We start from the raw sequence: 57,671 nt of genomic DNA, 5'->3' as shown, positions 1-57,671 counted from the left end.
TTTGGTATAATCTATGACGCTTTTTTACAGATACTTCTTTAATAGATTGTTCGTACAAAGTATCAAAAAGTTCATTTTTAAAATGCGTGTAGTTAGGTCCATTAGGAGTAAAATTTTTACTGTAAAATAACGACACATAGTTTTCCGCATCAGGGTAATCAGCAATCCAACTTGCCCTAAAAATAGGCAGCTTACCATTTGCTTTTCCTTGGCGTAATGTTGAAGGCGGAATCACATCTACTTTGGTAGCTATTCCTATTTTTTGCAATTCACGTTGAATAAACTCGCACAAATCTAAATAGTTACTATTTGTTGTAATGGCTATTTGTGGATTCTCATCTCCTGTCTCTTCTTTGTATTTTGCTACTAACCTCTTCGCTTCTTCAGGCTTGTATGAATATCCTTGTTGATTATTGAATGAAGGCAATCCTTTCGGGATGAACCCGCTTGTAGCAGGACTCCCGATTCCGTTTCGCAAAAACTTAATCATCTTCTCTCTATCAAAACCATAATTTATAGCTTGTCGTATCAATTTAGATTTTGTTGGATGCTCCTCTTCTCCATCTAAATATATTCCTAAATATTCTGTATTTAAATACGCTCCTGTTTGCATATTGATTTTAGAAACATATTTATCTTTTAAGGTTCCATCAGTATTTAGAATATCATCTTTATATGAGGCATCTAAACTCTTCATAAAATCTATATTTCCTTGAATAAACTGTAAAAACTCACTTTGTTTGTCTGGTAAAAAAGTTACAGCTACTGCTTCTAAATACGGAAGTTGATTTCCTTTTTCATCCTTTTCAAAATAGAGTGGATTTTTCCTCAATACCAGCTTTGTATTTTCAACCCAAAGTTTAAAATGGAAAGGCCCTGTTCCAATCGGATTTGCTCTAAACTCATTCCCAAAATAATCAATAGCTTCTTTTGGAACTACAGAGCAATATTTCATAGCCAGCAATCCTAAAAAAGGTGGAAAAGGTTGCTTCAAATTAATTGTAAAAACTGAATCACTCTCTGCTTTAAAGTTAGCAACATTTTGCAATACCCAACCACCTGGAGACGCCACATTTTTATCAAGTAATCGATTAAAAGAATATTCAAAATCCTTTGCTATGACTTTTCTTGTAGAGTCTCTTCCAAACAATTCATGCTTGTGAAATAATACATCATTCCTTAAATGAAACTGATAGGTTCTCCCATCTTCAGAAATTGTCCATTTTTTTGCTATTGAAGGTTGTACTTGTAAACTATCATCCAGCTCTACCAATCCATTATACAACTGATTTACAGCCCAAATATTTCGTTGATCTTTTGCAAAAGCAGGATCTAATGAGGTAATATTTGAATGCTCATTATAGCGAAAAACTTGTTTATCTGTAAAGTTACTTTTCTCTTTTTTACAAGAAGTTATTACTAACAAAGCTATAAGAACTAATAAAAAATTATTTATTCTTTCGTCTATTTTTATAGTACGTTTTATCTGCAATGTAAATGGTTTTATCAATTTTTGTAAAAACAGTAGATTTATCTTTACTTACTATTTCTAGCTCTTTAATCAAATCTATTTTTTTCTCTACTTCTACTCTCTTCTTTATTTCTTCAATTTCATCAGTAGAAAAAACAAAATCTATAAAACCATCTTCATAAACAGGTTTTATAAATTTAATAGATGAACTTTTATCCCAAACAACATAATCATTTCCTAAAATATTAATTAATTGAATCATATAAATTGGATCTGTTGCCGAAAATAAACTTCCACCAAATATGGATCCTACATAATTCTTGTTTTTATAACTAACAGGAATTTTCACTTTCACGTTCAATAAGTCATCAGATACATATATTATTTTTCCTGTAGACCTTTTGTACATTGGAGATAAGTTAAACCCATACTTAAATATGGTGCTTTTCTTAAAAAACTTACTTAAAAATTTATTTAGTACTGCGTACATGAATTTACTACCTTATTTATTACCCTTTTTCAAACCCATACTCTCGTTCTACTTTACATATACGTAGTTGATATTTTTTATACCATCTTTCTCTCCCTATATTTCTAGCTTCAGTATGCTCTATGTTATTTTTCCATTTTAAGATAGCATCCAAACTTTCCCAATAAGAAACCGTAATCCCTACATCACTTCTTGTCGATTCAACACCTAAATACCCTTCTTGTTCTTTAGCTAAATTGTCCATTTTTTCAGCCATTTCATAATATCCCTCTGTATCCTCAGAAAGAGTTGTGGTGAAAACCACTGCGTAATACGGAGGCTTTAAATTATCTACTATCATAAATTTAGTTCATATTTAGTTTCTGGTAAACCAATATCGTCACTTATAAATTTCTCTATAGCAACAAAATTGAATCGTTCTAATATTTTAGCGGAAGCAACATTTTCATCAACCACACACCCAATAAGCTTTTTCATTCCTACCGATTTACAATACTGTATTAATCCTTCACATAGCTCAGTTGCAAAGCCATTTCCCCAGTATCGTTCTATAAATCGATATCCAATTTCATCATTACCTTCTTCATCTTTTACCAAAGCAACCGTGCCTATAAACTCATTATCAGCTTTTCGCTCTATGGCATAAATCCAAAAATCGTTTTCTTTATTGGTATATCGTGCTATAAGCTGTTCTAAATCCTCCTTACTTTCCTCTAAATTTTTAGATTCTCCTGTGGCGTATTGCAATACTTTCGGATTGCTTTCTAGCTCATAAAAAGGTTCTATATCAACAACTTGTAGCTTTCGAATAAGTAATCTTTTCGTTTCAAAAATCATGAATATTATCGTACTTTTGCAAACCCAAAACTGCTTTAAGCAGTAGTAGATTAAATAAACTATACGAACTTCTAAAAAATTAAAGACTTGTACAAGGCTTTTGTTTTTTATTTAGGACAGAGAAAAGATGAATGTAGATAAGAAAGTAGCTTTTTACACCTTAGGTTGTAAATTAAATTTTTCAGAAACCTCAACCATTGCCAGAAACTTTGTTAATGAAGGATTTGAACGTGTTGAGTTTGAAGAAAAAGCAGATATATATGTAATAAATACCTGTTCGGTAACAGACAATGCTGATAAACGTTTTAAAAGTATTGTAAAATCTGCTTTAAAGAAAAATGAAGAGGCTTTTGTTATTGGTGTAGGGTGCTATGCACAATTAAAACCAGAAGAATTAGCTGCAGTTGATGGTGTAGATTTAGTATTGGGCGCTACTGAAAAGTTTAATGTAACTAGCTATATTAACGACTTGACCAAAAATGATATTGGTGAAGTACATTCTTGTGAGATTGAAGATGCCGATTTTTATGTAGGTTCTTACTCTATTGGAGATCGTACTCGTGCTTTCTTAAAAGTGCAAGATGGATGTGATTATAAGTGTACTTATTGTACCATTCCTTTAGCACGTGGAATTTCACGTAGTGATACGTTAGAAAATGTATTGAAAAATGCTAAAGAAATTTCTGAAAAAGGAATTAAAGAAATTGTTTTAACAGGAGTAAATATTGGTGACTATGGAAAAGGTGAATTCGGTAATAAAAAACACGAACATACCTTTTTAGAGTTAGTACAAGCTCTTGATAAGGTTGAGGGAATTAATCGTTTACGTATCTCTTCTATTGAGCCTAACTTATTAAAAGATGAAACGATTGATTTTGTTTCCAACTCAAATACTTTTGTTCCTCATTTTCACATTCCACTACAATCTGGTAGTGATGAGTTATTAAAGAAAATGAAACGTCGTTACTTGCGAAAAGTATACACTGATAGAGTTACAAAAATTAAAGAAGTAATGCCTAACGCATGTATTGGTGTAGATGTTATTGTTGGCTTCCCTGGTGAAACAGATGAATTGTTTTTAGAAACCTATAACTATTTAGCTGATTTAGACATATCTTACTTACACGTTTTCACATATTCTGAAAGACCAAATACAGAAGCTGTTGAAATGGACGGTGCTGTTCCTAAAAAAACACGTGCAAAACGAAGTAAAATGCTACGCGGATTATCTGTTAAAAAACGTAGAGCTTTTTATGAAAGTCAGTTAGGTAACACCTTAACTGTTTTGTTTGAAAGTGAAAACAAAGAAGGATATATCCACGGGTTTACCGAAAACTACGTAAAAGTTAAAGCTCCTTGGAATCCTGAGCTAGTAAATACATTACACACAGTTACGTTAACAAAAATTGATGAAGACGGTTTAGTTCGTTTTGATTTTGTGGATGCAGAAGTTATTGTTTAATGTCTTTACAAAAGTATTCTTATATTCTATGTAGTATACTCTTATTCGGCAGTTTATTTTTCTTGTATGTTTTAATCAAAGACAGAATAGAAATTATTAGAAGCATAAAACCGAAAAGCATTAGAAGTTTTTTTGGGTATTATAACGATACAAACCTTATTAATTATATTATAAGTTTCTTTTCTAGGTTTGAAAAAAATCCTCTCGCTACAATTGCTATAAACATTATAGGACTACTTATATGGCTTCCTTTTTGGGTTCTTGACAAAATATTCAGTCTAAATATTTTTGAAGATAAATAATAGTGTATTTTTATAGTCTAAATGAATTTTCACTCAATCAAAAAACTCACCTATGAAATACCTTTTATACTCTTTTTTAGCCTTAGGAATCTCTTGTGGTATTCCTAAAAAAAGTTCTGAAACTAAACTAGCTGAGCCAACTGAAAAAGAGATCACTATTGAAGAAGAAGTTACAAAGCCTACAATTTCTCAAAACGAGCTAATTGTTGTTCTTAAAAACGCTAAAAGTATTGACGATGTAAAATCACTTATAAAAAACAGCGGTTTAACTTGGAGCAAAATGGCTTATGAAACAGATGCTTCAAAAATAGGTATTGTTGAAGTTCCTAAAGGAAAGCGTGATTTTTGGATTGATAAACTACAGGAAAGTGGTGAATTTAGATTGGTTGATGCCAACTCAGAAGAAAAATTAACTGATATAATTTCCGAAGAAAAAAATAACCTTTTAAGAATTATCAAAACTCCTTGTTTTGGTGACTGTCCCGTATATTCCGTTTCTATTGATAAAAAAGGAAATGTTCTTTACAACGGAATTGAATATGTATTAGTAAAAGGAACACAAAAATTTACACTATCAGAAAAACAACTGCAAGAGCTAAACAATAAGCTTAACAAAAAGGATTTTGCTAGTTTTAAAGATGTTTATAGCAACCCTAAAATTCCAGACTTATCTAGTACTTATATAGTTCATGATGGAAAACAAATCTTAATTCGTTTATGGAAAGATATTCCTGATGAACTTATTGATGTACATGAATATATAGATGGTATTTTATTAGACAAAAAGTTTATTGAATAATGTCTAAAACTCACCTATATTTTGTTCCTGGTTTAGCTGCCAACACCAAAATATTTGAGCGTATTTCTCTACCAGAAGAACATTTTGAATTGCACTTTTTAGATTGGATGCTTCCAACATCTATCGATGAAAGTATTCAAGACTACGCGCAAAGACTATGTGCTAAAATTCAACACAAAAACCCTATATTAATTGGGGTTTCTTTTGGTGGTATTATGGTGCAAGAGATGAGTAAAATTATTGATTGCAAAAAAATAATTATCATATCAAGTGTTAAAAACAACAAAGAGTTTCCTAAACGTCTTAAATTAGCACAAATAACAAAAGTCTATAAACTTTTCCCTTCAAAAGTTATTGCTAACATTGAAAGTTACGAACGTTACTTTTTTAATGATTATTTAAAAAAACGAGCTGAACTGTATAAGATATATCTATCTATTAGAGACAAAGAGTATTTACAGTGGGCTATATACAACGTATTACATTGGAAACAAGAAGAATCGATTCCTGGAATAATACATATTCACGGAAAAAAAGACGAGGTTTTTCCTATAAAGTATATCAAAAACGCAATTGAAGTTGAAAATGGTACACATGTGATGATACTGACCAAGGCAAAAACTATTTCTGAAATATTAAAAAAGGAATGTTTTTTGATGGATTAACACCATTACACAACTTGACAAAAACTAAAAGAACAAATGAACAAATCAATCCGCTTCTTATCTATCTTAACTATAGTATTTGTTGGAATTTTATTTACCAATACTATAAGTAAATCAAACGAACCTACCATTAAAAATGTGGCAGAAAGCTATGAGGTTAAAGCTTTAAAACTACCTAACGATTTAAATTTAGCTGGAGAACGAGTTCCTATTGAAAAACCTGACATTAGAGAACGAATGGATCGCGAGCTTTTAGTAAACACTTATTGGCAATCTAATGGATTGTTATTAATAAAACGTGCTAATAAATACTTCCCTATTTTAGAACCTCTACTAGAAAAATATGGCTTACCTGACGATTTTAAATTTTTAGCCTTGGCTGAAAGTGGATTTATTGATGAAACATCACATGTAGGAGCTGCGGGAATGTGGCACTTTATGAAACAAACAGGAAAAGAATATGGATTAGAAATTAATAGTAATGTTGATGAACGTTACCATATTGAAAAATCTACTAAAGTAGCTGCTGAATATTTAAAGAAATCAAAAGAACGTTTTGGTTCTTGGACACTTGCAGCAGCAGCTTACAATGCGGGTAACTATGGTATTTCAAAAAGATTAGATGCTCAAGGTGTAACTAGCTATTATGATGCTTTATTACCAGATGAAACTGAGCGTTATGTTTTTAGAATTTTAGCCTTAAAAGAAATTATTTCTAACCCTAAAGAATACGGTTTTGTTTTTGACCAAGAAGATTTATATACACTACCAGAAACATATACTGTTAAAGTAGATACTGCCATTAATAATATTGCTTTATTTGCTAAAAAGTTTGGAGTTACCTACAAAGAGCTTAAGCTACATAACTCTTGGCTAAGAGAAAACAAATTAAATAACCGTAGTAGAAAACTATACGAAATTAAAATCCCTGTTAAATAGTGAAAAAAGTACTTCCTTTTATATATTTATTCATAGGTATATTTATTTTAATTAATACATTTTCTATCTTTTTTCAAAAAAGAGAAGTGTATCGACTTTTATTTAGCTTTACAACCGAAAATCAATATGTTTTCTTGCTCTTTAGAGTATTATTTGCTTCTTGGTTTATAGTTGATGGCGTTAAAAAATTAAAACAAAGTAAAACTCAATCATAATAAAAAAAGCTCATTCTTTCGAATGAGCTTTTTTATTTATTTACAACTTATTTTCTATTGAAAATCAGTGTTTAATTTTATGTAATCTAAGAATTCACGTTTGGTTTCTTTGTTTTTAAATGCTCCACCAAACTCAGCAGTTACTGTACTACTTTCAATATCTTTAATTCCTCGTGAGTTAACGCATAAATGTTTAGCATCTATAACACAAGCAACATCTTGCGTTCCTAATGCTTCTTGCATTGCTTGTACTACTTGCATAGTTAAACGCTCTTGTACTTGCGGACGCTTAGCATAATACTCTACAATACGATTCATTTTAGATAAACCGATTACTTTACCATTTGAAATATACGCCACATGTGCTCTACCAATAATTGGTAACAAGTGGTGCTCACATGTTGAATATACAATAATGTTTTTTTCAACTAACATTTCACCATACTTGTAGGTATTGTCAAATGTTGACGCCTCTGGTTTATTTTTAGGGTTTAACCCCATAAACAACTCATTTACGAAAGCTTTTGCAACTCTTTTAGGAGTACCTTGCATGCTATCGTCTGTTAAATCCATTCCTAAGGTTTCAAGAATTTCTCTAACGCTCTCTTGAATTTTTTCAATTTTTTCCTTGTCAGAAATATCGAAAGCATCTGCACGTAAAGGCGTTTTAGCCGACGTACCAATGTGGTTCTCTCCTATTTCATCTATGCTATCGTCATTCATTTTGTTGCTGTTCACTTCAAACATTTCTATCTAAAATTAGTAGGGCGCAAATTTACAACATTGTTGGTAATTTACTGCACTTTATTTATCAATTCGTCTAAAGAACAAGTAGTTTGCTCTCCTGTAGACATATTTTTAACAACAAGCGTACCATTTTCAACGGTTGTCACTACAAACTCAATTTCTCTATTTGTAGCGTATTTCCATTGCTTTTTTTGCTGATTGTTACTGCTTGCCACGTCTGGATACATTTCTGACTTAATATTGTTTTGTCTTAATGTTCTTATGGCTTTTACTTTATCTAAACTCTCGTTTTCTTCAAAATTTAAAAACAATACTTTCGGTTTTGGTAATTCTACTGCTTCAAACAGCCCTAATTCTTCCATTACCAAGTATATTCTATCCAATCCAAAAGATATTCCTACTCCAGAAACATCTTTTAAGCCGAAAATACCTGTCAAGTCGTCATAACGACCTCCACCTCCGATAGAACCCATTTTTACACCTTCAGGTGCAGCTACTTCATAAATAGCTCCTGTGTAATAGTTCAATCCTCTAGCTAAGGTTACATCTAACTCTAAACTTGCCGAATCTAACCCAATACTTTCTACGTTATCAACTACAGTTCTTAAATCGGCCACTCCTTGTAATCCTTCTTCTGAACCTTCTAACATAGCCTCTAAAGAAGCTAACTTATCTTGATTACTTCCAGAAAAATTAAATAACGGATCAACTTTTTCAATGGCTTCAGCAGAAATTCCTTTCTCCAACATCTCCTTAACCACACCGTCTTTTCCTATTTTATCTAACTTATCTAAAGCCACTGTAAAATCAATCAACTTGTCTGATGCACCAATTACCTCAGCAATTCCTGATAAGATTTTTCGGTTATTGATTTTGATAGTCGTACCATTTAACCCTAACTTACTAAAAACTGTATCATATAATTGCACAAACTCAACTTCTTGCCATAGTGAAGTACTTCCTACTACATCGGCATCACATTGATAAAACTCACGGAAACGTCCTTTTTGTGGTCTATCTGCTCTCCAAACTGGTTGAATTTGGTAGCGCTTAAACGGAAATGTAATTTCGTTTTGGTGTTGTACTACGTAACGTGCAAACGGAACTGTTAAGTCGTAACGTAAGGCTTTTTCAGAAATTTTTGATGTAACTTTTTGACTGTCTTTATCTGCCAATAAGTTTTCATCTACTTTCTTCAAATAATCACCAGAATTCAAGATTTTAAAAATCAATCTATCACCTTCTTCTCCATATTTTCCCATTAATGTAGAAGAGTTTTCAAAACTTGGCGTTTCAATAGGTTGAAATCCGAAATTTTCAAACGAATGTTTAATCGTATTAAAAATATAGTTTCTCTTTGCTACTTCCGTTGATGAAAAATCTCTTGTTCCTTTTGGGATTCCTGGTTTCATATCAGTTATCTATTATCAGTTATCAGTGTTCAGTTATCTATTCTCAGTTGCCTGTTATCAGTTACCTATTTTCATTGTTCACTGATAATTGCTCACTGTGCATTGATTGTTGAGCCTGCAAATATCCGAAAAAATATGAAGAAAAATGTTATTTAGCTCTCGCTTTATTTTTACGTTTTAAACGATAAATTGTAGCATTTAACTCAAAGCCTAAGAGAAGAATAATGGCGTTTAACCACACAAAAAGCATTAAAATTAACAAGGTACCAATTGAACCGTATAATTGGTTGTATTGCGCAAACTTTACTACATAAATTCCAAATAAGTAAAAGGTAAACATAGATACTACCGTAGTTAAAATAGCACCTGGAGAAAAGAACTTCACCTCTTTACCTTGTTTGGTTCCGTATCTAAAAAGTAGCGATACAATGGTAAAAATCATTACTAAAAACAAGAAACCTCTTCCGTAGTAAAACAAATCTAAATCTCCTGTATTTAGCCATCCTATTTTATGGATTCTTGTAAGTGCTATTTGATAAAAGATAATCAGCGTTACGGTAACGATTAAGAAAAAAGACATTAATAATGACACCCCTAAAGAAACTACATAGGCTCTAAAAACGTTTCTCATTTCTTTTACATGATAAGAATATTCAAACCCACCAAATATTGCGTTTACACCATTTGTCATTAAGAAGATAGAAGCTAAAAAACCAAATGATAACAATCCGCCATATTGATTGTTAATAATATCTTTTATCACAAAGTCTACCGCTTCAAAGGTTTTTGGTGGTAACGCTTCTTGCATTAATGAGAGTAGTCCGTCTTGAAATCCATCAATTGGGATGTATGGGATGAGTGTTAAAATGAATAATAAGAATGGAAAAATTGCCATAAAAAAACTAAAAGCAATACCTCCTGCCCTTGTTGTTAATGCTCCTTTTACAATACCGATAACATACATTTCGAGTACATCATACAAAGACATTCCTTCTAACCCTGGAATTTTAATTTTCTTTCCAAAGGCTACGAGCCAGTTAATTACTGGAATTTTCTCAAGGCTTTCTTCTATCTGTTTAGTCATTTTCTTTTTAGTTGCAAAGTGTTTCTAGTTTCAGAGATTCTAAGTTACAAAGTCTTTTTAGTTGCAAAGTGTTATTGGTTGCTGAGGTTCAAAGATGCTAGTTTTTTTTAGTTTCAAAGCTGAATAGTGTTGCTGTATCAAAGTTGCATAGTTTTTATCGTTTTTCCTTTAGCTTTCTTATTAAACTTGACAGCATTCTTTCTATCTCTCTTGATTCCTCATAAAGTCTGTCAAAAGATTCCTTTGAAATATACTCTAAGTTTGAAGAAATTTCAAGTTGTGTTTGTAATTCAAACAACGAAGCTATTCCAATATTTAAAAACCGAATAAAATCTCCTAAACTTTGTCTTCCAAATCCTTCAGAAATATTACTTGGTACTGAAACTGCGCTTCTTCTCATTTGTGAAGTTAGTCCAAAAACTTCTTCTTTAGGAAAATTATTAGATATTTTATAAACCTCTGTTACAAAACCCATCGATTTTTGCCAAACCAACAAATCTCTGAATGTTTTTATACGTGTTTTTTCTTTCATTTTATACTTTTCTTTTTCACTTTGCTTCTATAACTCTAAGAAACTTTGCCTATCTCTAACTTTACTTCTTTTTAACTTCACTCCTCAGCATCTTTGCTTCTTTGTTACTTCAATACCCCCAACCACATTACTCCACCACAATATCATATTTATACAACAATCCTACAATATTCTCATTGGAAAATTTAGCTTTTTTAATGCTATTATTTTCAGGATCGATCGCAAAATTAGTGGCAGTTGTAAGATCTGCTTTTTCTAAATTCGTCTGATCAAAAATTGCTCCTTTTAAATCACAATCTTTAAAAAGACCTCTACTTAAGTCAGCTTCAACAAAATCTACTTCTTGCAAATTACAACTTATAAATTTTGTAGTAGGAATTTTTAATTGGTAAAAAGAAGATAAGTTTAGTTGGCAGTTATGAAAGCTCATTTCTAGCAAAAAGTTGTTGCATTCATTAAACTTTACCCCAACCATTTTACAGTTTTCAAAAGTGCAATCTTTAAAAAAAGTGTGGTTTACCACTGTATTACTAAAATTACAGTTGATAAACTCACACTCTAAAAATTCAATATTTGAAGCATGTACGTTCTCGAAATTGCAATTCTCAAACGTACAGCTGTCATATTCTCCTTTGTTGATTTTTGTTAGTGTAAAATCAACTTTTGTAAATGTTTCGTTGTCAAAGAAATCATTCATTTATTGTAACCCTCTCGCTTTTAACATTGGTTCAGCTTGCGGATCTCTTCCTGCGAAAACTTTATACATTTCTGCATAGTCAATCGTGTTTCCTTTCGATAAGATTTGTTCTCTAAACTTCTGACCGTTTTCTCTGGTTAACAATCCGTTGTTTTTAAACCAATCGTAGGCATCATGACTTAACATTTCTGTCCATAAATACGAGTAGTACCCTGCACCGTATCCTCCGTTAAAAATATGTGCGAAATAGGTTGAACGGTATCTTGGTGGCACCTCATCAATCTTCAACTTCATTTTAGCTAATGCCTCTTCTTCAAATTTAGCTACATCTTCAATGTTCGTATCTGCTGATATGGTGTGCCATTGCATATCTAAATTAGAAGATGCTAAGTTTTCAATAATTGAATACCCTTGATTGAACGTTCCTGCATTCTTAATTTTTTGTAATAACGCATCTGGAATCACTTCTCCTGTTTTATAATGTAAAGCGTAGTTATTTAATACCTCTGGATGTGTTGACCAGTTTTCATTGAACTGCGAAGGAAACTCAACAAAGTCTCTTGCAGTACTTGTTCCTGAAATTGATGCATATTTTTGATTTCCGAATAAACCATGTAACGCGTGTCCGAACTCATGGAAGGTAGTTTCTACATTATCAAAGCTGATTAATGCTGGTTCTCCTTCTGCTGGTTTTGGGTAATTACAAACATTGTAAATTACTGGTTTTTGTCCTCTTAATTTCGATTGCTTTACAAAAGCTCCCATCCACGCACCACCGCGCTTACTGTCTCTTGCAAAGAAATCTCCGTAGAATAATCCTAGCTTGCTTCCGTCTTCTTCAAAGATTTCATACACTACTACATCTGGGTGATAGGTAGGAATGTCGGTACGCTTTTTAAAGGTGATTCCGTATAATTTTGTAGCTGCATAAAACACACCTTTTTCTAACACATTGGTTAACTCAAAGTATGGTTTTACCTCATCTTCGTTTAAGTTGTATTTAGACTTACGTACTTTTTCAGCAAAATGATTCCAATCGTATGGAGCTAAAGTAAAGTCGTTTCCTTCTTTGTTGATTTCTGCTTGAATTTCTTTCGTTTCAGCAGCTACTTTTGCTAACGACCCTGGAATTAATCCGTTGAACATTTCAAATACTTTATCTGGTGTAGATGCCATTGTTCCTTGTAAACTCCAACTTGCGAAGTTGTCAAAACCTAAGATTTGCGCTTTTTTAGCACGTAACGATGCCATTTTCTTTACTAAGTCGCTTGTGTTATACTCACCCGCATCAGTTCTGTGAATTGATTTTTCGAACAATTCTTTTCGAACTTCTCTATTTTCTAAAGTTTGTAATAAAGGTTGTTGTGTAGTATTAATCAGTTGGATTTCGTACTTACCGTCTTTTTCTAAACCTTTAATTGTTTCTTCTGAAAGCCCTTTTAGTTGTTCTTTATCGGTAACTGTTAAACCTCCTTTTTTACTCGCGTCTAATAACTTTTTTCCGAAGTCGTTAGATAAACTTGCTAATTCTGCATTGATTTCTTTTAACTCGTTTTTCTTTTCTTCAGATAAGTTAGCACCTGCTTTTACAAACTTTTTATACTGTTCTTTAACCAAGTGTTTAGACTCAGCATCCAATTCTAAGTTGTCTAAGTTATCGTGTACCGCTTTTATTTTTTCAAACAACTTAGTGTTTAATAAAATTTCATCGTTGTGTTTAGAAAATTTAGGCGCTAATTCTTTTTGATTGTCTTTAATTGTATCGTTTGTATGTGCTCCTGCTAAAGCATAAAAAACAGCCTCAACATTATCTAACGTTTTGCTACTTTCTTCAAAAGCGATAATTGTATTTTCAAATGTTGGTGCTTCTGTATTTGCTATAATTTTAGCTATTTCTTCATTTTGAACTTCCATACCTTTTAAAATTGCAGGCATAAAGTGTTCGTTCTTTATTTTAGTAAAATCTGGTGCTCCAAAGTCTAAAGAACTTTTTACTAATAATGGATTTTCTACCATGTTTGAAGTGGTTTCTTTTTTAGTTTGCTCTGTTTTACACGACATAGCTACTACTAGCGTTGCTATGAGTAATAGTTGTTTTTTCATGAGTTTTGGTCTTTATTATTTAAACAAAGTGAACGTATTTACCTGTTAAGATTACTTCGTTTCACTCGTAATGACGATTCTTTATTAATCGACCGCTTTTAAGCTTAAATCCATATTGTATACTGAATGTGTTAAGGCTCCAGACGAAATAAAATCAACCCCACACTCTGCATATTCTCTAATGGTTTTTTCATTGATTCCTCCAGAAGATTCTGTTAAACACTGATCTCCTATCATAGCTACCGCCTTACGGGTATCTTCATAGTTAAAGTTGTCTATCAAAATTCTGTACACGCCTTCGTTTTGTAAAATTTCTTCAATTTCTTCTAAGCTACGTGCTTCTACAATTATTTTAATATCCAATCCTTTTTCTGCTAGGTACTTTTTCGTTTTGGTAATTGCTTGTGTAATTCCGCCTGCAAAATCGATGTGATTGTCTTTAATCATTACCATATCGTATAAAGCAAATCGGTGGTTTTCTCCGCCTCCTATTTTTACCGCCCATTTTTCTAAAGCACGAATTCCTGGTGTAGTTTTACGAGTGTCTAACACCTTGGTTTTGGTTCCTTCTAATAAATTGGCAAAAAACTTAGTTTTGGTTGCAATAGCACTCATACGTTGCATTGCGTTTAGTACCAAACGTTCTGCCATTAAAATAGACTGTGATTTTCCTGATACATAAAAAACAATATCTCCGTACTTTACAGGTGATCCATCATTAATCAACGTTTCTACTTTTAAATCGGCATCTACATAGTTAAACACCATTTTAGCAAACGCCACTCCGGCTATTATTCCTTCGTCTTTTACTAATAGTTTTGCTTTTCCTGTTGCTTCGGCAGGGATGCATGATAATGATGTATGGTCTCCATCTCCTATATCTTCTCTAATAGCATTTGCTATAATTAAATCTAACTCTTTATTAAATTGTTCTTGTGAAATCATAGTATTGAATTGTTGAGGTAAAAATACAATTATTTTTAGTTCTCTGTTTTGAGTTCTCTGCTTATTGTTGTGTAATTTTTACCTTTTCTTTACTAACAAAATTCTAAACCTGTTACAGGTTGTTTTTCATTTTCAACTACTTTATGTGTATGGTATGTGTTTGGTGTTTGTTTAGCGTATTATCTTACACTTTTACATCATACATTTTGAGAAAACTCTGTCAATTCGAGTGAATTTTATGATTGAAATGAGTAAAATTTGTATCGAGAAAAAGAGTTATAGCGTTTAAATTAGTTCTCGATATTATTTTTCGTACCTCAAAATCACTCGAACTGACAGTTTCCTATATTTTTATCTCTAAAGGCATCCACTGGTTTGACACTCTTGATTTATTTTCTTGCTTTTACGACTGTTTTTTACTCCTTCTTGTTTGTTTTTTATATTTTGCTATCTAAAAACTAACCGAATTTTAAAACTTACGTGTTGTAAAGATTAAGAAATTTTCTTTCAACTTATAACTACTCTTATATCATGGCTATAAACTATCCTTTTGGTCTTCCGTTAAAACATAATTTTGCTGAGTTTGTACACTACAACGGTTTATTTCTTCCGCATGAAACTGATAGAATTTTGAATTTATGGAATGAGAATCAAAAAATTAAGGCTACGCTTAGCGGAGCGGATACTTATGATGATGAGCTTAGAAAAAGCGATGTGATGTTTATTGAAAATACGCCTGAAACTGAATGGATTTACAACCGATTGGCTGGTTTGGCTATTCAGTGTAATAACGAACGGTATTGGTTTGATTTGTTGGGTTTTCATAACAATTTGCAATTGGCTAGCTATACTGAAGGTGACTTTTTTGATTGGCATTTGGATTTTGGTGCGGGTGAAATTTCTGATAGAAAACTGAGTATTTCCATGCAGTTATCTGACCCTGATGAGTATGAGGGCGGTGATTTACAGTTTATGCTGAATCAAAAAATTGTAAGTGCTCCTAGAGAGAAAGGTACCATCATTGTTTTTCCTTCTTTTATGATGCATCGTGTTACTCCTATTACTAAAGGGGTTCGTAAGTCTATTGTTGGTTGGGTTGCAGGACCTCCGTACAGGTAGTGGTTACTCGCTAGTTGTTAGTTTTTAGTTATTAATGCTTAGTTGTTAAGAGTTCGCGATTTATTTCTATATAAAGTTCTTATGATGTTACGGCAGTTGCCTTTGATAAAAAGGTCTGTGCCGTAGTGTTAACGGAGCATGCCGTGATATCAGCGACCCGTGCCGTGGTGTCAACGGAGCATGCCGTGATATCAGCGACCCATGCCGCGGTGTCTTCGGAGCATGCCGTGATATCAGCGACCCATGCCGCGGTGTCTTCGGAGCATGCCGTGATATTAGCGACCCATGCCGTAGTGTCTTCGGAGCACGCCGTGATATCAGCGACCCGTGCCGTGGTGTCTGCGGAGCACGCCGTGATATCAGCGACCTTGACAGCTACATCTGAAGTCGTTAGTGACAAATAACTCTACTTTTATTACTTAAATAATTGAGCTTATGGGATTCCGTAAGAATGTATGCTCGCTTTGTATTAGGTTCGCAAGAATTGTATAATTAATTAACTAATAATTATAACTTGTTTTAAGAACTTTATGATTTTCCTTGTTTTTGTTGGGCTGAAAGAATTGAAGTTTGATATAAAACTTGTACCTAATTAAAATAAAAAAACTCAAATAATGATAATGAATTGGAATAATTGCTTCTCTCCTAAGAGATATGGAGTAGACAACGGAAAAAGAGACATTAGAAGCGAATACGAGAGAGATTGGGATAGAATTATTTTTTCTAGTCCTTTTCGTAGATTGCAAAATAAAACCCAAGTTTTTCCTTTACCTGAGGAAGTCTTTGTTCACAATAGATTAACTCACTCTCTTGAAGTTGCTAGTATTGGAAGATCTTTAGGTAAAATTATAGGTAAGAAAATATCACAAATTGATGAAATAAAGGAAGATGGAAATGCTCGACCTTTTTATAGGAATAATTTAAAAAATGTAATTGCATCGGCTTGTTTAGCACATGATTTAGGAAACCCCGCTTTTGGTCATTCAGGAGAAGAAGCAATTTCAAAGTACTTTAGAAAACGTGATACTGATAAAACTGAAGATTTAAACTTTAAAAAGAACTTTACAGAACAAGAATGGAATGACTTAATCACTTTCGAAGGCAATGCTAATGCTTTAAGAATTTTAACAATGCAACAGCAAGGGAGAAACAAAGGGGGGTTTAGACTTACATACAGCACAATTGGTTCAATAATTAAATATCCTTGTGAATCTTCAGCTTCTAACAAAAAAATACTTCACAGGAAAAAATATGGATATTTTAAAATTGATGAAGAGGTATTCCTTGATATAGCAAAAGAATTAAACCTTATTTCTGACAATGTTGAATCAAGAGTAACTTATAAAAGACATCCTTTTGTTTATTTAGTAGAAGCAGCAGATGACATTGCTTACAATATAATTGATTTTGAGGATGCACATAGGTTAGGGATTTTAACTTACGAAACTGTAAGAAATGCGTTTATAAAAATCATTAAACATAACCCTAAAGATGATATCGAACGAGTAAAAGAACATGCTGACTCATTAATGAATGACAAGAACGAATCGATTGCATATTTAAGAGCAAAATCCATCAATACTTTGATTTATAAATGCTCAGATATATTTTGGAATAACCGAGACCAAATCATAAAAGGAAAACAAAACAAAAGTTTAATTCAGAGTATTCCTGAATTAAAAGAAGTAATGGATGAGATAGAAAAAATTTCAATTGAAAAAATCTATAATGCGCGAAAAGTGATAGAATTAGAAATAGCTGGCTTTAGAATCATGTCCAGCTTAGTTGAAGACTTTGTTACATCAGCTTTAACAGAAAAAGACAAGCGAGATAAAGAACAGAATAAAATTTTAGGGCTACTCCCAAAACAATATTATTTTGACGAATCAAGCTCAGCATATATAAAAGTAATGCACATATTGGATTTTATTTCTGGAATGACAGATTTATTCGCTTTGAAGTTATACAGAAAATTAAGGGGTATTGAAATATAAATAACGACGAAACACACCTCCGTATAAGTGTAATGAGGGTGGAAACGATTAAACCAAAGCTAGTGAATAATGACAAGGTTGAAAATATAGGTGTTTTAATCCTGTACTAGACTTATACAAAATCGTTAACAAAAATATAAAGCAAACTATGAGGTTAAACAATCAAATTTTATATGATTTCTTCATTGAGAAAAATATACCTGTTTTATATCACGCAAATACTGTTAAGACATCTTTAACTTATTTTCAACAAAATGGACTTCTTTCAAGAGGTGCGGTTGAACAACTTGGATTAGTTCAAACGACACAAAGTTCTGATGAAGCTGACCAAGTTTTAAATGTCTGGAATGATATTTTTTTAGATTCGACAGATTTACATTCGTTTTTTGGTAGACAAAATTACTATGGTCCTATCCTATTTGAACTTGACATAACCTTTTTGCAAAACTATGACTGTGAAATATGGATTACAAAAGACAATCCAATTTATTGGAGCACAGATTCCACAGATGAAGAGAGATATTTTCAAAACGTGGATGAGTTAAGAGAAGATTGGGGTAAATATCAAAGGCAAAAGAAAATGATTACTATTCGAAACAATTCGACACCTATATTATTTGACTACGTTAGAAAAGTTATTGTTGACGACCCAAGAGTAAAAATCCCTGACGGAAATGGAGACTACATTCATTTATTTAATGAAGCAGTCACACTAATAAAAGAACTAGTTCCTGACGGGCATATATTAAAAGGTAAATTCATAACGAGGGATTGTACGAACTGCTGGTGTAGAGATAATTACTTAACACAGGTTGTTCAAAATGAATTAAAAAGATTATTTTTATAAGATAAAATCAGACAATTATGGAAAAACAGATAAAATGCAAGAACTGTAATGAGGATATTATAGTAATTGAAAATAAATTATTCTTCTCGGAAGAAAAGTCTGAAACTTCAATTGAATGTCCAATATGTTACAATGTACTTGAAAATCTTTCTACTGATGGTTGGTTTTTTGTTCAAACGAAAAAAGAACACTTAAAAGAGAATAAAATTAAACAAAGTAAAGAAAAGCTAACTTTCCCTATGCCATAAATACTTTTGCTTATAATGACTATAATTAATACGAGGTTTGGTGTTTAACCCAAAACTTAGTCTATTTATTAAGTCCGTCAAATCTTTTGATTTGGCTTTAAAAATGAAAAGTTATATTAATGGAATTATACAACTTTAATAATGATGCTTATCATGAAATCATTAAAATAATCAAGTTTAGTTTTTTTAAACAAATTAAAAATACAGGAATTGTATTTGAAGAAGTTTTATCTGCAAAAAATTTAGCAACAGAAAAACAGTTTTACATTCTTGTTTGTAATGATCAAGAAAAAAGACATTACATCAGATTCAGAGAAATTAAAGGCTTATTACTCAACTTAAACCAAATTGCTAAAAAAAGACTAGAAAAACTAAAACTATTTGAGAATGAACTAGTAAAAATAAATAATACCGAAGAATACGGAGAATCCCTATATTTTAATGATATAGAAATGACAGCAATTGGAATTTCAAAAATTAAGGAATTATTAGTGCATTTTGATAAAAGGTTAAAAGAATTAAACGCGAAAAACGCTTGCTAACAACATACAAACAAAAAGATTACAAATTCACCCACACATTACGTTTCATACACAAGACTGTTAGATGTAATAAAGCTCCGAATTAAAATTATGAAAAAGTTTAAAATACTTACAGGAAATGGATATGACTGGGAAACTTTTATCTACATAATGAATGGTAATGGTGAATCTAAATTTGGAATTACAAACAATATTGAACGTAGATTAAAACAATATGAAATTGAACGACCTCTGCTAAAACTAAAATACTGTAAACCTCTAAGTAATAGAAATGTTGCTAGACTAATCGAATACCAAATGAAAAACCACTTTCCTATAATAGCTGGTTTAGAAACAACAAATGCTCCTTTAAATCAATTGATTGATTTTATAGAGTCTTCAAAAGATAAACTAGAAGATCTGATATTAGAATTGCCTGAACATTTAATTGAAAAAAACATCGCTTTTGATAATTTAATGACGAAAATTGAAAACTCTAAACCAACGAAATCTTATTCCTTTATGGAGAAAAGAGAAAAAAACTCAAATACTTACACAAAATGGGAAAAAGAAGATGATGAAAAACTTGAATTACTTTTTTGTGAAGGAAAAAACATAAAAGAGTTAAGCCTTATTTTTGGAAGAAATAATGGAGCAATAAGATCTCGAATTAAAAAGTTAGAATTAAAGGAAAAATACTGTGGCTAACAACCTATAATCGCAATTACGGTGGACTTAACCAGGTCTCAATTCACCTGAAATTGCTAACACTAGTAACTTAAGAACCATAATTCACGATTATACGAAACCGTTTTACATAATTTGAAAAACTGATGGACAAAACAAAACTTTGGAAAGTTGAAAATAATAAATTAGTCGAAATTAATTCAAATAATTTAGATTACGAAGACCGAATTCATAAGTGGATTGAGCAAGATATTTCAATTGTACTACCTGATGCAGTTCTTATTGGTTCTAAAATTAAAACAGACCACGGAAAAGAAATTGACTTACTAGCTATTGATGAAAATGGAGATTTAATTATTTTAGAACTTAAACGAGGGCTAACGACAAGAGAAGTTACATCTCAAGTTTTAGACTATGCCTCTTGGATAAACACGCTTGACGAAGATGGTATTAATGACATTCTTACTAAAAACGGAATAGGCAAAAACGTCTCGGAATTAATGTCAGAAAAATTTGATGATTATGAAGAAGACATTGAAATAAATGAAAACCAGAAAATCTATATTGTTGGTTCTTCAATTGACTTAATAACAGAACGAATATGTAAGTATCTTGCAGGAAATGGGCTTCAAATTAATGTATTAACTTTTGATTATTTCAAAGATAATGACAATGAATTTATTGCGAGAAATTTTTTAGTTACAGAATCTGATTCACCCAAAGACACAGGTAAGAAAAGAAAAGGAAGATACATTACAAAATTGTTCCAAGAAGAAAAGATTAAAGTTGGTCAGAAAGTAAAATATATTCCTTTAAGTGACGAAAAAGGAATTGAAAAGATTGCTACCATTTATAGAAAAGGTAGTAAATGCTTAAAATTAGATGATACAGGAGAAACTTATTCTTTCAGTGGCTTAAGAAAAAAAATAATACTAGACAACGGACTTGAGTTAAATCCCCACTTTCCTTATTGGCAATGGACTGAATGGCTTTTAATAGATAAAAACACTAAATTATCCGACTTATAAAAACTACTTGCTATAATATTATTATAAGAATTTGATCAATGACAAATTTATCAATTGGAGCAACTCATATTTCTGACAAACTTATCTCAATTCAATCTACAATAGAACTTGATAATGACAACTCACTCTATGAATTAAGTTATAGAGGAAAAAAAATATTCCTAATTTACAATATGTCTGGATATTTCGAAATTGATCAGTCATTCATTGAGAAAAACAATCTAAATAACGCTAAGGATTTTAAAAATCAAGCTACCAATAACTTATTATTTTTTAAAGAACTTTTAGAACAAAGAGAAACTAAATTTATTTGTAGTTCAATTACTCTTGATGAAGAAATTTATGAAAACGAAAAAATAAAAGAGAGTTTTAAAAAATATAGACAAATTCTAGATAACATTGAAAGTTCTTTAAAGCGAGGGGCTAAAATGTGGTATTTTAGTTTATATCAAAAAAGCTTTTTTAATTACGCATATCCAGAAGTTTATTTAACTAAAGATGGTTTTACTTTTGAAAATGGAATAGAAGTTTTTAGTCCTATAACCAAAAGAACTATAAAAACTAATCTAGATAAATTAAAAAGGTTAAACCTTTTAGATTATAAATATAAAAAAGAGAAAATCTATCATCTAAAATTCAACTTGAATAAATTTCCTTTACCTCCAGAATTAATACCATCTATTTTCTCGAGTGCATTTTATAAACATATACCAAATGAGCATTTTGAACCGATAAATAATCAACTCAAAAAGGTTGATATGTTAGAAGAAATTTTTTCAAAAAACAATATCAAAATAGATTATGTTGCGAAACAACTTAAAAACAAACAAATAGGCGAAAAATCCGAACAAATTGTGCTTGAATTTGAGATTGAGCGATTACAAGCTAATGGGTTTAAAGATTATAGTCCAAATGTAAAATTAGTGAGTGATGACAACTCATTAGGCTACGATATATTATCAATCGAAAACGAAAATAAAAAAAGATATATCGAAGTAAAAACTGTCAAAAGAAATGATAATTCATATTCTTTTCATATTACAGCTAACGAAATTCAAAAAGCCCAACAACTAGAAAATTACTATATATATATCGTTGTTTTTAATAAAAATGGACACAGTGTTAAAATAATAGACACAAATAATTTGCTTGAATCAGAATATTTTAAAATTGTTCCAACTGATTATAAAATTTATTTAAACTTTTAAAATCAAACTTGTTTTCACACTGAAACCTTCCCTTTAAGAGTTTATAAAACATTCGTAATTTTGCCGTATGAAAATAAAACTACTCGCCATAGGTAAAACTGACAATAAGCAGTTACAGCAATTAATTGACGAATACCAAAACCGGTTAAAACATTACGTAAAGTTTGAATTGGAAATTATTCCAGATATTAAAAACGTTAAAAACCTAAGCGAGACGCAACAAAAAGAAAAAGAAGGTGAGTTAATTCTATCCAAACTACAACCTACTGATCAACTAGTTTTATTAGACGATAAAGGAAAGCAACATACTTCCGTAGAGTTTTCACAATACTTACAAAAGAAAATGAACTCTGGTATTAAACAACTGGTGCTGGTTATTGGAGGTCCTTATGGTTTTTCTGAGGCTGTATATAATAAAGCACAAGGAAAGTTATCGTTATCAAAAATGACATTTTCTCACCAAATGATTCGTTTATTTATTGTGGAGCAAATTTATCGTGGGTTTACTATTCTTCGTAACGAGCCTTATCATCACGAATAAGTATTGTTAAGCTATTTATTCACATCAAATTTCATGTGAGTCAAAGCATTATGTTTTTAGTTTCTTGAAAAACACAGTAAAAAACATGTTAAAAAGTTATTTTTTTTTCGCATTTAGCCATACTTTTGCGCCCCGAAAAAACAAAAACTTAATACCATAAAATTAAAAATGAAAACACTAAGATTCTTAGTCACTTTAACTTTTTTCATAACGTTTACTTGCCAACAAGTAAATGCTCAAGATGACATTAAAGCTTTAAAAGCTCAGGTAAAAAACAAGAAAGATCAAATTAGCGCTAATGAAGAAATTTTAATTAGTGGAGTTGGTGCTTTAAAACGTGTAAAAGGAAATTTAGAGCGTTTTAAAACAAGTAAAAAAGCTACAAAACAAGAGATAGAAAGAAAAGAAAAAATTGTTGCTAACATGCAACAAAGACTAAGCAAGCTAAATAATCAAATTGATTTACATAAGAAAGATTTAGCGTCTCTTGAAAGAAAATTAGCTAGAAAACTTAAAAAAGAAGAAGCTAAAGAAGCAGAGGTAAAAGAGGAAGCTAAAGCTACTACTGCAAGCACTGGTCTTGTTGTATATGAAGATAATATTAGTGATGAGCAAAAAGAGGTTCTTTTACAAAAACAAAAGCTTGAAGAGGCTCGTAAGAAGTTAGACGAAGAAAGAAAAGCTAGAGAGCTTGCTTATTTAAAAGAACAAGAGGCTTTACGTTTAGAGGAAGAAAAATTGAAACAATTAAGCAACCAAATTAAAGCTAAAGAGAAAAACATTAGTAAAGAGAAAAACACGTTAATAAGTGATCTTGAAGATGATATTAGCATTAACGAAGAAATTTTAATTAGTGGTAAGGAAGGTTTAGCTAAAATGAAATCTAAATTAGAAGAGGCTAAGAAAGATGCTTCTACTTCTAAAGAGAGCATTGAAAGAAAACAAGCTATTATCAACAAAATTGAAAATCGCTTATTAAAAATTGAAAACGAAATTGATGCTAAAAAACAAGAATTAGCAAAAATTAAAGGATAAAAATTCCTGACTTCATACAATAAAAACTCCGAGCTTTTCGCTTGGAGTTTTTTGTTTTCTATAGATGTAGCTTTCAACCAAAAACAACTTTACAAAACTTATTGTATTTTAGTAACTCTTAGAATTTTAGAAGCTATGATTTTTACTAACCTATCTTTTTACTAACATGAAACAACCCCCGAATAAGCAAACTTGGTTACTCCTTACTCTTTTATTTTTAACCACATTCATTACTTCATGTTCAAACTCTAAAAACAAGGAAACACAAACCAATAACCCAAAACCTATAGAGCACAAAGATTCTATAAACATTGCAGATGGCAAACAGTTTGTTAGTCAGCGTCATTTACATGAAAAAACGTACGGCGGTTTAAATTTTACCACCGAACAGCAATGGGATAGTTTAAACAACATTTCTTACAAACCTATAACTCATAAAAAAGGAAATGTACGTCCTAATTATCGCACATTTGGCTGGCATGTGTATTCCAACGGTTCTTCTTATAAGAGTTATAATTTTTCTATGCTTTGGGGAATTTCATACTTTTCTTATGCTGTTGAACCCAAAACTGGTAACTACAAAAGTATACACCAGTGGAAAACTACTTCGTTAATTGACAGTGCCCAAACAAAAGGTTGTAAAGTGTTTTTGTCTGTTACTAACTTCGGAAGCGAAAACAATGCTTTGTTTTTAAATAACTCAAAAGCGCAAACAACACTTATAGAGAACCTAGCTGAGTTACTTGCCTTAAGAAATGCTGACGGAATTAATATAGATTTTGAAGGTGTTGCTAAAGAAAATAGAAGTCAACTTACACAATTTATCATTCAGGTTTCTAAAAAACTAAAAGAAAAGAATCCTAACTATATGGTTTCTTTGTGTTTGTATGCTATTGACTGGAACAATGTTTTTGATATTCCTACTATCAATCCGCATATCGATTTTTATACGCTAATGGGGTACGATTACTATGGAAGTTTTAGTAAAACTACCGGTCCCGTGACTCCTTTTAAATACAGTAAAAAATTTGGGAACGGTTTAGAAGCCTCCGTTACTTATTATAAAAACAAAGGTGTGCCTCTAGATAAATTAATTGCGGGACTTCCTTATTACGGTGCTGAATGGTACACTAAAAAACCTGAAATGGGCGCTAAAGTAACGAAGTTCAAATCGCATCCTCGTTACCATACCATACGAGATATGTATATTGATTCTTTACAAATCCCCGTTAAGTTCGACCCTAAAAGTGCTTCTAGCTACATAATTATTAAAGATAACAACCATGAATATAGACAATTGTTTTTTGAAGATGTGCAGTCGCTTTCTGTGAAATACGATTGGATAAAACACAATAAAATAGGTGGTGTGGGTATTTGGGCTTTAGGCTACGACAATGGTTACTCTCAGCTATGGGATTTGTTGGCTGAAAAGTTTTCAGAAGAATAAAATAGGTATTCTACTGTAATAAAAAACTCCAAGGATACCCTTGGAGTTTTTTGTTCTATTAATTGAAATATGATTTTCTGGTTTTACCTTACTCATCTATTCTTCAAAAGGCTCTTCCGATTGAACTTTAATATAAGCACCATTAACAAAATCTAAAGATTGTAAATCTTTTAAAACCTTTTCTGAATCTTTACTTTTCACTCTTAGTGAAAATATAGCATCAGTATCAGATAAAGTATTTTTTCCCATTAATGGTTTTACAATTATACTGTTATTTTTAACTATTGTATTAATGTTCTCTACCTCTTCTCCATTTATATATTTAAAAGAATTATCTTCAAATATAATTTGTGAAGCAACACTTATATAAACAACTATTTCACTCATTTTTAAATTAGTTTTAACTTTTAAAGATTCTTTACTTCCTTTATTTGCACAAGTATAAAGAAGCGAGAAACTTAAGATACAATATATTTTTACCAAACTCATTTCTATTCAATTAATAAAATATGAAGCCTTAAGAAGTTCTTACTTTATAAGTTTACGAATTTCTTTTTAATTAATAATCGGCCTAGGATAATACTTATCCACTTTCCAGTTATTTGCTGGGTTCACTTTAAGATACTCACTTCCTGAGAAAAAATACATTTTATTACTATTCCCATTCCATAAAGCACAATCTAAGCTATTATTAAAAGGAGTATCTAACCCTGGCCAATTACCTGTAATAGGTTTAGGGTAACCTGCATCAACCTTCCAACTATTATTCGGATCTACTCTAACATACTCACTTCCTTTAAAAAAGTAAATCTTATTATTGGTTCCGCTCCAAATTGCAGCATCTATACCATTTGTAAAGTTAGCAGGTAAACCAGCCCAGTTTCCTGAAATCGACTTAGGGTAACCAGCATCAACTTTCCAACCATTATTCGGGTCAACTCTTATGTATTTACTTCCTTTAAAAAAGTAAATCTTATTATTAACTGTATTTCCAACAGCTGCATCTACACCATTTGCAAAATCAGCTGGAAAACCAGACCAATTTCCTGAAATTGGTTTTGGGTATCCAAAATCTACTTCCCAATTGTTTGCTGGATTCACTCTTAAATACTGATTTCCTTTAAAGAAATACGCTTTATTATTTTTATTTGCCCAAACTGCAGCATCAAGATTTTGTCCAAAACTACTTGGAAAACCAGGCCAGTTAGAATCTATATTTAAAGTTGCAAACGCTTGTTTTAAATCTGGTCTTTTTCCTATTCTATTTGTTGCTATCAACTTTGGATATCCTGGATCTTGATTCCATCCATTAAAAGGGTCTACTCTCACATAATCTTCACCTTTAAAGAAGTATACTTTATTATTAGTTCCACTCCATAAAACCGCATCAACTCCGTTGGTAAAATTACTATTTAAACCAGGCCAATTTCCTAAAATTGGTTTAGGGTACCCAGGATCAACATTCCAACTATTATTTGGATCTAAGCGAAGATATTCCCCTCCTTTAAAGAAATAAATTTTATTATTCTTTTCATTCCATATTGCTGCATCAATTCCATTATTAAAATTAGTAGGTAACCCAGGCCAGTTTCCTGAAATCGATTTAGGATACCCCGAATCAACTTTCCAACCATTGTTAGGGTCAACTCTAAGATATTGGCTCCCTTTAAAAAAGTATACTTTATTATTAGTGTCACTCCAAAAAGCAGCATCAACTCCTGATGCAAAACTAGAAGGGAATCCTGACCAATTTCCAGAGATTGGCTTAGGATACTCAGGTTCAACACTCCAATTGGCATTCGGGTTAATCTTTACATATTGACTTCCTTTAAACATGTATAATTTATCGCTTTTTCCATTCCACAAGGCTGCATCTATACCTCTTCCAAAACTGTTAGCTGGCATTCCTTTCCAATTTGATGGAGAACTTCCCTCTGTATTACCGCTAAAACGCATTTGATTAGAACCCGTGTTACGCATAATATTCCTAGCAGTGTCTGGCGTTAATAATGTTTTTCCTCTTGCCTTTAACCTTCCTTGTATACAAGCTAAAGCACCCGTTACTACAGGGCTTGCACTAGAAGTTCCATTAAATCCATTTGTATACCAACAATTATCATCAGTACCTCCTTGTAAACTACCATAACCTGTTGTAGCAACGCTTTGTCCCCATCCTTGAACATCAACTCTTGATCCCCAATTTGAAAAACTTAAAATAGTTCTATTATTTGTACTACTTGGTGAACCAGCACCTACAATAATTGCACCTGATTGTGGATTTCTTAGGTTAAAAGGGTTCTTCCATGAATTAGGAAAACCAGATTGCGGATGATTATATATATCATTATCAAAATCTTCTGAACCATTTCCTGCCGCTTCTACTACAATTATTCCTTTTGAAGTAGCATATACTATAGCTGCAAAATCATCTGGCCACCATTCAATTGCAATAAACCCATCTTGTCCACTACCGTTAGCTGCTGGTCCTGGTCTGTGTACTTCTAAAAGAATTATATCTCCTGCATTTAAACGATCTGCTGCATTAATAATAGCCTGAGAAGTTCCTAGCCCTCCATGATACGATATCGCACTGATATGAGCGTTATGTGAAATACCTGTTACTCCAAAGCCATTATCATCTGCCCCCATAACCCCTAAAACAGCTGTTCCATGATTTTCAGATGCTGCTCTGTTAGTACCTTCAAGGAGACCTCCAAAACCATCTTGTAAATCTTCATGATCAAAATTAAAACCTCTTTCAATATCAATAATATCTATTCCTTCTCCTCTACCTCCACCAAACTGCCATGCATAACGAGCATCTACTCCTTCTGGTGCTGCTTCTAAATACCCTTGATTACCTGTAAAATCAGGTGTAGAACTATTAGGTTCAATTGTTGGAGGTTTAATATATGCGGTCTCTACCAAATCATTCTTTAAAAAATCACTTTTTAACTTTTCTAGGTCTTTAGATTCACTTTGTACCAAAAAGAATGATTTAGGATCATACTTTAATTTTCGATAGATTTTTCCTGCACTTTTAGGTATTCTAGATTTTTCAAATAATGACTGAAATTTAAACTTCTTTTTTTTCATTAAATCTTGAATAGGTTTAATAGCATCTTTAGAAACTTTTTTTGAAGTTATTTCAGTAGCACTTTTTCGCCTAATTTTAGCTTCCTTTTTAAAGATTACAACTAATTCTGGCTTATCACTACCAGTTATTAAAATTTGTTCCATGATTATTTTTTTAGTAGTTAGTTTTTATTTTTACACAAACCTACAACCTGAACAAATAAAAATACAGAGCAAAAAAACTAAATCTCTATTGGTGTTTTGCCTCCTTTTTTTGAAGTGGATAAACGAAAAAACTAAAAGTAAAGCCTTATTCTATTGCGTTTTTTTCCTGTAGAAAACAAAAAACCTCTCAAAAATATATTTCTGAGAGGTTAAACTTTATTTATACTATTATTTTAGCACATATGATGATTACTTTGTCTTCCTAAACATTAACCAAAAACCGATTAACACTAGCGGAATACTTAACACCTGACCTGTGTTTAATGTATTAAATACCCAATCTTCTCTTCCTTCTACTTGTGCTTCTTTTAAGAACTCTATTACAAAACGTAACGTCCATAACACAACCATAAACAGCCCGAATAAAAATCCTGTTTGATTTTTCTTGTCTGTTTTCCAATAGAAATACCATAAAGCAAAGAACAATACTAAGTAACTAAATGCTTCGTATAATTGGGTTGGGTGACGTGGTACCGTCTCTCCTGCTCTTTTAAAGATTACACCAAAGCTGCTTCCTGTTGGTTTTCCGTAAATTTCAGAATTAAAGAAGTTTCCGAAACGGATGAAAAATCCTGCTAAGGCCACCATAATTCCTAATCTGTCTAAGATAAACAACCATGGCTTTTGTAAGTGTTTCTTAGCGTAAAAGTACATTGCTATTGGAATTGCTATTGCTGCTCCGTGACTTGCAAACCCTGTAAACCCTGTAAATTTCCATCCATCTAACAACCCGAATAAAGCAGAAGCTCCTTCTTGTTTTTTAAATGGCAATATGATTTCTAGTAAATGATTTTGGTAATAATCCCAACTGTAAAAGAATACATCTCCTAAACGCATTCCTACCAACATAGAAACGAATACGTACATAAATAACGGATCTAGTTTTTCAACAGAAATGTTATCGTTGATATATATCTTTTTCATTAATTGAAGTCCTAAAATAAACGCTGCTACAAACATTAAACTGTACCAACGAATACCAAAACCTCCTAAATTTATTATTTCTGGGTTCCAATCCCACACTATGGATAAAAAATTCATCTACTTTAATTTAGTTTTTGTGTCATTACGAACCTTTCGGCTGTCAATCAAGACAAGTTAAAATGAAGCTATCTCAAAAGATTACTTCGTCTTAAACTCCCCAATGACGATTATTTTTTTTCTTTTTTCTCTGGAACAGGATCGTAACCGCTTCCTCCCCAAGGGTGACAACTGAAAATTCTTTTCAAAGCCAACCAACCACCGTAAAACAATCCGTGTTTTTGCAACGCTTCAATTGTGTAGCTTGAACACGTTGGTGAATATCTACATGTTGCTGGTGTAAACGGAGATATTGCTGTTTGATAAAATCGAACTAGTAATATAAACGGATATGTTAGTATTTTTTTCAATTAATTAACTGTAAACGTTGTTCCTTCTCTACCGTCTTTTAATTGAATACCTAATTCCAGTAGTCTATCACGAATTTCATCAGACAATGCCCAATCTTTATTTTCACGTGCTTCTTTACGCATGCTTATTAACATTTCAACTACGCCACTTAGTTTGTCTGAACTATTTCCTTCTGAAGTTTCATTCATTAGTCCTAATACATCAAAAACAAACGCGTTGATTGTATTTTTAAACACTTCTAAGTCATCAGTAGTTAAACTTGCTTTTCCTTCTTTTATTTGATTGATAACTTTTACTGCTTCAAATAAATGTGATATTAAAATTGGTGTATTAAAATCATCATTCATAGCATCGTAGCAGTCTTGTTTCCATTTCTGCACATCAAATGTAGAAGTAGTGCCTGCTTCAATTTTACCTAAGAAGTCTACAGCTTCCATTAACTTTGCATGTCCTTTTTCAGCAGCTTCTAACGCTTCTCCAGAAAAATCTAAAATACTTCTATAGTTAGCTTGCATATTGAAAAAACGAACTACACTTGCAGAAAACGGTTTTCCTAAGATGTTATTTTCTCCCGTTAAAATTTCATTTGGTAAAATAAAATTCCCTGTTGATTTTGCCATTTTTTGACTATTCAACAATAGCATGTTGGTATGCATCCAGTAGTTTACTGGTTTAACACCACTACATGTTTGTGATTGTGCAATTTCACACTCGTGATGTGGGAATTTTAAATCCATTCCTCCACCATGAATATCGAATTGCTCACCTAAGTACTTTGTACTCATTACTGAACATTCTAAGTGCCAACCAGGAAAACCATCACTCCAAGGTGAAGGCCAACGCATAATATGACGTTCATCAGCTTTTTTCCAAAGTGCAAAGTCTTGTGGATTTCTTTTATCTGACTGTCCGTCTAACGCTCTTGTGTTATGTATAGCGTCTTCTATTTTTCTACCAGAAAGGATTCCGTAGTTACCTGTTTCGTTATATTTTAACACATCAAAATATACAGAACCATTTACTTCATAAGCAAAACCTTTTTCCATGATTTCTTTAATCATTTCAATTTGCTCTACAATATGACCTGTTGCTGTAGGCTCTATACTTGGTGGTAAAAAATTATAGTTGTTTAATACATTATGGAAATCAACTGTATAACGTTGCACTACTTCCATCGGTTCAATTTCTTCTAATCGTGCTTTCTTTGCAATTCTATCTTCACCTTCATCTGCATCGTTTTCTAAGTGACCAGCATCCGTAATGTTACGCACATAACGCACTTTGTACCCAAGATGCAATAAATAACGATACACCACATCAAAAAACATAAAAGTTCGTACGTTTCCTAAATGGGCGTTGCTATATACTGTAGGACCACATACGTACATACCTATGCGTCCTTCAATTACTGGTTTAAAAAGCTCTTTTGATTTGGTTAAAGAGTTATATATTTTAAGTTGATTTTCTTTGTATAATTCCATAGTAAAAATGACTATTTGCAATCGCTAATATAGGCACTTTATAAAGAATATAGAAAAAGAATTTGGTAGCAATTTTGTAGAAATAAAAAGTAATTTTGTTTGTATTTCTTATTGATTTTTAACTTTTAATTGACTGTATTTACCGTCTATTTCAATTTTCTTATCGTTTGAAATTAAAATAAACTCTCCATTATATTCTACGCTTCCATCTTTTAGTTTCTTAACCTTATCACTCTGAATATTGAATTTTTTGTTTATACCTGCTAAATCAACTCCAGCATCTGAATAACTTAAAAATACTTTTAAATTATCATGACTAGGATGTATTTTGGTAATGGTTAAGTTTCCAAACTTATTATTTACTTCAACATTACTATAAACATTGCTCACTACCAATCCTGATGAATTAGAGTTTACGGTTGTGTTGGTAACCGATGCTAATTGAGCATCGGTTACATTATTTAAGAACAACGTACAAGCGTTTAATGAATTTATATTTACTGGTGAAAATGAAATATTTAATTTTCCACCGTCAAGTGCGTCAGCTTTGAAGGTTCCATAACTAACCTTTCCTGAAGCTTTGGTTTTTGGCAATTTTACTTTACAGTGACGTGTATTCAAGTCAAATGTTGCTGATTTTGGAACTTTTATCGTAATCTTCTTTGTGATTTTTACTTTTTTTCCATTAATCATAAGGTTATCACTGTCAGAAGAGTAAGAATAATTCATACGGACTTTTTGCATCTCTTTTCTTGCCTTGTGCATTTCTTTTCTAGCTTTTGCAAGTTCTTTTCTGATTTCTTCTCTATTTATCTTTCTAATTTCGGCTCTAGCTTTAGCCATTTCTTTTCTTAGCTCTTTTTGATTTATTCGTTCTTTTTTAACTCTTTCTAATTCTTTTTTTATCTCTCTTTTTCTTTCTTCTTGATGCTTTTTAAACTCTTTATACTTATCTGTTTTCTTAAATTCTTCCCACTCTTTTTTCGACTTAATAGTAATATCATTCACACCATCTCTCCATTGAAAGAAGTAATTTCCTCCATCTTTTGCATACTTATCAAAGTCAAATTCGATGTCTTCTAGACCTGTAACGATTTCTTCAAAGTTGATTTCTGGAATCTTTATTTCTGGTATCTCTGGTATTTCAGGCATCTCCGGAATTCTTACTTCTGGAACTACCACAACCTCATCATTACCATCAAATTGAAATACTCTTGGGTAATTATTGTCTGATGAATTGAAGAATACAATATTGTCTCCTCCTATTCTAAAGCTATTTTTATTGGCATTAATTTGTACCTTACTTTTATTCCCTAAAGCTTCAAATTTCCAATTGTCTAAATATTTTTGAGCTTCTTTTTTATCTAGCCCTTCAACCTCGACAACTGCTTCTACTGAAACTTCATTTTTGTTCCATGTAGTTACATCAACATCTGCATTAGATGCATTGATATTAACTACTACGTCTTTATTTGTTTTAAAATTTTCACTAAACTTTTTGTCGTATTTCTGTGCAGATACAACGCCAGTTACTAACAGTAAAAAAACACTGATTTTAAATTGTTTGAATGTCATTTTGAGTTGGATTTTTAAATTCTTGTAATTGTTTTTGCATACGTTTTAACAGCTGTAAACGTAATTGCAGGTTTCCAATCAATGCATTGATAGTATCGTCGTTAACTCCTTTTGTATTGAGCTCTTTGGTTAACGATTTATATTCTTTGGTTAATTCACCTAGCTTGGTTAAATAACCATCAAAAAGTTCTTTATTATCGTCAGTTAATTCTAACTGACTTAATTCGTAATTAATTGTATTTACATAATAGTCTTCCACCGTTTTTAACTCGGGTGAAATGGTTCCTAAACTAATTTGATTTTGAGTTTCTTTTGGAAGCTCTGTTATTATTGGATCTACAGTGTTTGTTGGATAAAACTGAATCCCTAAACTCACCAACAACACTATTGATGCCGCTATATACAACCATTGATATGATTTTTTTGCTGATGGTGTTGAATGCAATTCATCCATCAACTTTTGTTGAAAACGCTGTCTGTGATTTGTTGATAACCTCTCTGTGCTTTCAACATTGCTTTTTAGTATTTCTCTAATATCTTTAGACATGATGTACTGCTTTTAATTGTTCTTGCACTTGTCTTTTCCCTCTTAATAAATGTGTTCTCGAACTCACTTCCGAAATTCCTAATATTTGAGAAATTTCTCCGTGATCATACCCTTCTAATAAAAACAGGGTTAACACAACTCTATACTTTTCTTTTAATTGTTGAATGCAGTTTACAATATCTTGATACGATATCGTAGAGGCTACATTCCAATTATCATCATCTGCTACTGTGGTAATTTCTTCGTTAATAGAAACTAGTTCTAATTTTCTCTTCTTTAAATAATCAATACTTTGGTTGATAACGATTCTTTTTAACCAAGCACCAAACGCTACTTCTTCTTTATATGAATCAATATTTTTAAATGCTTTTATAAATGCTTCTTGCATTACATCTTCCGCAGTAAACGAATCTTTCACATAACGTAACGCCACTGTATACATAGCATCACAATACAAGTCATACAATTGCATTTGTGCTTTTGCATCATTGTTTTTACAGGCATCTATTACCGATTGATGTAACTGTTTAGTTGATTTCATTCTTGATTTCTTACCCTAAATACGAGACTTTTTCCGCCGCGTTGCATTTTCCTGCATTTTTATTTCTAAATTTACGTTATTATTTTGTTTTACCTACATAATGACCGACAAAGACACATCTGCACTCTCTGAAAAAGACGGGGTTTCTCAGCCTGAAACCACCAGTAAATCATCTGCAGAAAAAATAAAGCGTAACAGAAGAAAAACTACCTCAACCGAAGAATTTGTTACTCAAATAGTTGCTGGTAATATTCCTTTTTTAAGTAGAGCAATTACATTAGTGGAGAGCACGAATCCAAAACACCAACAGCAAGCCAATGAAATTTTAGAAGCTTGTTTACCGTATGCCAATAAATCGGTTAGAATTGGAATTACAGGTGTTCCAGGTGTAGGAAAAAGTACATTTATTGAGGCTTTTGGTAAACATTTAACTTCTTTAGGTAAAAAAGTAGCTGTTTTGGCGGTGGATCCGAGTAGCTCTATTAATAAAGGAAGTATTTTAGGTGATAAAACACGTATGGAGGAATTAGTAACTGATAAAAATGCTTTTATTCGACCTTCTCCTTCTGGAACTTCGTTAGGTGGTGTTGCTCAAAAAACACGTGAAAGTATTATTTTATGTGAAGCAGCTGGTTTTGATACAATTATTATTGAAACGGTAGGTGTTGGGCAATCAGAAACGGCTGTACATTCTATGACCGATTTCTTTTTATTATTGAAACTAGCAGGCGCTGGTGATGAATTACAAGGTATTAAGCGTGGAATTATTGAAATGGCGGATGCGATTGTGATTAACAAAGCAGATAGCGGTAACGAGAAAAATGCTAAACTGGCGAAAGTAGAATTTAACAGAGCTTTACACTTATACCCTGCTAAGGAAAGTGATTGGCAACCTAAAGTTTTATTGGCTAGTGCACTTCATCATCAAGGAATTGATGCTATCTATGCTATGATTGAAGAGTATATGAGTTTAGTGAAAAAATCAGGCTATTTTCAACAGAAAAGAAATGAACAAAATAACTATTGGTTGTTAGAAACCATCAATCAACAATTGAAAAATAACTTTTACAATAATCCAAAAATTAAAGAACGCTTACAGCAGGAAGTTACTAAACTGGAAAACGGGAAAACTACTCCATTTACTGCTGCAAAACGATTGCTAGAAAATAACTAAACTATGGAAGACAATAACAATTTAACTTGGAACGATTTTACAAAAGTAGAAATGCGTATTGGTACGATTATTTCTGCGGAAATTTTTAAAGAGGTTAAAAATCCTGCTTATAAAATGCAGGTTGATTTTGGTGATTACGGAATTAAAAAAACCTCAGCACAGATTACTAAACTTTATCTACCTGAAGATTTAATAGGGAAACAAGTGGTTGCTGTAGTAAACTTCCCTAAAAAACAAATTGCTAATATGATGAGTGAATGCCTTGTATTAGGTGGTTTGGGAGATGATAAAGAGGTTACTTTGTTAACTGCTGAACGTACTGTTAAAAACGGGACGAAGATTGCGTAGCATTCTTTCTTAGATTTTTTAATTAAGTATTGTTATCTGCTGGAAATAAGAAAAGTCTGCTTTTAAGCTCTTGTAAATTACTATCCCAGTCCCTTCTTTAAATTTATAAAAGTAATGCTATCAAATTGTTGCTCTAAAAAGTCAATTGCTCGTTGGCTACGTACTCCTGATTTACAATAAACAATCACAGGCTTCTCGGTGTTTATTTCTTCATATCGTTGAGTAAGCTCTCCTAACGGAATGTGTTGTCCACCTATATGATGTTGTTCCCGTTCCCAATCTTCACGAACATCTAATAAATTATAGGATGTTAGATTATTTTGTAACTCCTGTAAAGTTATTTCGTGGTTAGCAGTCTTAATTCCACAAAAGAATTCATAATCGTTATCTAACTCCGTTACCTCTGCTTTATCGGTTCTTTCAAACTTTAATATCATTTGACGCATGCTTAAGGTATCATACATCAATAATTTATTGGCTAACACCTCTCCTATTCCACAAATAACCTTAATAGCTTCATTGGCTTGTAAACTTCCTATAACTCCAGGTAACACACCTATTACACCAATTTCTGAGCAATTGGGTGATTCTTCTGGTTTTGGAGGCGTTGGATATAAACATCTATACGTAGCACTTCCTTGATAATTAAACACACTTACTTGTCCTTCAAACTTAAAAATAGCACCGTACACCAATGGTTTTTGAGTGAGTACTGCTGCATCGTTGGTTAAATAACGAGTGGCAAAATTATCACTTCCATCTACAATTACATCATATTTCTCAAATAAAGAAACGGCATTCTGATTGGTTAATTTTTCTTTATATACATGAAATTGAACAAAAGGGTTCAATTTAGATAAACGATTCGCTGCTGTTTCTGCTTTAGACTTTCCTATATCATCTATCGTATATAATACTTGACGTTGTAAATTACTTTGGTCTACTACATCATCATCGATAATTCCAATCGTACCTACACCTGCTGCCGTTAAATATTGCAATACAGGACACCCCAATCCACCAGCACCGATTACCAATACTTTGGCCTGTTTAAGTTTTAGCTGCCCTTCTTCTCCTATTTTATCTAAAATTAGGTGACGATTGTATTGTTTTTGTTCTTCTTGACTTAAGTTCATGTTTAATTGTAGAATAAATTCACCTCAATAACTCTTAAAATCTTCATTCTTGATTCTAATAGTGTAACGGTCTAACTTCTAAAATGCTCCCAATCTTTCCAAACTACTTCTAATCCCTGACCTTTTAGCATCTGTACAATTTCTTCAGTGCTTCGTTCGTCTGAAATTTCAAATTGCTCTAACGATTGTGGTTCAACACTATACCCTCCAGGATTTGTCTTTGACTCTGCACTTATTGAGGTTGCCCCTAAATTAACAATATTATTCCTAAAAACTTCACTTTCTCGGGTAGACATTGACAGCTCTACATCTTCATCTAATAGTCTAAACGCACAGATTAATTGTACCAAATCAGCATCCGTCATTTCTACTTTGGGTTCTAAGCCTCCAGAGTGAGGTCGTAAACGTGGAAATGAAATAGAATACTTCGTTTTCCAATAGGCCTTCTGTAAATATTTTAAGTGCAATGCGGTAAAAAAGCTATCCGCACGCCAATCTTCCAGTCCAAATAAAGCGCCTAATCCTATTTTATGAATTCCAGCTTTCCCAAGCCTATCAGGAGTTTCCAAACGATACTCAAAATTTGATTTTTTCCCTTTTGGATGATGCTTTTTATAGGCTTGTTGATGATAGGTTTCTTGATATACCAACACCGCGTATAATCCGCTTTCAATCAACAATTCATATTCATCTTGATCTAAAGGTTGCACTTCAATAGTAATATTTGAAAATTGTGAGCGTATGAGTTGAATTACATTTTTAATATAATCAACCCCCACTGTTTGATTAGCTTCTCCTGTTACTAACAAAATGTGATCGTAACCTTTTGCTTTTAAAAAAGCAACTTCTTTCAATATTTCAGCATCGGTTAAGGTTCTCCTCGGAATTTTGTTGGTAAAACTGAATCCGCAATACGTACATATATTCTGACACTCGTTGCTCAAATACATTGGAGCATACATTTGTATGGTATTTCCAAATCGCTTTTTAGTGAGGATACGACTTCTTTGTGCCATTTGCTCTAAAAATGGTTTTGCTGCAGGAGATATCAACGCTTTAAAATCTTCTAAATCGAGTTTATCCTTTGATAAAGCACTTTCAACATCAACGGATGTTTTATCGAATATGCTTTGTAAAGTTTCATCCCAATTGTATTGGTTGAATGTGTTTTTGAAACTACTCATAATATATTGTTCGTTTTATCTTTTTTCCATTGATGAAAAAAGAAACAAAAAAATCTAGTCTTATTAACCCTTAGCTGATAAAAATCACATCCTCGAAACTAAATGAAAAGAACTCGCTTCGCTCAAACAGCTTTTCATTTTTAACGTTTCTTTCGGTGGATTTTATCACTAGACTTAATTATGACACTGCTTAATCTAACTTAAAAAACTCGTTAACGGACTACTTGCTGCTGCTTGTTTTCTTACAGGAGCTAGTTTTGCTTCATATGCCATTCTTCCTGCTTCTACTGCCATCTTAAAGGCTTGCGCCATGGCTACTGGATTTTGTGATACTGCAATAGCTGTGTTTACCAAAACAGCATCGGCTCCTAATTCCATAGCATATGCTGCATGGGAAGGTGCTCCAATACCAGCATCAACCACTACTGGAATAGTAGATTGTTCAATAATGATTTCTAAAAACTCTAACGTTTTCAATCCTTTGTTACTTCCAATAGGGGCTCCTAAAGGCATTACACATTGTGTTCCTACTTCTTCTAATCGTTTACATAAAACCGGATCTGCATGAATATAAGGCATCACTACAAATCCTTTTTTTACTAACGCTTCTGCCGCTTTTAAGGTTTCTATAGGATCTGGCAATAAATACCTTGGATCTGGATGTATTTCTAATTTTACCCAATTCGTTTCTAACGCTTCTCTAGACAATTCTGCTGCAAATACAGCTTCTTTTGCGGTACGAACTCCCGAAGTATTTGGTAATAAATTGATTCTTGAGTGACTTAAATGTGATAAAATATCATCTTCTTCGTTTTGAACATCTACTCTTTTTAAAGCTACTGTTATCAATTCACTTTCTGAAGCTAACAAAGCTTCTTTCATTAATTGTGAGGAGCTGAATTTTCCTGTCCCTGTAAATAATCGTGAGGTAAATGTTTTATCGGCTATGGTTAAGTTAGTATTCATTGTTACTGATTTATTGTGCTCCTATTTTGTACACTTGTTCGTTAGTACTTGGTGCTTTTAAAATTTTGTGGAATGCAGGAATCGAGTTAAAATTCTGAGTAATCGCTCCTGAAACAGCGACACCATATACTCCTGTGTTTATAATTTCAGATACGTCTTCTATAGTGATTCCTCCAATGGCTATTATTGGAGTGGTTGTTTTTAATTCTTCTAAGATTGCTTGGTAGCCAACAACTCCTAAAACTGGACTTAAATTCTTTTTAGTTTCAGTAAACTGAAAAGGGCCTAAACCTATATAATCGACTCCCTTTTCTAAGAGTTTTTTACAATCTTCCAACGTATTGGCTGTTCCTCCTACGATATATAAATCACCTAAATACGCTTTTGCTTTTAACGGACACGTATCTGTTTTTCCTAAATGAACTCCATCTGCTTTGATTTCTTTAGCTACTTTGTAATAATCGTTCACAATTAAACGAGTTTGAAAATGACTCGTAATTTCCCTTGCCTTTTGAGCTGTTTCTAAAATAGTTTTCGGATCCAGATTCTTTAATCGAAGTTGCACCCATTCTGCTCCAGAAGCACAGGCTCTTTGAACATTTTCTAAATGCTCTTCTGGTGTTTTTCCTTGTGTTATATAGTGTAGTTTACTTATCATTCTTTTTAGTAATTAGTGTGTTAAAATAGGAGTTAAGTATTAAAATTTATTAAGGATACTTCTAACACAAACTGATGTCCTTTTTCCCAAATTGATAAATCATCAAATGATGTTGTCTTTTTCATATACTTATTTTTTTATCATAATTCGTCTTCTTAAATTCTTTACTTCCAAACTCCTTAATTACCTATAAGAGTGCTCTCCTAAGAGCGTTTCATTAGAGTTTAAAAATTGTTCTGTATACCATTTCGCATGTATACATGCATCTTCTAAAGGAAGTTGTTTTGCTATATTTGAAGCTAAAGCTGAAGACAATACACAACCGCTTCCATGCTTTTCAAAAACAGCTATAGCTTTTGGTGGAATATTTAGCTGTACTATTTTGCTGTGATATACTTCATCCCACCCTTTTTTAGCTTCTCTATGTCCTCCTTTTAAATAGACATTGGTCTTTTCTGAAATGAATTCAATGGTTTCTTCAATTGATTTATTGGGAAACAAAGCTTTGATTTCATCATAATTTGGAGTGATAAAATCACAGTGTTGCAATACTTCTTCCAACACTTTTATATGCTCTTGGGAATGGAACTCAAATCCAGCGCTAGCTTTTAAAATAGGATCTAATACTATTTTTATAAATGGATTACATTTTTTTAGTGTTTGAATAACTTCTAATACTACGTCCCAAGATTGGATGATTCCTATTTTTACTACTGATATTTCAAAACGTTCAAATAAGGTTTCAATTTGATTGATGATGGTTTCTTTATCCATCCAAACACAGTCTTTAAAATCAATATCATTTTGAACTGTAACTGCTGTACATACCGATACTCCATACAACCCATGTGCTTCAAAAGTTTTAATATCCGAAGTCAACCCTGCTCCACTTGATGGATCAAATCCTGCGATTGTTAGTATGTAGTTTTTTTGCTTCATTCTTTTACTATACTTTCTTTTGACAAAAAGATTACTTCGTCGTGTACTCCTCGTACTGACGTTTAATATTTTTAAAGCTTTCTACTAGATTTTCTGTATTCCAAACGCCACCTAAAACACCTATTCCCTGAAAACCCAATTCAATTGTTTCTTGAATAGTATTGGTATTAATTCCGCCCATACCTATAATGGTTTTATCAATATGATTTACATCAAACCCTCTTCCTTCGTACCCTTTTTTTGAAATAGAAGAGAAAACAGGACTCAATAAATGATAATCGAATTCAATATCACAATTTGCTAATTCTTCAGGCTCATGAAAAGAACTGCTCATGGTTTTTCCCAACATGTTTAACCCGATAAAGTATTCGCTTCCATTCTCTAGAGAATCAACTCTTTTTTGCTCTTGAAAATGAATTCCTTTTAAGTTGAATTCGTTGATCAGCTCATGAAAATAATGTGTAACTATGCTGTTATGATACTTTTCATCTATTTGACTCAAATAGGCCACATGCTCTTCATAATTCTTATCAGGTTTTCTGAAATGATAATAGTCCAATCCCTCTTCAAATAATTGTTGAAGGATGTTTATCTCATTGGGAATATCTTTTTCGGGTGCTATCAGAACAATCATATAGTAGGAATTAGGTTAAAGGAGTTAGGAATTAGAAATAGTACTATTCTAATTCCTACTCATTTATTTTAATTATAGATAAACTTCTGAACCTTTGTCTTTAAATTCTTTTGATTTTTCCTCCATTCCTTTTGCAAAGACTTCATCTCCTTCTACTTTGTTTTCAGCTGCAAAATCACGTACTTCTTGAGATATTTTCATAGAGCAGAATTTTGGCCCACACATAGAGCAAAAATGTGCAATTTTAGCTCCTTCTGCAGGTAATGTTTCATCGTGATATTCTCTTGCCAGTTCTGGATCCAACCCTAAGTTAAACTGATCTTCCCAACGGAACTCGAAACGTGCTTTACTTAAAGCATCATCTCTGTGTTGCGCCCCAGGATGTCCTTTTGCTAAATCGGCTGCATGGGCTGCTAATTTATAGGTAACCACCCCTGTACGAACATCTTCTTTATTGGGTAACCCTAAATGTTCTTTTGGCGTTACATAACATAACATTGCACAACCATACCAACCAATCATCGCCGCTCCTATTCCTGAAGTAATATGATCGTATCCTGGGGCAATATCCGTAGTTAAAGGTCCTAAAGTATAAAACGGAGCTTCATCACAAGCTTCTAACTGTTTATCCATATTTGCTTTAATCATGTGCATTGGTACATGACCCGGCCCCTCAATAAAACATTGTACTTCATGTTTACGTGCTATTTTGGTTAGTTCCCCCAAAGTTTCTAATTCAGCAAATTGAGCTTCATCATTAGCATCAGCAATACAACCTGGACGTAAACCATCTCCTAACGAAAAAGCTACATCATAAGCTTTCATGATTTCACAAATCTCTTCGAAATGAGTATATAAAAAACTCTCTTTATGATGCGCTAAACACCATTTTGCCATAATTGAACCTCCTCGGGAAACAATACCTGTAATTCGTTTTGCTGTCATTGGTACATAACGTAAACGAACTCCTGCGTGAATTGTAAAATAGTCTACTCCTTGCTCAGCTTGTTCTATTAAAGTATCTCTAAAAATTTCCCAGGTTAAGTCTTCAGCAACTCCATTTACTTTTTCTAAAGCTTGATAAATTGGTACAGTACCTACTGGTACCGGTGAATTACGGATAATCCACTCACGAGTTTCATGAATATTTTTTCCTGTGGATAAATCCATAATATTATCAGCCCCCCAACGGCATGCCCAAACCGCTTTTTCTACTTCTTCTTCGATTGATGATGTTGTAGCAGAGTTTCCAATATTCGCATTAATTTTCACCAAGAAGTTACGTCCTAAAATCATAGGTTCTGCTTCTGGGTGATTGATATTTGAAGGAATTACCGCACGTCCTCTAGCAACTTCTTCTCGAACAAACTCAGGAGTAATCTTAGCAGGAATACTGGCTCCAAAATCTTGTCCAGGATGTTGTTTAGACAAACGTGTCATTTCATCTATTCGCTGATTTTCGCGAATGGCAATGTATTCCATTTCTGGAGTAATAATTCCTTTTTTTGCGTAATGTAACTGTGTTACATTTTGTCCCTTTTTAGCCCGTTTAGGTTTATGTTTTAAGTTAAATCGAAGATGATCTAAGCTTTTATCATTCAATCGCTCATTACAATAATCAGAAGTAAATTCATTTAATTCATCCACATCTCCTCTATCTAAAATCCATTGCTCACGAATACGTTCTAATCCGCTATGGATATTAATCTCTTTGTTTGGGTCTGTATAAGGACCTGAAGTGTCATATACTGTTACAGGCTCATTAGGAGTTCTTTTTTTTGTCATCGAATCAATAGTATCGCTCAATTCGATTTCGCGCATTGCTACTTTTATCTGTGAATGAATTTTTCCCTGAACATATATTTTTTTTGAATTCGGAAATGGTTGTCTTGTTACACCATCTTGTTTTGGAGCTGTATCTTTTTTCTTCATTTTAAGGTTGTTTGTTTATACTTTGAATTTTGTTTTCTGAAAATATTATCCTCCTTGTGTAGATTTAATGATTAAAACATCATCATTGTTTTGGAGCAATTTTGAAGGCCAATCTGCTTTTTTTACCACGCTACTGTTAACAGCAATAGCAATTCCATTGGTTTGAATCTGTAGTTTATCTACTAATTCTTGCAATACTAACGGACTTAAAAACTCTTGTTGATTATTGTTTACTTTTATCGTTATCATACTAACACATATTTAAAGTAAACCGTAGAAGAAATTCAGAATCGTTCTTTACAAATAAAAAACGATGCTTAAATTAAGATTACATAACTTTTCCCTACGCTGGTGTTAACCATATCAGGTTCAAAGGATCTTTCTCAAACTAGCGAACTAGCTACTCCTAAAGTTTACTCGATAATCGAGATGTAAGTATTAAAACTTTCTCTCGAAATAAATTACTTTTATAAATTCTTTATTTATACACTTTAACATACAGAATTTACACTCGCAAATGTAAACGTTTATTTTCTTCTTCAAGAAAAAAGTTTACTCTTTTTTAAAAAGCTTATGATATTGTATTTATGATAAATATCATGATTCGTGGTTTTTAATCAACTTAATTTAGCGCGTTAATAAAGTAACGTAACCTAAAAAAAACACTACTTCATGCACACAAAAGCACACTCATTCTACATACCTGTTATGGGTATTGGTTTTACAATAGATTCCCCCTTAAAAGTTGCCCAATACGGTATAGATTCTGTCATTTCTCTTGTTGATGATATTCTTATTGAAAAATTAAGAAAGATGTATAGTGAGAAATTTGAAATGCCCTATCAAGAAATCACAAATAAAGTGGATGATTTTAGAGCAAAACGAATTACCGCATATCTTGATTTGATGAATACTGCTGTAGATAAAAAATATGAAGAACTTAAAAAATCTGCACTAGATAAAGGAAAAGCCTTTAAAACTTACTTAGAAATGTTACCTTCTAGTTCAACACTTAAAAAAGAGTTCAAAAAGTTAACAGAAAGTAATGTAACCTTGTCTGAAATTAAATCTTGGTTAGATACACATTTGGTAAAAGGTGCAATTGATGTAAATATCATGACTAAGGTTGATAAAGATAATTACATTAAAGGAGAACAATTACCTGTAGAATATAACGATGCTCATGCTGCCTTAAGAGGGTTTGCTAAGAGTAATTTAAGTACTTCTGTAGTGCTTTCAGCAGGGATGAACCCTCGTTTATATGCTTATATGAGCACATTTGATGATTTTTATCCTACAGCAAACGGAACTTTTAAAAAGAAAATTATTTTAAAAGTAAGCGATTATAGATCGGCATTAATACAAGGTAAGTTTCTAGCTAAAAAAGGGTTGTGGGTTTCTGAATACCGCATTGAATCTGGTTTAAATTGCGGTGGGCATGCATTTGCAACAGATGGATATTTGCTAGGTCCTGTTTTAGCAGAGTTTAAAGCACAGAGAGGAAGTTTAAAAGCGACTATTGAAACTGTTTTGAAACAAGAACTCGAAAATCAAAACAGAGTTGTTCCAACACAACCATTAGATATCAAAATAACAGCACAAGGCGGTGTTGGTACTCATGAAGAACACGACTTTTTAATAAAAGAATATCAGTTAGATGCTGTAGGCTGGGGTTCTCCATTTTTGTTAGTACCAGAGGCCACAACGGTAGATAATCAAACCTTAAATAAATTGGCGCAGGCCAAAGAAGATGATTTGTATTTAAGCAATATCTCACCATTAGGAGTACCCTTTCACAATTTAAAAAACAACACAAAAGACATAGAAAAAGAAACCTTAATCAACAAGGGAAGACCAGGAAGTTCTTGTCCTAAAAAATTTGTTGCATTAAACAAAGAGTTTAAGGAAACTGGTATTTGTACCGCTTCACGTGAATACCAATATTTAAAAATTAAGGAATTAAACTCACAGAATTTAGCAGAAGATGATTATAAAAATCGTTATAACAGCATTGTAGAAAAATCATGTACTTGTGTAGGTTTAGGTACCTCTGCATTGTTAGCATATGATTTAGAAACAAAAACAGAAGGTACAGGAGTTTCTATATGTCCGGGACCTAATATGGCGTACTATTCTAAAATATCAAGTTTAAAAACAATGGTTGATCATCTTTATGGACGAGATAATGTGATTACGAGAACCAAAAGACCCCACGTTTTTATAAAAGAACTGTTTATTTATATTGATTATTTAAAAGGAAAAATAGAAGCTGCTAAAAAAGAAATAACTAAAAAAGAAAAAAAATACTTACTTACTTTTATAGCAAATATGCAAACTGGTATTACTTATTACAAAACTATGTTTACACAACTACAACATAGTTTTGAAGAAGCCAAACAGGAGATATTACAGATACTTGATAATAGAGAAAACTCTTTAAAAGCACTTGGGGCTGAACTTGAACTCCTAAAGGTAAAAAGCTAAATTATTTTTTATATTTAAATACAAAAGCGAGTCAAAATAGACTCGCTTTTATATAATATACCTTAATTGACAGCTTAAAGGCTCTTTACTTTTTTAGTTACTTCTTCAAGCACTTCAAAAGCAGTTTCAGCCATCTTATTTCCTTTTAAATCTAACAAAGGGTTCACCTCCACAAATTCTACACAAGCAATTTTGTTACTTGCTAACAACCCGTTTATAATATTGATAATTTCATATTGATCAAATCCTTTAGGCACTGGTGTTCCAGTTCCATAAGAAATCATATCACAATCCATTGCATCTACATCAAATGACACATAAATTACATCGCAATTAGATAGTTTTTCTAAAGCTTCATTTACACAAACTTCTAATCCGCGATAGCGAACCTCGTCAACCATATAGTTTTTAATACCATACTTCTCCATTTGCTTGTTTTCTGGCTCTTCCGTATCACGAACCCCAAAGAATACAATATCTTCAGGTAAAACTTTTTGTCCTGGAGTACCTATATTCTTCATTCGCTCCCATAACTCTGATGTTTCTCTGTCTACATCATTGATTTGGCAATCTAAATTATCATCTGAAATAGCAGCAGACAAAGGCATTCCGTGAATATTTCCTGATGGTGATGTATAAGGAGAATGTAAATCTCCATGAGCATCAATCCATACTACTCCGACTCTTTTAGTTGGGTTTGCTGCCTTTACTCCACTGATAGTTCCTAACGCTGAAGAATGATCTCCTGATAAAACTATTGGAAACTTCCCTTCTTGTAAATTTACTTTTACGTGATTACTTAATCGTTTACACTGATTAAAAACACTGTCAATTCGTTTTGCAAACGAATTATTTACTTTGTTATAAATAGATTCATTTTCTGTAATTACATCTTCAAAATCAAAAGAATCGAAATAATTACTTTTTTTATTTATCGCTGCAATTTCAATTGCATCTACCCCCATATCAGACCCACGAGTTCCTGCTCCAATATCTGATCTGTTTTTGATAATTTTAATTTCTTTCATCATCAGTTATTTTAAATAAAAAAAATGTCATTTAATTATTTTAAATGACACTTTTTAAATAGTTTATCTCTTGTCTAATTCTACGAACTCCCTTAAGTTCTCTCCAACGTAAACTTGACGTGGACGACCAATTGGTTCCTTATTTAAACGCATCTCTCTCCATTGAGCAATCCACCCTGGTAAACGTCCTAAAGCGAACATTACTGTAAACATTTCTACAGGAATTCCCATAGCACGATAAATAATTCCTGAATAGAAATCTACGTTAGGATATAATTTTCTGTCTACAAAATATGGATCATTTAATGCTTCTTGCTCTAATCCTTTTGCTATATCTAAGATTGGGTCTTCAACTCCTAAATCATTTAATACTTCATCAGCAGCTTTTTTGATGATTCTTGCTCTTGGGTCAAAGTTTTTATACACACGGTGTCCGAATCCCATTAAACGGAAAGGATCGTTTTTATCTTTAGCCTTCGCCATGTATTTTTTAGTATCTCCTCCATCTTCTTTAATTGCTTCTAACATTTCCAATACCGCTTGGTTTGCACCTCCATGTAAAGGCCCCCATAAAGCTGAAATACCTGCCGATAATGATGCGAATAATCCTGCATGAGAAGATCCAACAATACGTACTGTAGACGTAGAACAGTTTTGTTCATGGTCTGCATGTAAGATTAATAACTTATCTAAAGCATTAATCATAATCGGATTTAACTCATACTCATCGTTTGGTTTTTGAAACATCATTGTTAAGATGTTTTCTACATATCCTAATTTGCGAGATCCGTAATGTAATGGTAAGCCTTGTTTTTTACGTAACGTCCATGCTACTAGTACTGGGAATTTTCCCATTATCTTCACGATTGCTTTATACATATCTTCTTCTGAATCTACATTTACAGAAGATGGGTTAAAAGCTGTTAATGCAGATGTTAAAGATGATAACACTCCCATTGGATGTGCATTCTTTGGAAAAGCATCAATTATTTTTTTGATATCATCATCAACGATAGCTTCATCTAAGATATCTCCATAAAATTTATCTAATTGTACTTTGGTTGGTAATTCTCCAAAAATTAAAGCGTAAGCTACTTCTAAGAAATCTGCTTTTTCTGCTAATTCTTCAATTGAATACCCTCGGTATCTTAGAATACCTTCTTCACCATTTAAAAATGTTATAGCACTTTGGCATGAACCTGTATTCTTATATCCTGGGTCAATCGTTATAACTCCACCCGTGGCTCCTCTTAAGTTTTTAATATCAATTGCAGTTTCATTTTCTGTTCCTTTTACTAAAGGAAACTCATACGTATTTTCGCCAATTTGTAATTTTGCTATATCTGCCATTTTTTAACTATAATTTTTTATGATTGAAGTGAGTTGCGAAGATACCATTTTTTGGATTATTTTAAAAGAGCAAATAGATAGATTTTTAATATAAAAAAATAATAATTTCTTATTTAAAATCCTTTTAAGAACAAGTTACTTTTTTTATATAATAAACAATTAAAACTGCAAACCTATTGCTAACCCATAAGCTGATCGAAAAACCATATTATCAGGCGTCTCATTTCCTAAAAGAGGTTTTTTAATAGCATAAGAATCATTATCCCAAAAAACATTAAAAGTAACTCTAAAGTCATCAAAATCTTCTAATTCTATAATAGGAAATTGTAATCCAAATCTTATATTTCCTTCTCCTCCTTCATTTTTTACATTGTCTGAAATACCAATACTTCTTGCTGTCATAACATACATATTAACGCCTTCGTAGTTTTTAAAATAATATCGTAAAGTTGCTCCTAGTTTTAACCCTGTAATACTTTGTTGTGATTGGTGTTGTATACCTACCACTGCTCCTAAAGTTAATTTTCTTATAATAGGGTAATTTATGTTATAAAATAATTCGAAAGATAAACGTCTTTTAAATTCTTGAGCGGAAAAATATTCATCTGTACTAAAATAATATTTGATTTCACTTGGAAGAGAAGATCCAAACTCAACTGTTTGAATAAACTTAGGAGGTAATTTATTTGGGTTCTTTTCTCCTTTAGAAATTTCTTTACCCGTTTGTACCGCATCATAAATACTTATTTGAGCATTCGAAAGGTAAACTGTAAAGAATATTGTAATAAATAGAATTATTGTTCTTTTCATAGCTTATAGATGTCTAACTTTTTATTTTCTAACTAACAAAAATAATACCACATACTCAAAAAAGCCCACATTTATGTACAGGTTTCCAAATCGATAAAACAAATAAAAGTGTTACTTTATTTATTTACAAAAAAAACAACATTACGATAAAAAATGTTAAATTTTTATTATTTTTTTATCAATCAGATAACTATACCTACTTTTCGTAAAAATTAATTCAATTCACAAAACCTTTCACAATGAAAAAAATTAAATTTATTATTGCATTATTATGCATATCCTTTCTTACTGTACAATGTACCCAAGAAGAAAATAACCTTACAAACGACAACGCACCTACAGGCATTAGTTCACCAAGTATGTTAAATGTTAACAACGCTGACCACTACACAGTTGATGGCTTTGGCCCTAACTCTTATTGGGCAGAATATATAGTTAACCAATCTACTACTAATTTTTTAAGGACTGAACACAATGAAGCTGCAAGTTTTTTTGGAATGGGTAATGTACCTTTATACTTGGCAGGTGGAGACGGAACTTTCAATGCTCTTTCTTTTTCTAACGGTTATATTGTATGGGGTGAGGAATTGTTAGCTAGTGCTTTAAACTATGGTAATGCTGCCATTGCTTACGTTGCTGCTCATGAAATGGGACATCAGGTACAATTTAGGGATAATACTATACCTAGCGGTAATCACGTTAGTGCTACTGAATTAGAAGCTGATGGATTTGGAGGATATTTTATCCGAAGAACTTATACTAGTGACTGGAACACTGCTGCTAGTGCTTATAATTTTTCACAAACATTAGCTGGACCTAACGGAAGTTCTCACGGTACTGCATCTCAAAGAAGATCAGCTTTTAGATTAGGGTATTTATTAGGAGATAACGGAACTTATTCTAACAGAAATTTTGATAGAAACTTCTTTTACTACTATGACTATTATGTTGTAGGTGGTAGATTAAAATTAGAATTAAAAAAGCCAGCGTCTATAGAACAAAGTCAGCATGAAAATATTGTAGCTCACTTAGAGGAATTACATAAAATTTACACAGGTGAAATTTCTGAAGAAGAATTCTTAAACTTAAATTAATAAACAACTAAAACAAACGAATTGAATTTGATTTCAAAGGTTGTCTTATATTTTAAGACAGCCTTTGTTTCTTTATTTATAAATCTAGATTATTCATTCCGTTATATTTTCAAATAAAGACTAACTATTGGCATTTCGTATTATACACTAGGATTCAAAATTAACTTTCAAAACACTTTGTACTTACCTTTCTTATCATCAAAAAAGATACCTTTTTTATAATTAAAAAAAGCCCGTACTTAAGTACGAGCTTTAAAGTTTATATGTAAAATAAATTATTTTACTTTAAATGCTTTTTCTTGTGGATAATAAGCTACATCAGCTAATTCTTCTTCAATACGTAACAATTGATTGTATTTAGCCATACGATCTGAACGTGAAGCTGAACCTGTTTTAATTTGTCCACAGTTTAATGCTACAGCTAAATCAGCAATTGTATTATCTTCAGTTTCTCCAGAACGGTGGCTCATTACTGAAGTGTAACCTGCATTATGTGCCATGTTTACTGCTGCAATTGTTTCTGTTAATGTACCTATTTGATTTACTTTAATTAAGATTGAATTTGCAATTCCATTCTCAATTCCTTTTGATAAACGCTCAACGTTTGTTACAAATAAATCATCTCCAACTAACTGAACTCTATCTCCTACTTTTTCTGTTAACATCTTCCATCCATCCCAATCGTTCTCATCCATTCCATCTTCAATAGAAATGATAGGATATTTTTCACATAACTCTGCTAAATAAGCAGCTTGCTCTTCAGAAGTTCTTACTGCTCCTTTATCTCCTTCAAACTTTGTGTAATCATATTTTCCATCTACATAAAATTCTGCAGAAGCACAATCTAATGCAATCATTACTTCCTCTCCAAATTTGTATCCAGCGTTTTTAGTTGCTAAAGCAATTGTTTCAATAGCGTCTTCAGTTCCTTCAAGCGTTGGAGCAAACCCACCTTCATCACCTACTGCTGTAGATAAATTACGATCGTGTAAAACCTTCTTTAAATTGTGAAAAATTTCAGAACCTACTTGCATTGCTTCTGTAAAGTTTTGAGCTTTTACTGGCATAACCATAAACTCTTGGAATGCAATTGGTGCATCTGAATGCGAACCTCCATTAATGATATTCATCATAGGAACTGGTAACGTGTTTGCTGAAACTCCGCCTACATAACGATATAATGGTAATCCTAATTCATTGGCTGCTGCTTTTGCTGCTGCTAAAGAAACACCTAAAATAGCATTTGCTCCTAAAACTGATTTGTTCGGAGTTCCATCTAAATCAATCATAAGTTGATCGATCATGTTTTGCTCAAATACAGACACTCCTAATAACTCTTGGGCAATAACTGTGTTAACATTTTCAACCGCTTTTAATACACCTTTACCCATATAGTTATCACCTCCATCACGTAATTCAACAGCTTCGTGTTCTCCTGTAGAAGCTCCTGATGGTACTGCTGCTCTACCTACAATTCCATTTTCAGTAGTTACATCTACTTCTACTGTTGGATTTCCTCTTGAATCAAAAATTTGACGTGCATGAATGTTTATTATGATACTCATAGTTATTTGCTTTTAATATAGATTCCCGTGATTGTTAATTCACGGGAATTTATTTATTATACTTTTTAAAAATTTATGCTTTTACTTTTTTGATGTTCTCGATAAACTGGTCAAATAAGTACTCTGCGTCATGTGGTCCAGGACTAGCTTCTGGATGGTACTGTACAGAGAATACATTTTTAGACTTCATTCTAATACCTGCAACTGTATGATCGTTTAAGTGTACATGTGTTATTTCCACATCAGAATGCGCTTCTGTTTCCTCTCGATTGATAGCAAAACCGTGGTTTTGAGAAGTGATTTCTCCTTTTCCTGTCAGTAAGTTCTTTACCGGATGGTTAATTCCTCTATGACCATTGTGCATCTTATAAGTAGAGATTCCGTTAGCTAAAGCAATTACTTGATGTCCCAAACAGATACCAAACAATGGTAAATCTTTTTCGATTATTTCTTTTGCTGTCTTTTGAGCTTCTACTAAAGGCTCAGGATCTCCAGGTCCGTTAGAAATAAAATATCCATCTGGATTAAATTCACTCATTTGTTCGAAACTTGCATTGTAAGGATATACTTTAATATAAGCTCCTCTTTTTGCTAAGTTTCTTAAAATGTTTTTCTTGATACCAATATCTAAAGCTGATATTTTTATTGGAGCGTTTTCATCACCGACAAAATAAGGTTCTTTAGTTGATACCTTTGAAGCTAATTCTAATCCTTCCATATTAGGAGTATCAGCCAATTGCTTCTTTAATTCGTCTATTTTCTCTACTTCAGTTGAAATAATAGCATTCATAGCTCCATTTTCTCTAATGTAAGATACTAACGCACGTGTGTCAACATCTGAAATAGCTACTAAATTGTGTTTTTCGAACCAGTCGAATAAGTTTCCATCTGAATCTACACGAGAGTGTGTAAAACTAAAGTTACGACAAATTAATCCTGAAATTTTAATTCCCTCAGATTCTACTTCTTCGTTATTAACTCCATAATTACCAATATGAGCATTGGTAGCTACCATTAATTGTCCGAAGTAAGAAGGATCTGTAAAAATTTCTTGATATCCTGTCATACCTGTATTAAAACAAATTTCTCCTGTTGCGGTTCCTTCTATCCCAATAGATTTACCGTAGAAAATAGTTCCATCTGCTAATAGAACTAATGCTTTTTTACGTGTTTGATATTTCATTTAGTGGTGTTGTGTAATTTGTTTGCAAAAATATATAAAAAAAGGGACAAACATTAAATGTTTATCCCTTTGATATAATTTATAAAAATTCTCATTTTTATTCTTCTTCTTGTGAAGTTTGAGTTTCAACAGCTGCTGCTTCAGTTTTCTTCGCTCCACCACGACGGCTACGACGAGTACTCTTTTTAGCTTTATTTCCTTTTGGATCGTATAGCTCATTGTAATCAACTAATTCAACCATTGCCATAGGAGCGTTATCTCCTTGACGATTTCCTAACTTGATAATACGAACATATCCTCCTGGTCTGTCTGCAACTTTTACAGAAATTTCTTTGAATAATTCTGTAACAGCTTCCTTGCTACGTAAGTAACTAAATACTACACGACGGTTGTGAGTTGTATCGTCTTTAGATTTTGTAATTAAAGGCTCTACAAACTTACGTAAAGCTTTCGCTTTAGCTTCAGTAGTATTAATTCGCTTGTGCTCTATTAAAGAACAAGCCATGTTAGATAACATCGCTTTTCTGTGCGCTGTTTTTCTTCCTAAATGATTAAATTTCTTTCCGTGTCTCATGACATTTGGTTTTAGCTCTCATCTTGCTACTACCCTATTTTAGGGGAGCAAACTATGAAAGGTTAATCTTTATCTAATTTGTATTTGCTTAAATCCATTCCGAAACTTAAACCTTTGTTAGCCACTAACTCATCTAATTCAGTTAATGATTTTTTACCAAAGTTTCTGAACTTCATTAAATCGCTTTTGTTAAATGATACTAAGTCTCCTAAAGTATCTACTTCTGCAGCTTTTAAACAGTTTAAAGCACGAACAGATAAGTCCATATCTACTAATTTCGTCTTTAATAACTGACGCATGTGTAATGATTCTTCATCATATGTTTCAGTTTGTGCAATTTCATCTGCCTCTAAAGTGATACGCTCATCAGAGAATAACATAAAGTGGTGGATTAAAATCTTAGCTGCTTCAGTTAAGGCATCTTTAGGATTGATAGATCCATCAGTATCGATATCGAAAACTAACTTTTCGTAATCGGTCTTTTGCTCTACACGGAAATTTTCAACAGCGTATTTTACATTCTTTATTGGAGTGTAAATAGAATCTGTAAAAATTGTTCCTAAAGGTGCACCAGCTCTTTTGTTTTCTTCTGCTGGTACAAAACCTCTACCTTTTTCAATGGTAATTTCAGCATTTAACGTTACTGATTTGTCCATGTTACAAATAACTAAATCTGGATTTAGTACTTGAAAACCTGAAATAAACTTTTGTAAGTCACCAGCTGTTAACTGCTCTTGTCCTGATATTGCTATAGAAACTGTTTCTCTGTCTGATTCTTCAATCTGTTTCTTAAAACGTACTTGCTTTAAGTTTAAGATAATTTCTGTTACATCTTCTACAACACCTTGAATAGTTGAAAACTCATGATCAACTCCGTCGATACGTAATGATGTAATAGCAAATCCTTCAAGAGATGATAATAATACTCTTCGTAATGCATTACCAACTGTTAATCCAAAACCTGGTTCAAGAGGTCTGAATTCGAATCTTCCTGAAAAATCAGTAGACTCAATCATTATTACTTTATCAGGCTTTTGAAAATTTAAAATTGCCATATTATTTTTCTTCGTTTTAATTGTTATTTAGTTGCGCGGTTTATAAGTGTGAAGAAATACGAATAAACCCTTTGGCCAAATACCAATATGATTAATTTATTACTTAGAGTATAATTCTACGATTAATTGCTCTTTAATGTTTTCAGGAATTTGTAATCTCTCTGGAGCTTTTACAAATGTTCCTGATTTTTGATCAGCATTCCAAGTTAACCACTCGTAAACATTACTGTTAGATGCTAATGAATTTTCAATAGCTTCTAAAGATTTAGATTTTTCTCTAACCGCTACTACATCTCCTTCTCTTAAACTATAAGATGGGATATTAACGATGTCTCCATTTACGGTAATGTGACGGTGAGATACTAACTGACGTGCAGCTCTACGTGAATTTGCAACACCTAAACGGTATACTACGTTGTCTAAACGAGATTCACATAATTGTAATAAGATTTCACCTGTTACTCCTTGAGAAGCTGATGCTTTTTTGAAAAGGTTACGGAACTGACGCTCTAAAATACCATAAGTATATTTAGCTTTTTGCTTTTCCATTAACTGGATTGCATATTCAGATTTTTTTCCTCTTCTTTTACCTACTCCGTGTTGTCCTGGAGGGTAATTTCTTTTCTCGAAGTTCTTATCGTCTCCGAAAATTGCTTCGCCAAACTTACGAGCAATCTTAGTTTTTGGTCCTGTATATCTTGCCATTTCTAATTAGTTTAGTAGGGATTATGAATTAAGGCTTACTCCTTCGATAATCTGTAAAATCCTACTGTGTTAAAATACTTAATTTTCTGCGCACAAAAGTACGCTAAAATAAAGTATAAGTTGAAAATTAATTCAACTTATACTCTACGTCTTTTTGGTGGACGACATCCATTGTGAGGGATTGGAGTAACATCAATGATTTCTGTTACCTCGATACCTGAATTGTGGATAGATCTGATTGCAGATTCTCTACCGTTACCTGGTCCTTTAACATACACTTTTACTTTACGTAAACCTGCTTCTTTAGCAACGTTTGCACAATCTTCTGCTGCTAACTGAGCTGCGTAAGGAGTGTTCTTTTTAGAACCTCTGAAGCCCATTTTCCCTGCAGATGACCAAGAAATAACGTCACCTTTTTTGTTTGTTAAAGAAATAATAATATTGTTGAAAGATGCAGTTACGTGCGCTTCACCAACTGACTCTATTACAACTTTACGTTTTTTTGTTACTTTCGACTTTGCCATAATTCTTTACTATTAGTAAAAAATAATCATTGATTATTTTTTCTTGTTAGCTACAGTTTTTCTCTTACCTTTTCTTGTACGAGAGTTATTCTTTGTTCTTTGTCCACGTAATGGTAAACCAAGTCTGTGACGAATACCTCTTTGACATCCGATGTCCATTAAACGTTTAATGCTTAATTGAACTTCAGAACGTAACTCACCTTCAATAGTGTAAGTTCCAACTTGCTCACGAATTGCTGCAATTTGATCATCAGTCCAGTCTTGAACTTTGATACTTTCATCTATATTGGCAGCAGCTAAAACTTCTTTAGCTCTGCTTCTTCCTATACCAAAGATGTAAGTTAAAGCGATAACACCTCTTTTATTCTTTGGAATATCTATACCTGCGATTCTTGCCATAACTACCCTTGTCTTTGTTTAAATCTAGGATTCTTTTTGTTAATTACATATAATCTGCCTTTTCTGCGTACAATTTTGCAGTCGGCACTTCTTTTCTTTAATGATGCTCTTACTTTCATCAGTGTGTGTTTTTAATATCTGTAAGTAATTCTTGCCTTTGATAAATCATACGGACTCATTTCTAACTTTACCTTATCTCCTGGTAATAGTTTAATATAATGCATACGCATTTTTCCTGAAATGTGAGCCGTAACAATATGTCCGTTCTCTAATTCTACTCGAAACATTGCATTTGATAATGCCTCTGTAATGGTTCCGTCTTGTTGAATTGCTGGTTGTTTAGCCATATTATTTTAATGATTTTCTGTTACTGTTACCTGTTTTCATTAAACCGTCGTAACGACTGTTTAATAAATACGAGTTAATTTGCTGAATAGTGTCTATTGCAACTCCTACCATAATGATTAATGATGTTCCTCCATAAAACATTGCCCAGTTTTGAGTAACTCCAAACTTTACAATGATTGCTGGTAAAATAGATAAAGCTGCTAAGAAAATAGATCCTGGTAATGTGATTTTCGACAATACTGAATCTAAAAAGTTAGCTGTTTCTTCACCTGGTTTATAACCTGGAACAAAACCATTACTTCTCTTTAAGTCTTCCGCCATTTTATTCGTTGGAATAGTAATAGCTGTATAAAAGTAACTAAAGACAATAATTAATAAAGCAAATATAACGTTATACCATAAACCGTTAATATCAGTTAAACTGTTCAATGCTGGGTATTTTTGCCCTAATGCTATTGGTAAAAACATAATAGCTTGTGCAAAGATAATTGGCATTACTCCAGCCGCATTCAATTTTAAAGGAATGTACTGTCTTGCGCCATCAACATCTTTAATGTTTGTAACTGCTGTACGACGTGCGTATTGAACGGCTACTTTACGTACTGCTGTAACTAATAATACGGTTAACAAGATTACTACAAACCAAACTATTAATTCGATTAAAATCATCATAATTCCTCCAGCACCAGCAGTTTGCTTAGAAACTAATTCTTGAATAAATGCTGCTGGGAAGTTTGCGATAATACCCACGGTAATTAATAATGATATTCCATTACCAACTCCTTTATCTGTAATACGCTCTCCTAACCACATTGCAAAAATTGTTCCTGCACTTAAAAGAATGATAGATGATACCCAAAATGTTGCTCCTGTTACTAAGAATGCTTCTTGCGGTAATCCCATTTGATTTTGGATTACTCCAATATAGGTTGGCGCCTGAAACAATGTAATAGCAATCGTAAGCCATCTTGTTATTTGCGTAATCTTCTTACGTCCACTTTCTCCATCTTTTTGTAGTTTTTGTAAGTATGGTACCGCAATACCCATTAACTGAACTACAATAGATGCAGAAATATAAGGCATTATACCAAGTGCCATTACTGACGCTCTAGCAAATGCCCCACCTGTAAATGCGTTTAATAAACCTAAAAGTCCACTGTCAGTACTGTCTTTTAATGCTGATAACTGAGTAGGATCAATTCCTGGTAATGGAACTGCTGCCATAAAACGGTAAACAGCGATTAAACCTAAGGTTAAAAGTAATTTCTCTTTTAACTCTTCAATCTTCCAAATGTCTTTTAAAGTATTTATAAAATTCATCATTTACAATTCTTATAATGTTACTGCTTCACCTCCTGCTGCTTCAATAG

At 32.4% G+C, this 57,671-nt stretch carries 60 protein-coding genes and 1 riboswitch (2 of these 61 only partly in view); of the genes, 19 read left to right on the top strand and 41 right to left on the bottom strand.

Annotated features, from left to right (window positions below):
- The 4 genes from ACKTTR_RS04590 to ACKTTR_RS04575 all read right to left on the bottom strand — a co-directional run.
- On the bottom strand, window positions 1-1,492 hold the 5' portion of the coding sequence (locus tag ACKTTR_RS04590) for an ABC transporter substrate-binding protein (RefSeq protein WP_408026718.1). It extends 143 nt beyond the left edge of the window; the window shows 1,492 of its 1,635 coding nt (coding positions 1-1,492); the start codon lies at window positions 1,490-1,492; its stop codon lies beyond the left edge, outside the window.
- Window positions 1,449-1,880, bottom strand: a complete 432-nt coding sequence (locus tag ACKTTR_RS04585; RefSeq protein WP_408026717.1) for a DUF4442 domain-containing protein — start codon at window positions 1,878-1,880, stop codon at window positions 1,449-1,451. The genes ACKTTR_RS04590 and ACKTTR_RS04585 overlap by 44 nt, the downstream gene beginning before the upstream one ends.
- Before the next feature lie 100 nt (window positions 1,881-1,980).
- Window positions 1,981-2,301: an antibiotic biosynthesis monooxygenase family protein gene (locus ACKTTR_RS04580; protein WP_408026716.1), complete on the bottom strand. Its 321-nt coding sequence runs from the start codon at window positions 2,299-2,301 to the stop codon at window positions 1,981-1,983.
- Complete coding sequence (locus tag ACKTTR_RS04575) at window positions 2,298-2,798, bottom strand: GNAT family N-acetyltransferase (RefSeq protein WP_408026715.1); 501 nt, start codon at window positions 2,796-2,798, stop codon at window positions 2,298-2,300. The genes ACKTTR_RS04580 and ACKTTR_RS04575 overlap by 4 nt, the downstream gene beginning before the upstream one ends.
- 127 nt (window positions 2,799-2,925) lie before the next feature.
- On the opposite strand from ACKTTR_RS04575, the gene mtaB reads away from it, so the two are divergent.
- The 4 genes from mtaB to ACKTTR_RS04555 all read left to right on the top strand — a co-directional run bounded on the left by mtaB (window position 2,926) and on the right by ACKTTR_RS04555 (window position 6,965).
- Window positions 2,926-4,260: a tRNA (N(6)-L-threonylcarbamoyladenosine(37)-C(2))-methylthiotransferase MtaB gene (gene mtaB, locus ACKTTR_RS04570; RefSeq protein WP_408026714.1), complete on the top strand. Its 1,335-nt coding sequence runs from the start codon at window positions 2,926-2,928 to the stop codon at window positions 4,258-4,260.
- A gap of 354 nt (window positions 4,261-4,614) precedes the next feature.
- Window positions 4,615-5,361 (top strand): DUF6438 domain-containing protein, encoded by a 747-nt coding sequence (locus tag ACKTTR_RS04565; protein WP_408026713.1) that lies wholly within the window; start codon window positions 4,615-4,617, stop codon window positions 5,359-5,361.
- Window positions 5,361-6,026, top strand: coding sequence for a lipase family protein (locus tag ACKTTR_RS04560; protein WP_408026712.1), 666 nt, complete (start codon window positions 5,361-5,363; stop codon window positions 6,024-6,026). Before ACKTTR_RS04565 ends, ACKTTR_RS04560 begins: the two co-directional genes overlap by 1 nt.
- A 36-nt stretch (window positions 6,027-6,062) precedes the next feature.
- Window positions 6,063-6,965: a lytic transglycosylase domain-containing protein gene (locus tag ACKTTR_RS04555; protein ID WP_408026711.1), complete on the top strand. Its 903-nt coding sequence runs from the start codon at window positions 6,063-6,065 to the stop codon at window positions 6,963-6,965.
- Between the two features lie 269 nt (window positions 6,966-7,234).
- Here the strand turns inward: ACKTTR_RS04555 and folE are convergent, their stop codons facing one another.
- The 7 genes from folE to nadC form a co-directional block, all read right to left on the bottom strand.
- Entirely contained in the window at window positions 7,235-7,903 is a 669-nt protein-coding gene (folE, locus tag ACKTTR_RS04550; protein ID WP_408026710.1) for a GTP cyclohydrolase I FolE, read from the bottom strand.
- A gap of 71 nt (window positions 7,904-7,974) precedes the next feature.
- A complete protein-coding gene (gene hisS / locus ACKTTR_RS04545) occupies window positions 7,975-9,339 on the bottom strand; it encodes a histidine--tRNA ligase (protein ID WP_408026709.1) in 1,365 nt (454 codons plus the stop codon).
- Between the two features lie 148 nt (window positions 9,340-9,487).
- On the bottom strand, window positions 9,488-10,423 hold the full coding sequence (locus tag ACKTTR_RS04540; protein WP_408026708.1) for a YihY/virulence factor BrkB family protein: 936 nt from the start codon (window positions 10,421-10,423) through the stop codon (window positions 9,488-9,490).
- 154 nt (window positions 10,424-10,577) lie between these two features.
- Window positions 10,578-10,955, bottom strand: coding sequence for a four helix bundle protein (locus ACKTTR_RS04535; RefSeq protein WP_073184801.1), 378 nt, complete (start codon window positions 10,953-10,955; stop codon window positions 10,578-10,580).
- Window positions 10,956-11,082: 127 nt separating this feature from the next.
- A complete protein-coding gene (locus tag ACKTTR_RS04530) occupies window positions 11,083-11,652 on the bottom strand; it encodes a pentapeptide repeat-containing protein (protein WP_047790484.1) in 570 nt (189 codons plus the stop codon).
- On the bottom strand, window positions 11,653-13,755 hold the full coding sequence (locus ACKTTR_RS04525) for a M3 family metallopeptidase (protein WP_408026707.1): 2,103 nt from the start codon (window positions 13,753-13,755) through the stop codon (window positions 11,653-11,655).
- An 84-nt stretch (window positions 13,756-13,839) separates the two neighbouring features.
- Window positions 13,840-14,700, bottom strand: a complete 861-nt coding sequence (gene nadC / locus ACKTTR_RS04520; RefSeq protein WP_408026706.1) for a carboxylating nicotinate-nucleotide diphosphorylase — start codon at window positions 14,698-14,700, stop codon at window positions 13,840-13,842.
- 531 nt (window positions 14,701-15,231) lie between these two features.
- Between nadC and ACKTTR_RS04515 the strand changes: the two genes are divergently transcribed.
- From ACKTTR_RS04515 to ACKTTR_RS04465, 11 genes are all read left to right on the top strand, one after another.
- A complete protein-coding gene (locus ACKTTR_RS04515) occupies window positions 15,232-15,819 on the top strand; it encodes a 2OG-Fe(II) oxygenase (protein WP_408026705.1) in 588 nt (195 codons plus the stop codon).
- 620 nt (window positions 15,820-16,439) lie between these two features.
- Window positions 16,440-17,813: a dGTP triphosphohydrolase gene (gene dgt / locus ACKTTR_RS04510; RefSeq protein ID WP_408026704.1), complete on the top strand. Its 1,374-nt coding sequence runs from the start codon at window positions 16,440-16,442 to the stop codon at window positions 17,811-17,813.
- Between the two features lie 148 nt (window positions 17,814-17,961).
- Window positions 17,962-18,660, top strand: a complete 699-nt coding sequence (locus tag ACKTTR_RS04505; RefSeq protein WP_408026703.1) for a hypothetical protein — start codon at window positions 17,962-17,964, stop codon at window positions 18,658-18,660.
- 17 nt (window positions 18,661-18,677) lie between these two features.
- Window positions 18,678-18,908, top strand: coding sequence for a hypothetical protein (locus ACKTTR_RS04500; RefSeq protein ID WP_408026702.1), 231 nt, complete (start codon window positions 18,678-18,680; stop codon window positions 18,906-18,908).
- A gap of 119 nt (window positions 18,909-19,027) precedes the next feature.
- On the top strand, window positions 19,028-19,450 hold the full coding sequence (locus tag ACKTTR_RS04495; protein ID WP_408026701.1) for a hypothetical protein: 423 nt from the start codon (window positions 19,028-19,030) through the stop codon (window positions 19,448-19,450).
- Between the two features lie 90 nt (window positions 19,451-19,540).
- Window positions 19,541-20,137, top strand: coding sequence for a hypothetical protein (locus ACKTTR_RS04490; protein WP_408026700.1), 597 nt, complete (start codon window positions 19,541-19,543; stop codon window positions 20,135-20,137).
- A 125-nt stretch (window positions 20,138-20,262) separates the two neighbouring features.
- Complete coding sequence (locus tag ACKTTR_RS04485) at window positions 20,263-21,144, top strand: hypothetical protein (RefSeq protein ID WP_408026699.1); 882 nt, start codon at window positions 20,263-20,265, stop codon at window positions 21,142-21,144.
- Window positions 21,145-21,182: 38 nt separating this feature from the next.
- On the top strand, window positions 21,183-22,352 hold the full coding sequence (locus ACKTTR_RS04480; protein WP_408026698.1) for a DUF3883 domain-containing protein: 1,170 nt from the start codon (window positions 21,183-21,185) through the stop codon (window positions 22,350-22,352).
- Between the two features lie 67 nt (window positions 22,353-22,419).
- Entirely contained in the window at window positions 22,420-22,893 is a 474-nt protein-coding gene (gene rlmH / locus ACKTTR_RS04475; protein ID WP_408026697.1) for a 23S rRNA (pseudouridine(1915)-N(3))-methyltransferase RlmH, read from the top strand.
- A 168-nt stretch (window positions 22,894-23,061) separates the two neighbouring features.
- Entirely contained in the window at window positions 23,062-23,928 is an 867-nt protein-coding gene (locus tag ACKTTR_RS04470) for a coiled-coil domain-containing protein (RefSeq protein ID WP_408026696.1), read from the top strand.
- 166 nt (window positions 23,929-24,094) lie between these two features.
- The gene (locus ACKTTR_RS04465) at window positions 24,095-25,375 is read left to right on the top strand and encodes a glycosyl hydrolase family 18 protein (protein ID WP_408026695.1); all 1,281 of its coding nucleotides are present in this window, start codon (window positions 24,095-24,097) and stop codon (window positions 25,373-25,375) included.
- 96 nt (window positions 25,376-25,471) lie between these two features.
- On the opposite strand, the gene ACKTTR_RS04460 is transcribed toward ACKTTR_RS04465, so the two are convergent.
- From ACKTTR_RS04460 to ACKTTR_RS04425, 8 genes are all read right to left on the bottom strand, one after another.
- Entirely contained in the window at window positions 25,472-25,762 is a 291-nt protein-coding gene (locus ACKTTR_RS04460) for a hypothetical protein (protein WP_408026694.1), read from the bottom strand.
- A 168-nt stretch (window positions 25,763-25,930) separates the two neighbouring features.
- Window positions 25,931-28,615 (bottom strand): hemopexin repeat-containing protein, encoded by a 2,685-nt coding sequence (locus tag ACKTTR_RS04455; RefSeq protein ID WP_408026693.1) that lies wholly within the window; start codon window positions 28,613-28,615, stop codon window positions 25,931-25,933.
- Between the two features lie 249 nt (window positions 28,616-28,864).
- Window positions 28,865-29,716 (bottom strand): prolipoprotein diacylglyceryl transferase, encoded by an 852-nt coding sequence (gene lgt, locus ACKTTR_RS04450; protein ID WP_408026692.1) that lies wholly within the window; start codon window positions 29,714-29,716, stop codon window positions 28,865-28,867.
- 110 nt (window positions 29,717-29,826) lie between these two features.
- Window positions 29,827-30,066 carry a membrane protein insertion efficiency factor YidD gene (gene yidD / locus ACKTTR_RS04445; RefSeq protein ID WP_125343682.1) on the bottom strand — a complete coding sequence of 80 codons (240 nt, stop codon included), beginning with the start codon at window positions 30,064-30,066 and terminating at the stop codon, window positions 29,827-29,829.
- Window positions 30,067-31,548 (bottom strand): cysteine--tRNA ligase, encoded by a 1,482-nt coding sequence (cysS, locus tag ACKTTR_RS04440; RefSeq protein WP_408026691.1) that lies wholly within the window; start codon window positions 31,546-31,548, stop codon window positions 30,067-30,069.
- A gap of 108 nt (window positions 31,549-31,656) precedes the next feature.
- Window positions 31,657-33,123, bottom strand: coding sequence for an MAP7 domain-containing protein (locus ACKTTR_RS04435; RefSeq protein ID WP_408026690.1), 1,467 nt, complete (start codon window positions 33,121-33,123; stop codon window positions 31,657-31,659).
- Entirely contained in the window at window positions 33,104-33,670 is a 567-nt protein-coding gene (locus ACKTTR_RS04430) for a hypothetical protein (RefSeq protein ID WP_408026689.1), read from the bottom strand. Before ACKTTR_RS04430 ends, ACKTTR_RS04435 begins: the two co-directional genes overlap by 20 nt.
- Complete coding sequence (locus ACKTTR_RS04425; protein WP_408026688.1) at window positions 33,663-34,211, bottom strand: RNA polymerase sigma factor; 549 nt, start codon at window positions 34,209-34,211, stop codon at window positions 33,663-33,665. The genes ACKTTR_RS04430 and ACKTTR_RS04425 overlap by 8 nt, the downstream gene beginning before the upstream one ends.
- A 100-nt stretch (window positions 34,212-34,311) precedes the next feature.
- Here ACKTTR_RS04425 and meaB point away from each other — a divergent pair, with 100 nt between their 5' ends.
- Window positions 34,312-35,385 (top strand): methylmalonyl Co-A mutase-associated GTPase MeaB, encoded by a 1,074-nt coding sequence (gene meaB / locus ACKTTR_RS04420; protein ID WP_408026687.1) that lies wholly within the window; start codon window positions 34,312-34,314, stop codon window positions 35,383-35,385.
- A gap of 3 nt (window positions 35,386-35,388) precedes the next feature.
- Window positions 35,389-35,733 carry a tRNA-binding protein gene (locus ACKTTR_RS04415; protein WP_408026686.1) on the top strand — a complete coding sequence of 115 codons (345 nt, stop codon included), beginning with the start codon at window positions 35,389-35,391 and terminating at the stop codon, window positions 35,731-35,733.
- 80 nt (window positions 35,734-35,813) lie between these two features.
- On the opposite strand, the gene moeB is transcribed toward ACKTTR_RS04415, so the two are convergent.
- From moeB to thiS, 8 genes are all read right to left on the bottom strand, one after another.
- Window positions 35,814-36,869, bottom strand: a complete 1,056-nt coding sequence (gene moeB / locus ACKTTR_RS04410; protein WP_408026685.1) for a molybdopterin-synthase adenylyltransferase MoeB — start codon at window positions 36,867-36,869, stop codon at window positions 35,814-35,816.
- Between the two features lie 71 nt (window positions 36,870-36,940).
- Window positions 36,941-38,053, bottom strand: a complete 1,113-nt coding sequence (thiH, locus tag ACKTTR_RS04405; protein WP_408026684.1) for a 2-iminoacetate synthase ThiH — start codon at window positions 38,051-38,053, stop codon at window positions 36,941-36,943.
- A 195-nt stretch (window positions 38,054-38,248) separates the two neighbouring features.
- The gene (locus ACKTTR_RS04400; RefSeq protein ID WP_408026683.1) at window positions 38,249-39,019 is read right to left on the bottom strand and encodes a thiazole synthase; all 771 of its coding nucleotides are present in this window, start codon (window positions 39,017-39,019) and stop codon (window positions 38,249-38,251) included.
- A 10-nt stretch (window positions 39,020-39,029) separates the two neighbouring features.
- Window positions 39,030-39,677, bottom strand: coding sequence for a thiamine phosphate synthase (gene thiE / locus ACKTTR_RS04395; protein ID WP_408026682.1), 648 nt, complete (start codon window positions 39,675-39,677; stop codon window positions 39,030-39,032).
- A gap of 183 nt (window positions 39,678-39,860) precedes the next feature.
- Window positions 39,861-40,616, bottom strand: coding sequence for a hydroxymethylpyrimidine/phosphomethylpyrimidine kinase (locus ACKTTR_RS04390; protein WP_408026681.1), 756 nt, complete (start codon window positions 40,614-40,616; stop codon window positions 39,861-39,863).
- 31 nt (window positions 40,617-40,647) lie between these two features.
- Complete coding sequence (locus ACKTTR_RS04385; RefSeq protein ID WP_408026680.1) at window positions 40,648-41,250, bottom strand: thiamine phosphate synthase; 603 nt, start codon at window positions 41,248-41,250, stop codon at window positions 40,648-40,650.
- 72 nt (window positions 41,251-41,322) lie between these two features.
- Entirely contained in the window at window positions 41,323-43,182 is a 1,860-nt protein-coding gene (thiC, locus tag ACKTTR_RS04380; RefSeq protein WP_408026679.1) for a phosphomethylpyrimidine synthase ThiC, read from the bottom strand.
- 45 nt (window positions 43,183-43,227) lie between these two features.
- Window positions 43,228-43,431: a sulfur carrier protein ThiS gene (gene thiS, locus ACKTTR_RS04375; RefSeq protein WP_408026678.1), complete on the bottom strand. Its 204-nt coding sequence runs from the start codon at window positions 43,429-43,431 to the stop codon at window positions 43,228-43,230.
- 74 nt (window positions 43,432-43,505) lie between these two features.
- Window positions 43,506-43,600, bottom strand: a riboswitch (TPP riboswitch).
- A 254-nt stretch (window positions 43,601-43,854) separates the two neighbouring features.
- On the opposite strand from thiS, the gene ACKTTR_RS04370 reads away from it, so the two are divergent.
- Window positions 43,855-45,666, top strand: a complete 1,812-nt coding sequence (locus ACKTTR_RS04370) for a hypothetical protein (RefSeq protein WP_408026677.1) — start codon at window positions 43,855-43,857, stop codon at window positions 45,664-45,666.
- A gap of 74 nt (window positions 45,667-45,740) precedes the next feature.
- Here the strand turns inward: ACKTTR_RS04370 and ACKTTR_RS04365 are convergent, their stop codons facing one another.
- The 3 genes from ACKTTR_RS04365 to ACKTTR_RS04355 all read right to left on the bottom strand — a co-directional run bounded on the left by ACKTTR_RS04365 (window position 45,741) and on the right by ACKTTR_RS04355 (window position 48,854).
- The gene (locus ACKTTR_RS04365) at window positions 45,741-46,694 is read right to left on the bottom strand and encodes an arginase (protein WP_408026676.1); all 954 of its coding nucleotides are present in this window, start codon (window positions 46,692-46,694) and stop codon (window positions 45,741-45,743) included.
- 63 nt (window positions 46,695-46,757) lie between these two features.
- Window positions 46,758-48,044, bottom strand: a complete 1,287-nt coding sequence (locus ACKTTR_RS04360; protein ID WP_408026675.1) for a citrate synthase — start codon at window positions 48,042-48,044, stop codon at window positions 46,758-46,760.
- Between the two features lie 159 nt (window positions 48,045-48,203).
- The gene (locus ACKTTR_RS04355) at window positions 48,204-48,854 is read right to left on the bottom strand and encodes a hypothetical protein (protein WP_408026674.1); all 651 of its coding nucleotides are present in this window, start codon (window positions 48,852-48,854) and stop codon (window positions 48,204-48,206) included.
- Window positions 48,855-49,093: 239 nt separating this feature from the next.
- On the opposite strand from ACKTTR_RS04355, the gene ACKTTR_RS04350 reads away from it, so the two are divergent.
- Complete coding sequence (locus tag ACKTTR_RS04350) at window positions 49,094-49,948, top strand: neutral zinc metallopeptidase (RefSeq protein ID WP_408026673.1); 855 nt, start codon at window positions 49,094-49,096, stop codon at window positions 49,946-49,948.
- A 275-nt stretch (window positions 49,949-50,223) separates the two neighbouring features.
- On the opposite strand, the gene eno is transcribed toward ACKTTR_RS04350, so the two are convergent.
- From eno to rplO, 11 genes are all read right to left on the bottom strand, one after another.
- Window positions 50,224-51,513 carry a phosphopyruvate hydratase gene (eno, locus tag ACKTTR_RS04345; RefSeq protein WP_125068399.1) on the bottom strand — a complete coding sequence of 430 codons (1,290 nt, stop codon included), beginning with the start codon at window positions 51,511-51,513 and terminating at the stop codon, window positions 50,224-50,226.
- A gap of 73 nt (window positions 51,514-51,586) precedes the next feature.
- The gene (gene carA, locus ACKTTR_RS04340; RefSeq protein ID WP_408026672.1) at window positions 51,587-52,696 is read right to left on the bottom strand and encodes a glutamine-hydrolyzing carbamoyl-phosphate synthase small subunit; all 1,110 of its coding nucleotides are present in this window, start codon (window positions 52,694-52,696) and stop codon (window positions 51,587-51,589) included.
- A 97-nt stretch (window positions 52,697-52,793) separates the two neighbouring features.
- Window positions 52,794-53,270, bottom strand: a complete 477-nt coding sequence (gene rplQ, locus ACKTTR_RS04335) for a 50S ribosomal protein L17 (protein WP_408026671.1) — start codon at window positions 53,268-53,270, stop codon at window positions 52,794-52,796.
- 62 nt (window positions 53,271-53,332) lie between these two features.
- Window positions 53,333-54,325 (bottom strand): DNA-directed RNA polymerase subunit alpha, encoded by a 993-nt coding sequence (locus tag ACKTTR_RS04330; RefSeq protein WP_099215313.1) that lies wholly within the window; start codon window positions 54,323-54,325, stop codon window positions 53,333-53,335.
- Between the two features lie 99 nt (window positions 54,326-54,424).
- Window positions 54,425-55,030, bottom strand: a complete 606-nt coding sequence (gene rpsD / locus ACKTTR_RS04325) for a 30S ribosomal protein S4 (RefSeq protein WP_408026670.1) — start codon at window positions 55,028-55,030, stop codon at window positions 54,425-54,427.
- 137 nt (window positions 55,031-55,167) lie between these two features.
- On the bottom strand, window positions 55,168-55,554 hold the full coding sequence (gene rpsK / locus ACKTTR_RS04320) for a 30S ribosomal protein S11 (RefSeq protein WP_047789818.1): 387 nt from the start codon (window positions 55,552-55,554) through the stop codon (window positions 55,168-55,170).
- A gap of 33 nt (window positions 55,555-55,587) precedes the next feature.
- A complete protein-coding gene (gene rpsM, locus ACKTTR_RS04315; RefSeq protein WP_047789819.1) occupies window positions 55,588-55,953 on the bottom strand; it encodes a 30S ribosomal protein S13 in 366 nt (121 codons plus the stop codon).
- A 2-nt stretch (window positions 55,954-55,955) separates the two neighbouring features.
- A complete protein-coding gene (gene ykgO, locus ACKTTR_RS04310; protein ID WP_010181906.1) occupies window positions 55,956-56,072 on the bottom strand; it encodes a type B 50S ribosomal protein L36 in 117 nt (38 codons plus the stop codon).
- A gap of 12 nt (window positions 56,073-56,084) precedes the next feature.
- The gene (gene infA, locus ACKTTR_RS04305) at window positions 56,085-56,300 is read right to left on the bottom strand and encodes a translation initiation factor IF-1 (RefSeq protein WP_024740627.1); all 216 of its coding nucleotides are present in this window, start codon (window positions 56,298-56,300) and stop codon (window positions 56,085-56,087) included.
- 1 nt (window position 56,301) lies between these two features.
- Window positions 56,302-57,621, bottom strand: coding sequence for a preprotein translocase subunit SecY (gene secY, locus ACKTTR_RS04300; RefSeq protein WP_408026998.1), 1,320 nt, complete (start codon window positions 57,619-57,621; stop codon window positions 56,302-56,304).
- Between the two features lie 12 nt (window positions 57,622-57,633).
- Window positions 57,634-57,671 carry the final stretch of a 50S ribosomal protein L15 gene (gene rplO / locus ACKTTR_RS04295; protein ID WP_047789821.1) on the bottom strand. The gene runs 412 nt beyond the window's last position, so only the last 38 of its 450 coding nucleotides appear in the window; its start codon lies off the right edge, out of view; its stop codon occupies window positions 57,634-57,636.

It is taken from the genome of Tenacibaculum litoreum, assembly GCF_964513915.1.
Classification (GTDB): domain Bacteria; phylum Bacteroidota; class Bacteroidia; order Flavobacteriales; family Flavobacteriaceae; genus Polaribacter; species Polaribacter litoreum.
This window is presented reverse-complemented; position numbering and strand designations above follow the sequence as displayed.

Coding starts and splice junctions, on each gene's coding strand:
- ACKTTR_RS04585 (WP_408026717.1), bottom strand. CDS start 1,880: ATGTACAAAAGGTCTACAGGAAAAATAATATATGTATCTGATGACTTA.
- ACKTTR_RS04580 (WP_408026716.1), bottom strand. CDS start 2,301: ATGATAGTAGATAATTTAAAGCCTCCGTATTACGCAGTGGTTTTCACC.
- ACKTTR_RS04575 (WP_408026715.1), bottom strand. CDS start 2,798: ATGATTTTTGAAACGAAAAGATTACTTATTCGAAAGCTACAAGTTGTT.
- mtaB (WP_408026714.1), top strand. CDS start 2,926: ATGAATGTAGATAAGAAAGTAGCTTTTTACACCTTAGGTTGTAAATTA.
- ACKTTR_RS04565 (WP_408026713.1), top strand. CDS start 4,615: ATGAAATACCTTTTATACTCTTTTTTAGCCTTAGGAATCTCTTGTGGT.
- ACKTTR_RS04560 (WP_408026712.1), top strand. CDS start 5,361: ATGTCTAAAACTCACCTATATTTTGTTCCTGGTTTAGCTGCCAACACC.
- ACKTTR_RS04555 (WP_408026711.1), top strand. CDS start 6,063: ATGAACAAATCAATCCGCTTCTTATCTATCTTAACTATAGTATTTGTT.
- folE (WP_408026710.1), bottom strand. CDS start 7,903: ATGAATGACGATAGCATAGATGAAATAGGAGAGAACCACATTGGTACG.
- hisS (WP_408026709.1), bottom strand. CDS start 9,339: ATGAAACCAGGAATCCCAAAAGGAACAAGAGATTTTTCATCAACGGAA.
- ACKTTR_RS04540 (WP_408026708.1), bottom strand. CDS start 10,423: ATGACTAAACAGATAGAAGAAAGCCTTGAGAAAATTCCAGTAATTAAC.
- ACKTTR_RS04535 (WP_073184801.1), bottom strand. CDS start 10,955: ATGAAAGAAAAAACACGTATAAAAACATTCAGAGATTTGTTGGTTTGG.
- ACKTTR_RS04530 (WP_047790484.1), bottom strand. CDS start 11,652: ATGAATGATTTCTTTGACAACGAAACATTTACAAAAGTTGATTTTACA.
- ACKTTR_RS04525 (WP_408026707.1), bottom strand. CDS start 13,755: ATGAAAAAACAACTATTACTCATAGCAACGCTAGTAGTAGCTATGTCG.
- nadC (WP_408026706.1), bottom strand. CDS start 14,700: ATGATTTCACAAGAACAATTTAATAAAGAGTTAGATTTAATTATAGCA.
- ACKTTR_RS04515 (WP_408026705.1), top strand. CDS start 15,232: ATGGCTATAAACTATCCTTTTGGTCTTCCGTTAAAACATAATTTTGCT.
- dgt (WP_408026704.1), top strand. CDS start 16,440: ATGAATTGGAATAATTGCTTCTCTCCTAAGAGATATGGAGTAGACAAC.
- ACKTTR_RS04505 (WP_408026703.1), top strand. CDS start 17,962: ATGAGGTTAAACAATCAAATTTTATATGATTTCTTCATTGAGAAAAAT.
- ACKTTR_RS04500 (WP_408026702.1), top strand. CDS start 18,678: ATGGAAAAACAGATAAAATGCAAGAACTGTAATGAGGATATTATAGTA.
- ACKTTR_RS04495 (WP_408026701.1), top strand. CDS start 19,028: ATGGAATTATACAACTTTAATAATGATGCTTATCATGAAATCATTAAA.
- ACKTTR_RS04490 (WP_408026700.1), top strand. CDS start 19,541: ATGAAAAAGTTTAAAATACTTACAGGAAATGGATATGACTGGGAAACT.
- ACKTTR_RS04485 (WP_408026699.1), top strand. CDS start 20,263: ATGGACAAAACAAAACTTTGGAAAGTTGAAAATAATAAATTAGTCGAA.
- ACKTTR_RS04480 (WP_408026698.1), top strand. CDS start 21,183: ATGACAAATTTATCAATTGGAGCAACTCATATTTCTGACAAACTTATC.
- rlmH (WP_408026697.1), top strand. CDS start 22,420: ATGAAAATAAAACTACTCGCCATAGGTAAAACTGACAATAAGCAGTTA.
- ACKTTR_RS04470 (WP_408026696.1), top strand. CDS start 23,062: ATGAAAACACTAAGATTCTTAGTCACTTTAACTTTTTTCATAACGTTT.
- ACKTTR_RS04465 (WP_408026695.1), top strand. CDS start 24,095: ATGAAACAACCCCCGAATAAGCAAACTTGGTTACTCCTTACTCTTTTA.
- ACKTTR_RS04460 (WP_408026694.1), bottom strand. CDS start 25,762: ATGAGTGAAATAGTTGTTTATATAAGTGTTGCTTCACAAATTATATTT.
- ACKTTR_RS04455 (WP_408026693.1), bottom strand. CDS start 28,615: ATGGAACAAATTTTAATAACTGGTAGTGATAAGCCAGAATTAGTTGTA.
- lgt (WP_408026692.1), bottom strand. CDS start 29,716: ATGAATTTTTTATCCATAGTGTGGGATTGGAACCCAGAAATAATAAAT.
- cysS (WP_408026691.1), bottom strand. CDS start 31,548: ATGGAATTATACAAAGAAAATCAACTTAAAATATATAACTCTTTAACC.
- ACKTTR_RS04435 (WP_408026690.1), bottom strand. CDS start 33,123: ATGACATTCAAACAATTTAAAATCAGTGTTTTTTTACTGTTAGTAACT.
- ACKTTR_RS04430 (WP_408026689.1), bottom strand. CDS start 33,670: ATGTCTAAAGATATTAGAGAAATACTAAAAAGCAATGTTGAAAGCACA.
- ACKTTR_RS04425 (WP_408026688.1), bottom strand. CDS start 34,211: ATGAAATCAACTAAACAGTTACATCAATCGGTAATAGATGCCTGTAAA.
- meaB (WP_408026687.1), top strand. CDS start 34,312: ATGACCGACAAAGACACATCTGCACTCTCTGAAAAAGACGGGGTTTCT.
- ACKTTR_RS04415 (WP_408026686.1), top strand. CDS start 35,389: ATGGAAGACAATAACAATTTAACTTGGAACGATTTTACAAAAGTAGAA.
- moeB (WP_408026685.1), bottom strand. CDS start 36,869: ATGAACTTAAGTCAAGAAGAACAAAAACAATACAATCGTCACCTAATT.
- thiH (WP_408026684.1), bottom strand. CDS start 38,053: ATGAGTAGTTTCAAAAACACATTCAACCAATACAATTGGGATGAAACT.
- ACKTTR_RS04400 (WP_408026683.1), bottom strand. CDS start 39,019: ATGAATACTAACTTAACCATAGCCGATAAAACATTTACCTCACGATTA.
- thiE (WP_408026682.1), bottom strand. CDS start 39,677: ATGATAAGTAAACTACACTATATAACACAAGGAAAAACACCAGAAGAG.
- ACKTTR_RS04390 (WP_408026681.1), bottom strand. CDS start 40,616: ATGAAGCAAAAAAACTACATACTAACAATCGCAGGATTTGATCCATCA.
- ACKTTR_RS04385 (WP_408026680.1), bottom strand. CDS start 41,250: ATGATTGTTCTGATAGCACCCGAAAAAGATATTCCCAATGAGATAAAC.
- thiC (WP_408026679.1), bottom strand. CDS start 43,182: ATGAAGAAAAAAGATACAGCTCCAAAACAAGATGGTGTAACAAGACAA.
- thiS (WP_408026678.1), bottom strand. CDS start 43,431: ATGATAACGATAAAAGTAAACAATAATCAACAAGAGTTTTTAAGTCCG.
- ACKTTR_RS04370 (WP_408026677.1), top strand. CDS start 43,855: ATGCACACAAAAGCACACTCATTCTACATACCTGTTATGGGTATTGGT.
- ACKTTR_RS04365 (WP_408026676.1), bottom strand. CDS start 46,694: ATGAAAGAAATTAAAATTATCAAAAACAGATCAGATATTGGAGCAGGA.
- ACKTTR_RS04360 (WP_408026675.1), bottom strand. CDS start 48,044: ATGGCAGATATAGCAAAATTACAAATTGGCGAAAATACGTATGAGTTT.
- ACKTTR_RS04355 (WP_408026674.1), bottom strand. CDS start 48,854: ATGAAAAGAACAATAATTCTATTTATTACAATATTCTTTACAGTTTAC.
- ACKTTR_RS04350 (WP_408026673.1), top strand. CDS start 49,094: ATGAAAAAAATTAAATTTATTATTGCATTATTATGCATATCCTTTCTT.
- eno (WP_125068399.1), bottom strand. CDS start 51,513: ATGAGTATCATAATAAACATTCATGCACGTCAAATTTTTGATTCAAGA.
- carA (WP_408026672.1), bottom strand. CDS start 52,696: ATGAAATATCAAACACGTAAAAAAGCATTAGTTCTATTAGCAGATGGA.
- rplQ (WP_408026671.1), bottom strand. CDS start 53,270: ATGAGACACGGAAAGAAATTTAATCATTTAGGAAGAAAAACAGCGCAC.
- ACKTTR_RS04330 (WP_099215313.1), bottom strand. CDS start 54,325: ATGGCAATTTTAAATTTTCAAAAGCCTGATAAAGTAATAATGATTGAG.
- rpsD (WP_408026670.1), bottom strand. CDS start 55,030: ATGGCAAGATATACAGGACCAAAAACTAAGATTGCTCGTAAGTTTGGC.
- rpsK (WP_047789818.1), bottom strand. CDS start 55,554: ATGGCAAAGTCGAAAGTAACAAAAAAACGTAAAGTTGTAATAGAGTCA.
- rpsM (WP_047789819.1), bottom strand. CDS start 55,953: ATGGCAAGAATCGCAGGTATAGATATTCCAAAGAATAAAAGAGGTGTT.
- ykgO (WP_010181906.1), bottom strand. CDS start 56,072: ATGAAAGTAAGAGCATCATTAAAGAAAAGAAGTGCCGACTGCAAAATT.
- infA (WP_024740627.1), bottom strand. CDS start 56,300: ATGGCTAAACAACCAGCAATTCAACAAGACGGAACCATTACAGAGGCA.
- secY (WP_408026998.1), bottom strand. CDS start 57,621: ATGAATTTTATAAATACTTTAAAAGACATTTGGAAGATTGAAGAGTTA.